The 57,671-nt window shown below is 56.0% G+C and carries 43 protein-coding genes (2 of these 43 cut by a window edge); 29 read left to right on the forward strand and 14 right to left on the reverse strand.

Going from position 1 to position 57,671, the window contains the following annotated elements; all coding sequences use genetic code 11:
* A protein-coding gene (locus tag ABD971_RS32565; protein WP_345327866.1) for a sulfatase family protein crosses the window boundary here: on the reverse strand, positions 1-1,067 show its 5' portion. It extends 280 nt beyond the left edge of the window; the window shows 1,067 of its 1,347 coding nt (coding positions 1-1,067); it begins with the start codon at positions 1,065-1,067; the stop codon falls past the left edge of the window.
* Positions 1,068-1,453: 386 nt separating this feature from the next.
* Positions 1,454-2,518 carry an alpha/beta hydrolase gene (locus ABD971_RS32570; RefSeq protein ID WP_345327867.1) on the reverse strand — a complete coding sequence of 355 codons (1,065 nt, stop codon included), beginning with the start codon at positions 2,516-2,518 and terminating at the stop codon, positions 1,454-1,456.
* A gap of 232 nt (positions 2,519-2,750) precedes the next feature.
* Here ABD971_RS32570 and ABD971_RS32575 point away from each other — a divergent pair, with 232 nt between their 5' ends.
* Positions 2,751-3,269 (forward strand): hypothetical protein, encoded by a 519-nt coding sequence (locus ABD971_RS32575; protein WP_345327868.1) that lies wholly within the window; start codon positions 2,751-2,753, stop codon positions 3,267-3,269.
* Positions 3,270-3,327: 58 nt separating this feature from the next.
* Positions 3,328-3,981, forward strand: coding sequence for an IS1096 element passenger TnpR family protein (locus ABD971_RS32580; RefSeq protein WP_345327869.1), 654 nt, complete (start codon positions 3,328-3,330; stop codon positions 3,979-3,981).
* A 298-nt stretch (positions 3,982-4,279) separates the two neighbouring features.
* Here the strand turns inward: ABD971_RS32580 and ABD971_RS32585 are convergent, their stop codons facing one another.
* The 3 genes from ABD971_RS32585 to ABD971_RS32595 all read right to left on the reverse strand — a co-directional run bounded on the left by ABD971_RS32585 (position 4,280) and on the right by ABD971_RS32595 (position 7,871).
* The gene (locus ABD971_RS32585; protein WP_345327870.1) at positions 4,280-5,683 is read right to left on the reverse strand and encodes a DUF1501 domain-containing protein; all 1,404 of its coding nucleotides are present in this window, start codon (positions 5,681-5,683) and stop codon (positions 4,280-4,282) included.
* Between the two features lie 282 nt (positions 5,684-5,965).
* Entirely contained in the window at positions 5,966-6,241 is a 276-nt protein-coding gene (locus ABD971_RS32590) for a hypothetical protein (RefSeq protein ID WP_345327871.1), read from the reverse strand.
* A 106-nt stretch (positions 6,242-6,347) separates the two neighbouring features.
* Positions 6,348-7,871, reverse strand: coding sequence for a sulfatase family protein (locus ABD971_RS32595; RefSeq protein ID WP_345327872.1), 1,524 nt, complete (start codon positions 7,869-7,871; stop codon positions 6,348-6,350).
* 291 nt (positions 7,872-8,162) lie between these two features.
* Here ABD971_RS32595 and ABD971_RS32600 point away from each other — a divergent pair, with 291 nt between their 5' ends.
* The 5 genes from ABD971_RS32600 to ABD971_RS32620 all read left to right on the forward strand — a co-directional run bounded on the left by ABD971_RS32600 (position 8,163) and on the right by ABD971_RS32620 (position 18,536).
* On the forward strand, positions 8,163-10,097 hold the full coding sequence (locus ABD971_RS32600) for a leucine-rich repeat domain-containing protein (RefSeq protein WP_345327873.1): 1,935 nt from the start codon (positions 8,163-8,165) through the stop codon (positions 10,095-10,097).
* Positions 10,094-11,407, forward strand: a complete 1,314-nt coding sequence (locus ABD971_RS32605) for a nickel pincer cofactor-dependent isomerase, group 22 (RefSeq protein ID WP_345327874.1) — start codon at positions 10,094-10,096, stop codon at positions 11,405-11,407. Before ABD971_RS32600 ends, ABD971_RS32605 begins: the two co-directional genes overlap by 4 nt.
* A 212-nt stretch (positions 11,408-11,619) precedes the next feature.
* A complete protein-coding gene (locus ABD971_RS32610) occupies positions 11,620-12,924 on the forward strand; it encodes an SMI1/KNR4 family protein (protein WP_345327875.1) in 1,305 nt (434 codons plus the stop codon).
* Positions 12,925-13,492: 568 nt separating this feature from the next.
* A complete protein-coding gene (locus tag ABD971_RS32615) occupies positions 13,493-14,794 on the forward strand; it encodes an efflux RND transporter periplasmic adaptor subunit (protein ID WP_345327876.1) in 1,302 nt (433 codons plus the stop codon).
* A 163-nt stretch (positions 14,795-14,957) separates the two neighbouring features.
* On the forward strand, positions 14,958-18,536 hold the full coding sequence (locus ABD971_RS32620) for an efflux RND transporter permease subunit (RefSeq protein WP_345327877.1): 3,579 nt from the start codon (positions 14,958-14,960) through the stop codon (positions 18,534-18,536).
* Positions 18,537-18,760: 224 nt separating this feature from the next.
* Here the strand turns inward: ABD971_RS32620 and ABD971_RS32625 are convergent, their stop codons facing one another.
* Positions 18,761-20,089 (reverse strand): TMEM143 family protein, encoded by a 1,329-nt coding sequence (locus ABD971_RS32625; protein WP_345327878.1) that lies wholly within the window; start codon positions 20,087-20,089, stop codon positions 18,761-18,763.
* On the opposite strand from ABD971_RS32625, the gene ABD971_RS32630 reads away from it, so the two are divergent.
* The gene (locus ABD971_RS32630; RefSeq protein WP_345327879.1) at positions 20,073-20,789 is read left to right on the forward strand and encodes an HAD family hydrolase; all 717 of its coding nucleotides are present in this window, start codon (positions 20,073-20,075) and stop codon (positions 20,787-20,789) included. The genes ABD971_RS32625 and ABD971_RS32630 overlap by 17 nt on opposite strands.
* 230 nt (positions 20,790-21,019) lie before the next feature.
* On the opposite strand, the gene ABD971_RS32635 is transcribed toward ABD971_RS32630, so the two are convergent.
* Positions 21,020-21,898, reverse strand: a complete 879-nt coding sequence (locus tag ABD971_RS32635) for a thiazole synthase (RefSeq protein ID WP_425571406.1) — start codon at positions 21,896-21,898, stop codon at positions 21,020-21,022.
* Positions 21,864-22,037 carry a hypothetical protein gene (locus ABD971_RS32640; protein WP_345327880.1) on the reverse strand — a complete coding sequence of 58 codons (174 nt, stop codon included), beginning with the start codon at positions 22,035-22,037 and terminating at the stop codon, positions 21,864-21,866. Before ABD971_RS32640 ends, ABD971_RS32635 begins: the two co-directional genes overlap by 35 nt.
* A 2-nt stretch (positions 22,038-22,039) precedes the next feature.
* On the opposite strand from ABD971_RS32640, the gene ABD971_RS32645 reads away from it, so the two are divergent.
* From ABD971_RS32645 to ABD971_RS32660, 4 genes are all read left to right on the forward strand, one after another.
* Complete coding sequence (locus ABD971_RS32645) at positions 22,040-25,072, forward strand: PSD1 and planctomycete cytochrome C domain-containing protein (protein ID WP_345327881.1); 3,033 nt, start codon at positions 22,040-22,042, stop codon at positions 25,070-25,072.
* Positions 25,073-25,142: 70 nt separating this feature from the next.
* Entirely contained in the window at positions 25,143-26,588 is a 1,446-nt protein-coding gene (locus ABD971_RS32650; protein ID WP_345327882.1) for a DUF1501 domain-containing protein, read from the forward strand.
* A gap of 67 nt (positions 26,589-26,655) precedes the next feature.
* Entirely contained in the window at positions 26,656-27,471 is an 816-nt protein-coding gene (locus ABD971_RS32655; RefSeq protein ID WP_345327883.1) for an ATP-grasp domain-containing protein, read from the forward strand.
* A gap of 146 nt (positions 27,472-27,617) precedes the next feature.
* Entirely contained in the window at positions 27,618-28,007 is a 390-nt protein-coding gene (locus tag ABD971_RS32660; RefSeq protein ID WP_345327884.1) for a hypothetical protein, read from the forward strand.
* Between the two features lie 11 nt (positions 28,008-28,018).
* Here ABD971_RS32660 and ABD971_RS32665 read toward each other — a convergent pair whose 3' ends face one another.
* On the reverse strand, positions 28,019-31,504 hold the full coding sequence (locus tag ABD971_RS32665) for a pyruvate carboxylase (RefSeq protein WP_339942858.1): 3,486 nt from the start codon (positions 31,502-31,504) through the stop codon (positions 28,019-28,021).
* 289 nt (positions 31,505-31,793) lie between these two features.
* Between ABD971_RS32665 and accD the strand changes: the two genes are divergently transcribed.
* The 6 genes from accD (at position 31,794) to ABD971_RS32695 (ending at position 37,769) form a co-directional block, all read left to right on the forward strand.
* On the forward strand, positions 31,794-32,732 hold the full coding sequence (gene accD / locus ABD971_RS32670; protein WP_339942856.1) for an acetyl-CoA carboxylase, carboxyltransferase subunit beta: 939 nt from the start codon (positions 31,794-31,796) through the stop codon (positions 32,730-32,732).
* Positions 32,733-32,827: 95 nt separating this feature from the next.
* Positions 32,828-33,745, forward strand: a complete 918-nt coding sequence (locus ABD971_RS32675) for a serine/threonine protein kinase (protein WP_339942854.1) — start codon at positions 32,828-32,830, stop codon at positions 33,743-33,745.
* Positions 33,746-34,026: 281 nt separating this feature from the next.
* Positions 34,027-34,863: a hypothetical protein gene (locus ABD971_RS32680; protein ID WP_339942852.1), complete on the forward strand. Its 837-nt coding sequence runs from the start codon at positions 34,027-34,029 to the stop codon at positions 34,861-34,863.
* Positions 34,841-35,050: a hypothetical protein gene (locus tag ABD971_RS32685; protein ID WP_339942851.1), complete on the forward strand. Its 210-nt coding sequence runs from the start codon at positions 34,841-34,843 to the stop codon at positions 35,048-35,050. Before ABD971_RS32680 ends, ABD971_RS32685 begins: the two co-directional genes overlap by 23 nt.
* A gap of 269 nt (positions 35,051-35,319) precedes the next feature.
* Positions 35,320-36,354 carry a proline racemase family protein gene (locus ABD971_RS32690; RefSeq protein WP_339942850.1) on the forward strand — a complete coding sequence of 345 codons (1,035 nt, stop codon included), beginning with the start codon at positions 35,320-35,322 and terminating at the stop codon, positions 36,352-36,354.
* 56 nt (positions 36,355-36,410) lie between these two features.
* Entirely contained in the window at positions 36,411-37,769 is a 1,359-nt protein-coding gene (locus ABD971_RS32695) for an NAD(P)/FAD-dependent oxidoreductase (RefSeq protein WP_345327885.1), read from the forward strand.
* Between the two features lie 296 nt (positions 37,770-38,065).
* Here ABD971_RS32695 and ABD971_RS32700 read toward each other — a convergent pair whose 3' ends face one another.
* Positions 38,066-40,627 (reverse strand): dockerin type I domain-containing protein, encoded by a 2,562-nt coding sequence (locus ABD971_RS32700; protein WP_345327886.1) that lies wholly within the window; start codon positions 40,625-40,627, stop codon positions 38,066-38,068.
* 607 nt (positions 40,628-41,234) lie between these two features.
* Here ABD971_RS32700 and araD point away from each other — a divergent pair.
* From araD to ABD971_RS32720, 4 genes are all read left to right on the forward strand, one after another.
* Positions 41,235-42,989 carry an L-arabinonate dehydratase gene (gene araD / locus ABD971_RS32705; RefSeq protein WP_345327887.1) on the forward strand — a complete coding sequence of 585 codons (1,755 nt, stop codon included), beginning with the start codon at positions 41,235-41,237 and terminating at the stop codon, positions 42,987-42,989.
* Positions 42,990-43,054: 65 nt separating this feature from the next.
* Positions 43,055-43,651 carry a hypothetical protein gene (locus tag ABD971_RS32710; RefSeq protein ID WP_345327888.1) on the forward strand — a complete coding sequence of 199 codons (597 nt, stop codon included), beginning with the start codon at positions 43,055-43,057 and terminating at the stop codon, positions 43,649-43,651.
* Positions 43,652-43,730: 79 nt separating this feature from the next.
* A complete protein-coding gene (locus ABD971_RS32715; protein WP_345327889.1) occupies positions 43,731-44,414 on the forward strand; it encodes a hypothetical protein in 684 nt (227 codons plus the stop codon).
* Between the two features lie 36 nt (positions 44,415-44,450).
* Positions 44,451-45,497, forward strand: coding sequence for a methyltransferase (locus ABD971_RS32720; protein ID WP_345327890.1), 1,047 nt, complete (start codon positions 44,451-44,453; stop codon positions 45,495-45,497).
* Positions 45,498-45,748: 251 nt separating this feature from the next.
* Here the strand turns inward: ABD971_RS32720 and ABD971_RS32725 are convergent, their stop codons facing one another.
* Positions 45,749-47,476, reverse strand: coding sequence for a 30S ribosomal protein S1 (locus ABD971_RS32725; RefSeq protein WP_345327891.1), 1,728 nt, complete (start codon positions 47,474-47,476; stop codon positions 45,749-45,751).
* Between the two features lie 176 nt (positions 47,477-47,652).
* Between ABD971_RS32725 and ABD971_RS32730 the strand changes: the two genes are divergently transcribed.
* Entirely contained in the window at positions 47,653-48,189 is a 537-nt protein-coding gene (locus ABD971_RS32730; RefSeq protein WP_345327892.1) for a hypothetical protein, read from the forward strand.
* A gap of 434 nt (positions 48,190-48,623) precedes the next feature.
* On the opposite strand, the gene cysK is transcribed toward ABD971_RS32730, so the two are convergent.
* The 3 genes from cysK to ABD971_RS32745 all read right to left on the reverse strand — a co-directional run bounded on the left by cysK (position 48,624) and on the right by ABD971_RS32745 (position 52,837).
* Positions 48,624-49,565 (reverse strand): cysteine synthase A, encoded by a 942-nt coding sequence (gene cysK / locus ABD971_RS32735; protein ID WP_339942832.1) that lies wholly within the window; start codon positions 49,563-49,565, stop codon positions 48,624-48,626.
* 285 nt (positions 49,566-49,850) lie between these two features.
* The gene (locus ABD971_RS32740) at positions 49,851-50,861 is read right to left on the reverse strand and encodes a 2-oxoacid:ferredoxin oxidoreductase subunit beta (RefSeq protein WP_339942831.1); all 1,011 of its coding nucleotides are present in this window, start codon (positions 50,859-50,861) and stop codon (positions 49,851-49,853) included.
* Positions 50,862-50,932: 71 nt separating this feature from the next.
* Complete coding sequence (locus ABD971_RS32745; RefSeq protein WP_339942829.1) at positions 50,933-52,837, reverse strand: 2-oxoacid:acceptor oxidoreductase subunit alpha; 1,905 nt, start codon at positions 52,835-52,837, stop codon at positions 50,933-50,935.
* 496 nt (positions 52,838-53,333) lie between these two features.
* Here ABD971_RS32745 and rpsB point away from each other — a divergent pair, with 496 nt between their 5' ends.
* The 6 genes from rpsB to ABD971_RS32775 form a co-directional block, all read left to right on the forward strand.
* On the forward strand, positions 53,334-54,140 hold the full coding sequence (gene rpsB / locus ABD971_RS32750; RefSeq protein WP_345327893.1) for a 30S ribosomal protein S2: 807 nt from the start codon (positions 53,334-53,336) through the stop codon (positions 54,138-54,140).
* A gap of 127 nt (positions 54,141-54,267) precedes the next feature.
* Complete coding sequence (locus ABD971_RS32755; protein ID WP_345327894.1) at positions 54,268-54,396, forward strand: hypothetical protein; 129 nt, start codon at positions 54,268-54,270, stop codon at positions 54,394-54,396.
* A 135-nt stretch (positions 54,397-54,531) separates the two neighbouring features.
* Complete coding sequence (tsf, locus tag ABD971_RS32760; RefSeq protein WP_339942824.1) at positions 54,532-55,374, forward strand: translation elongation factor Ts; 843 nt, start codon at positions 54,532-54,534, stop codon at positions 55,372-55,374.
* A 214-nt stretch (positions 55,375-55,588) separates the two neighbouring features.
* On the forward strand, positions 55,589-56,359 hold the full coding sequence (gene pyrH / locus ABD971_RS32765; protein WP_339942823.1) for a UMP kinase: 771 nt from the start codon (positions 55,589-55,591) through the stop codon (positions 56,357-56,359).
* Positions 56,360-56,426: 67 nt separating this feature from the next.
* Positions 56,427-56,987, forward strand: coding sequence for a ribosome recycling factor (gene frr / locus ABD971_RS32770; protein WP_339942821.1), 561 nt, complete (start codon positions 56,427-56,429; stop codon positions 56,985-56,987).
* 324 nt (positions 56,988-57,311) lie between these two features.
* Positions 57,312-57,671, forward strand: partial view of a hypothetical protein gene (locus ABD971_RS32775; protein ID WP_345327895.1) — the start only. It continues 1,263 nt past the right edge of the window; the window shows 360 of its 1,623 coding nt (coding positions 1-360); the start codon lies at positions 57,312-57,314; its stop codon lies off the right edge, out of view.

Genomic DNA, 57,671 nt, shown 5'->3' on the forward strand with positions numbered 1-57,671 from the left:
TCATGACTTAAAACATCCACGATCGATACACCATCGAGCGTGTTTGCAGGCGGTTTTACGTCGCAGAGTTGACAAAGGGTGGGCAGCCAATCACACGCGGTCATGAATTGGTCACGGGTTTGACCAGCCGGGAATTTTGGCGGAAAGCGAACGATCGATGGAACTCGAATGCCCCCTTCGAACAGCGAAAACTTGGCTCCCCGATAGGGCCCGGCGTTGCCGCCGCCACCAAAGGCGCGAATCTCGGTGCTGTGCCCATGGTCCGCTTGGTAGATGACGATCGTGTTTTCGCTCAGCCCACTGCGGTCAAGGTGCTCGATCACTTCGCCAATGTATTGATCCATGGTTGACAAAAAAGCACCGTACTCACGGCGGGGTGATGGCAAGTCCTTGTAACGCTCGAGCCACTCGGGCGTCCCTTGATAGGGATAGTGCGGCGCGTTGAATGCCCAGTACAGTAGCCATGGCTGATCGGACGGTTTGTCGATAAACGTTTTGCAGCGATCCACCATTAACTGAGGAAAATACTCGCCTGGTCGATAGACTTCGTGTCCATTGTCGAACAGGTCGTGACGGTTCGGGCCGGCCCAGAAAAAGAAGTGCGAGTAGTTATCGATACAGCCACCGAGATGACCAAACCAATCGTCAAAGCCTTGCCCCTTCGGATTCGTTTCTGCCGTCTGACCGAGATGCCACTTGCCGACTTGTCCGGTGCGATAGCCTGCGTTGCGAAAAACTTCGCCGATCGTGACTTCTTCGGACCGCAGATCGCCGTTGCCTGGTTGTCCTGCACGTGCGGGGTAACGCCCCGTCAACAACCCCACTCGGCTGGCCGAACACACCGGTGCAGCCGAATACATCTGAGTCAGCAGCAATCCTTCGTTGGCCAAGCGATCCAGGTTTGGCGTTTGCAGATCGGTGACGCCCAAACACCCCAGATCGATCGAACCTTGGTCATCTCCGTAAATGATCAACACGTTCGGCCGTTCGGCCAGGGAAGGTTTTGCAAACACCGCCAACAAGATGGTCAACGCTACGACGGCAGCAATCCAAGAAAATCGAATCATGGTCAGGCTTGGGTAAGAGATGGCGAGGTAGTGGCGGAGCGACGAACGGTCCGTGTCGTACAAGAACGTCCGGCTTAGTAAAATCACTACCCGACGCGTATGTTTTGATGTTGCATGTTTATCTTTAGGGGCAAAGCCCCGGACGTTTACCTAGCCCAGCCCAACGGGCTGGGACCAAGAAAACCAATGAATGGAAGGGCCAACGGCCCGGCCGTTTGCTCGGATCTACTGAGGGCGGCTGGCAAATGGCCGGGCCGTTGGCCCTTAGGTTTCTTTGCATCGAAAACCTGGCCCGTTGGGCCAGGCTATGCAAATTGCTGGGCCTTTGGCCCGGGGAACGTCTTCAAAACGCGTTAGGATGGTTATTGCTCAGCGGTCCCAGGTGGTCACTCGGCGTGATAGCCACGCCACATCCACACCAGCGTATCGGCGAGCGTTCGCTCGAACACTTTGCGATCACAGTGCCGGGTTGCTCGGCTGAAGACGTAGCGATAATCGTAACCTTTGGCTTTGAGGGCTGCGGCGGTCCGCTGATTGGCCATCACCCAATTGTGATGCGTTCCTTCGGGATCGTTCGCGCGGTTGTCGTTCTCGGAAACATGCGTAAAGATCCGCAGAGGCTTCTTTTCGCTGTTGGCGATCAATTTCATGCTCGAATGGTATTCCCAAGCACCCAACGGGTAATCCGCTTCTTCGGGAGCGTCGTCGTCTTGTTGGTCCACAAAGGTGCCCGAGTAAGTGATCAAGCGGCGAAACAAGTCGGGGCGAAACCAGCCCATCGTCAGCGCCGCGGCGCCTCCGGAACTGCATCCCATCGCGGCTCGGCCCCACGGATTTTCGGTGAAGCCAATGTTGGGATAGGCCGCTTTGATTTTCGGGTTGTTGAGCACCGCGGGCAAAACTTCGTCGTTAATGAACCGGGCATAGCGGTCGGACATCGTGTCATACTCAAGTCCTCGTTCGCTTCCCTTGCCGTCGTTGCCTCCGTTTTGGACCGCAATCGCGATAAAGGCGGGCAACCTGCGGCTGGGATCTTTTGAGATCGTCAAATTATCGAGTGCGTTGCGGACCAGATCCAATCGGCTCGGACCATCCATCGTGACCAAGATCGGTGCCTTCGTGCCATCGACGTAGGCGGCAGGAACGTAGACAAAAATCTTTCGTTCTTTGTGGACTTCCTTTTTCGGATTCAGCGTGGTGTCAGTGCCCGGAAAAATCTTGCTGTTGGCAAGTGGCATTGTGAATTCAAAATACTTGCCTTTCGGATTTCCTTGGTCGGTCAAATCAGGATCGATCGAGTAATTGGGGCCGACGACGTGGTTGCCGTTGCCCTCGGTCCCAGGATTTTCGGAATAGGTGTCCGCTGCTGACGCGAGACTGCAGCTAACCGGGATGGCAAGGAGGGCGACGAAGCAAGTGGACGTCAAACGAACCATTGATTTGATGAACATCGAGAACTTTGCGGAGAGATATTGGGGGGGGAGGCACGGGATGCTGGACGACTTGTCGACAAACGCCCCAGAGGGGACGCTATTCTACTTAGAATTGCCGCCTGACGAGTTCGAGTTCGCAAAGAAATTGCAGAGCGATCGAAAGATTCCAATGGCAAAGAAATGAAAAGGCTCCTGCCCGGCGAGATATTGGGAATTCGAGAATCAACATCAACAATCATTGGAAAAAGAAATGTTGGCCGACGACATACGCAATCTCTACATAAACGGTCTGACAAAGCCGAACGCAGATATCCTACGCAAGCAAACCATTGAAAAAGGGAATCCCGGCTCGATTTTGATCGATATCCATATGTTGATCGAGGCGATTGGCGAGGGATTGCCGACCACCAGCAAGTATTTTCTCTTGCCGCAAGGTCGGCTCGATGAATTCAACCAACGGCTCACCACGCCGCTGGTTCACAATATCAAGCGACCGCAACTGAGATCGTTTCCCGCTCTGATGGGATTGTTCTTATTGCTGCGTTCCAGCGGGTTGGTCGTAGGCGAAGACAAGCCGAAACGCAGGGTGTTCGTTGATCCTGAAATGCGAGCGCAGTGGGAATCTCTAGAGCCCACGGATCAATACATGTCATTGCTCGGCACTTGTATGACGACCGCCTCTTTCGAGATCGTTGGAGAACGTGGCATGCATTCGCATGGTTTGAAAGATAGATTCGAAAACGCGTATTTATATTTTATATCTCGATAGGCGTAAATCATCTATTCTTGACGATCTAGGGCTTGAGTATCACGTCGCATACAACTTGATGCATCAATTCGGTTGGTTGCGACTTAAGTATGCGTCCGAAGCCAAAGCCGGAAAGTCGGCTGAACTTCAGTGGGGCGAGCGACTTCCGTTCGGAGATGCAATGTTCTGTGCCTGCTGCGGGCTCAAAAATCGTGTCTCCGACTCGGACGAGGAATTTCAGGCTACGTTGAAGCCCTACTTTCCTGAATGGAAAAAATCATTGACAGAGCCCGAGCCTGAGTTTCAAGAATTTCAGTTCACGCTCAAAGTCTCGTGGGGTGATGTCTGGCGTCGAATCGTCGCTCCGGACGAGACAACGCTCGAGGAACTTGCGGCGCTGATCATCGAAGCTTTCGATTTTGAATTCGATCACCTCTACCAGTTTGAATATCGCAACAAACGCGGCCAGAATGAGACCGTCATTTGTCCGCAATTAAGGGATGGAGTTTACTTCGCCGACGAAATGATGCTGGGGCATCTGCCCATCGGAAAGGGCGAATCGATGCTCTTTCACTATGACTTTGGTGATGATTGGAAATTCAATGTCTTGATCGAAGACTTGAGCGATCTGCCCGATGAGTACGAGGAACCAAAGATCACCGATCGATTCGGAGAGGCACCCAAGCAATACCCATTCGAAGAGGAATGGGATGACGAGGATGAAGACTGCTGAAATAAAATCCCGCGTTGCGCAAACGTACTGTCACCTCTCCCAAACGCAGGCTTGGGAGAGGTCGAGCAGAGCCTTCAGCGATGCTCGGGTGAGGGCCGACCGAGCAAGTCGAGTTCACTGCACGCTATGTTGCGCGGTCGGCCCTCACTCGAACGAGGCCTAAAGGGCCCCGCTGGACCTCTCCCAGCTTCGCCGAGAGTGGTGACCCGCTACAGCTGTAGCGGTGAGCACGGGCATCATGGCAGGTATTTGAAATAGACCAATATCACCAGTCACGCTTCGTTGGGGGCGAGTGGCACTACGCAATGATGTCGTCGATGATGCGGCCGTGGACGTCCGTTAATCGGAAATCGCGACCAGCATATCGGTAGGTCAATTTCTTGTGATCAAATCCCATCAACTTCAGCATCGTGGCGTGCAGGTCGTGCACATGGACGCGGTTTTCAACCGCTTTGAATCCAATCTCGTCGGTCATCCCAATCGTCTGGCCGCCTTTGACACCGCCGCCAGCCATCCACATGGTGAAGCCATGATGGTTGTGGTCTCGACCATTCATCTTGCCCTGGTTCGAGCCCTCTTTGGGCATTTCCACCACAGGCGTTCGGCCAAACTCGCCACCCCAAATCACCAGTGTTTCGTCAAGCAAACCGAGCCGTTTCAGATCGGCCAACAGTGCCGCGATTGGCTGGTCGACTTGGCCGGCGAGCCGTTTGTGGCCGGCGTTCAGGTCGTCATGGTTGTCCCAAGGTTGTCCGGCTCCGGTGTAAAGCTGAACATACCGTACGCCTCGCTCGACCAACCGGCGGGCGATCAAGGTTTGACGCGCAAAATCACCTGGTCCATAAGCGTCCCGCACCGCCGATGTCTCTCGTGAAACATCAAACGCGTCGGTCGCTTCGTACTGCATTCGATAGGCAAGTTCGAACGACTGGATTCGTGATTCCAATCGTGGGTCCTCGGGACGCTGCGATGCATGCTGCTGATTGATCGACGCCAGCAGATCTAATTGTTGACGCTGGTCGTATTCCGAGACTCCGGGCGAGCGAATGTTGTCGATCAGTTTGTCGACACGCTCGTGACTCGAATCGATATAGGTACCTTGATACTTGCCCGGCAGAAAACTGTTCTGCCAATTTTGGGACTCTTTGATCGGGTAGCCGCCGGGACACATGACGATGAACGATGGCAGATTTTCATTCTCGCTGCCCAGACCATACGTCATCCACGATCCAACACTGGGGCGGACCAATCGTGATTCGCCCGTATTCATCAGCATCAGCGAAGGCTCGTGATTGGGCACATTCGCGTGCATAGAATTAATCACGCAGATGTCGTCGATATGCTCGGCTGTTTTGGCGAACAGTTCGCTGACGTGGATTCCACTTTCGCCGTACGGTTTGAATTTGAACGGAGACCCCATCACGTTGCCGGTTGGACGTTCCGTCTTTAGCGTTCCCGTCGGCGCCGATTTGCCATCGAATTTGGCCAATGCCGGTTTGTAATCGAACGTGTCGACATGGCTCGGCCCGCCGTTCATGAACAAATGGATGACGTATTTTGCTTTGGCAGGAAACTGCAGCGGTGAGGATCCGGCGGCCATCGCGTCTCGGCTAAGCATGTCGCCCAACGCGACCGCGCCGAATCCGGTACCACATCGGCGCAACATTTCACGACGCGAAATTGAAGACGAAAAGGGATTCATCGAATCGCACTCAGGGAAGGAAGGGAGGGAAGGCGGGAGCGAGCGAGGGGGGATCTTGAGGACGCTGCTATTCTAACGGATCTTGCCAGCGTGTCGTGGGCAATTTCTAGGTGTCCGTCAGGGGGCGTCCGATCCGAAACAAGGAAAACGCGATTGACGCACGCCTCACCGCGAAACCAACCTCGTTTACAGTCCATGTCGGTGCATGGGACTCGCTAGCGGTGCGTCCAAAACGTCCTTGCAGTCGGCGTTCCGCCGCTTCCAGGACTACTTCTTGCAGGGCTATTTCAGCTCTTCGAACCCTTCAAACGCGTCGTCGCCACCCACCATCGGTTCACCGCCGCCAAATCCATCGTCCGCGGGCACTTCGGCCGCGACCTCGTCGCCAGCAAAACCTTCGTTTTCGCCGAACGCTTGCTCTTCCGCTTCCTCGGGCATGGCCTCGGGGTCGGCGGCAGCCTTGGGCTCTCGTGGTTTACGGTTGCCCATCAGCGATACAATCGGTACCGCTAGGATGACCGCTAACAGAAAGACGACCCAGAGTATGAAATAGATCATCGATAGATGGCAAAACTCACGAGGAACGAAGGAAAACGTGGGTCTGTTAGGATAGTTGCCGCATGGCGACCACGCAACGAAAACATCCGCAGATGCCCGCCATCTGCTATTCGTAATCCCATTTCATGATCCACGGGTCCTGCATCTCTTTCTGCATCGCCTTTAGCTTGGCCTTGTATCGTTCCAGGATATCTTTGTGCCCTTCGCTGTCGGCCAAATTGCTCGTTTCGTTCGGATCGGCCGCGATGTCATACAGCTCGAATTGGGGGCGGTGAACATAGCCATCCACCGTTTTGTTGCCGTACGGCGTGTCAGGACCTTGCTTCCACTGAGCCTGCCAGCTGCTGGCGGCCCACAAATCCGACGCGAACGGGTACGGCAATGGATAGGCGATATTCCAGATCAGCTTGTACTTGTCGTCGCGAACGACTCGCATCGGGTAGTACATTTGGATTTCATGGAACGTGTGCGAGGCAAAAATGGTTTCGTGATGCGGTTCCGCAGGATTGGCCAAACAGTGCATCCATGATTTGCCGTGGTAGGAGTCGAATTTCTGTCCGCCGTCACGGTTGTCTTTCATCGCCTCGTCACGCTCGGCCCAATACTTTTTGACGTTGATTGGATTTTTAGGACCGTTGGTTTTGGGATCCAAACCGCCCGCGAAATCGAGGATCGACGGAGTGATGTCGATGTGGCTGATCAGTGCATCGGACTCGACCCCACGTTCGCTTTGGTAGGGATCGCGAACAACGAAGGGGACTCGCAAGCCACCTTCGTAAACCGTGGTTTTGCCACCGGCGAACGCCATGCCGTGGTCGGCGGTAAAGACCAGCATCGTCTTGTCGTAAAGATCGTTGGCCTTCAGGATTTCGACCAAGCGAGCGACGCCTTGGTCAATCCGCGAACACGATTGGTAGTACTGAGCCAACTCTTCGCGTGTCTCAGGCGTGTCGGGCAAAAACGGTGGCACGACAACGTCCGCAGGGTCGTAGAAAACCTCATCGACGCCGGGATAGGCCTTGCCGTTGGGTTTGTTGCCAAATAAGTCGGGCTTCAGCTCCAATTTGCTGGTCTTGTCAACGCCGCCGCCACGATGCGGGTCGGAGGTGGCGAAGTACAAAAAGAAAGGCCGGTCGTCGCTCGAATCGGTGATGAAGTCGCTACTGGCATTCGCCATTTCGACGGCGTTGCGGGGATTGCCTTTCAGATAGGTTTCAAAATGATAGACCGCCTCGGGCGCAACGTGGTACTTGCCAATTTGTCCCGTGCGGTAGCCTGCGTTCTTCATCACTTGCGGCATCGCCAAACCCACCACGTCATGAAACGAAGCAAATTTGTGGTAGTGGTGTTGGTGACCGAATTGTCCGTTACGATGGTTGTGTAGTCCGCTCATCACCACACTGCGGCTGGCGCTACACGACGCGGTGGTCGCGAATGCGTTACGAAACAACATGCCGTCCGCAGCGATCGCATCGATCGCGGGCGTCTTGGCGACCGGGTCGCCGTAGCAACCGAGTGTCGGACTCTCGTCATCGGTAATGATGAAAATCACATTGCGTTCGGCTGCGACAAGAGTGCTGAGCGAACATAATGAAAGGATCGGGGCAAGCGTCAGTAGTGCGAAACGCATGATCTGCGATCCGAAGCGAGCAGGATATTGCATGGGATGGGAAGGCATTGGGTTGGAGAGGGATTGGGGAGATTGACATCGATATCACAAGGGGCGTGGGCGATACCGATTGGAGGAGGCTTCAGGCAGTAGCTCCCTCGCGTTTATGTCAGGACCAAAAACGAGGGGGCGATCGTAGCGGAAGTCGTCAAGACTTTCGTTGCATTGCTGAATGATCCGAGACGCTCGACACGTTCCGCTACCTTAAAATTTACCTTGGGCAGAGCGTTAGTTTAATAGATCCACAATCAGATGGCGAATACGTTGCATCAAATTCAAGTTTTTCGTTCGCGAGTCCAACGAATTAGCGGTTCGACGCAAGCCGTCCGGTTGCAGCGTGAAAAAACGTTCGATTTCGACCGGGCGGCTTACGACACACCGCTACAAAATCACCCGGTTAGTGCCAAAGTCGATGGCCCGCAGCTAGCGCCGTCGACTGACAATTTGATGCGGCACGCCGCGTTTGTCATGGCCGTGGTCGCATTGGGCATCACGATGGTCGCGCCGTCATTGGCGGCTGACCGGACGACGTTTGCGGTCGCGTTACCGCCGGATGCTGCTGCTGTGGATCCGGAAAAATGGGAAGACGCGACCTTTGCAAATCAAGCGATGCTGGACAAACCAGCTGCGACGGACACGGCATCGGGGACAACCGACTTAGCTTGGCGGGCTTATTCCGAACTTTGGCAGGCCCATGCTGCCGATCCAAGCAATCGAGCGATTCGCCGATTTCTCGGACTCCCCTTGAGCGGAACGATTGAGATTCGGTCGGCTCGGGGGCGATCGGCCCCTTCGTGGTTGCAATGGCGACGCGGCAGTTATCAGCAGTTCGAATCGCCTCACTTCACCATCTATAGCCGCGCTTCGGATGCCGATTCACAACGAGTTGCCGTCGACCTAGAGCAATGTTATTGGGTTTGGACCCAGATGTTTTTTCCGTTGTGGGAAGGCAACCAGCAAGTCGCGTTGGCGTTTGCCGAGTGGACGCCGGGAACATCGATCGCCGATCTTCTAGCCAAAAAAACATCGCGGCTTTCGACGCGTGCGAAATTGACCGTTGTCTTGTTTCGTGATTGGAACGAATACGCTGCGACTCTTTCGAAGGCGATTCCAGGGATCGAACGTTCCACTGGTTTTTATAGCGACGAAAATCGCACGACGTTTCTGTTCGCCGGGCACGAGGAGACCGAAGCGACACGTCGCCACGAGCTGACGCATCAATTGTTTCGCGAAGCCACACGTTCCACTCGGTCGCGGACCAGCCGATCGGCGGTCGACAAGATGCCCGGCGAAGACGCCGGGTTCTGGTTGATCGAAGGCATCGCTGGCTATTTTGAATCGTTGCAGTTGCACCCGAGTCGTGCGACACTTGGCGGATGGGACGCTTCACGGCTGCAATACGCTCGTTACCGCACGCTGGTCGGGGGCGATTTTATGCCGCTTTCGGAGCTGGAACCCGAAGGCCGGTTGCAAGCTCAGCAGCGTCCCGATTTGGCTCGCTACTACGCGCACGCGATCGCCCATACTCATCAATTGCTTGATGGTGGAAACATTGAAAACCGAAAATGGATCTATCACCATTTGGCCGAGCTGTACGGAATCGAGTCACCGTACCCAGACGTTCCTGCCCCCGACACGGGGGTGCAGCCGATGCGTTCGTTTTTGACCGTCAATGACGAAGATCTAAAACGCAACCCGCCCGATCCCGCGACAAAACGGTTGTGTTTGTCGTCATGCGAAGTCACGGCCGATGGGATTGAAGGTTTTCCAAAACTGCCCCAGCTCGATTGGCTGGATCTTTCGCGAAACCGCCAAATCGATTCGGACGTCGTGAACTCTGTGTTGGCAGACGCCACATCGCTGACGCAGTTAAGTCTCGAGGCGACGGCAGTCGACAACCGCATCGCCGATCCTTTGAAAAACGCCAAGAAGCTCGAGGAACTCGATTTGAGTTTTGCTGCGATCGACGACTCCTTGATCCAGGCGATCAGCGGGCTGAGCGAGCTGCGGACTTTGTGGCTGACCAAGACCGAGGTGTCCGACGCGGCGATGGATGTGATCGAGACGCTGCCGAAATTGGAAGTTTTGGACGTCCAGCAAACCAAGGTCACCGACGCTCGGCTCGAACAATTCAAACGAGCTCGCCCTAACGTCAAACTCAATCCGCTGGAGCTACGCGTGCAATGAATGCCTCCGTGGAATCAGAACTGCCGCAATGTTTCCGGCTCCGTCAACACTTCGCCTCGCTCGCGGTGGACAATGTCCGTCAATCGGTCGATGCCGCGATTGGCCATTCGACTTTGACCAGCCGGCTTCGTCCGGGGCAAACGGTTGCAATCGCGGTCGGCAGTCGCGGGATCGCCGACTTGCCGACGATCGTTTCAGCCGTGGTTGATTTTATCAAGCGGTGCGGCGGCGTCCCCGTGATCGTGCCGGCGATGGGCAGCCATGGCGGCGCGACCGCCGAAGGACAGGCCGCGTTATTACGATCCTTGGGAATCGAGGAAGCGGCGATGGGCTGCGAGATCCGTTCTTCGCTGGACACAATTGTGATCGGCACCTCGACTGCGGGACTGGACGTTCACTTTGACAAGTTCGCCAGCCAGATGGATCACGTCGTGGTGTTGAACCGGATCAAGCCGCACACGCGTTTGGTCGGTCGCTACGAAAGTGGGCTGGCCAAAATGTTGATGATCGGATTGGGCAAACACCAAGGCGCGATCGTTTATCACCAAGCGATGGCGGATGCCAATTACTGTTTGGATGCGATGGCGGCGGAAATTGTGCCGATGATCCAGACCGCTGCGCCGATTTCGCTCGGGCTAGCGATCATCGAAGATGCGTTTGACCAGGTCTCGCATGTCGAAGCGGTCGAGCCAGCCGAGTTTCTGTCGGCCGAACCACGTTTGTTGGCGATGGCACGCGAGCGGATGCCGCGGTTGCCGTTTGATCATGTTGATCTTTTGATTGTCGACCGAATGGGCAAAGAGATCAGCGGTACCGGAATGGACACCAATGTGGTAGGCCGCAAGTGGAACGACAAGGTCGCTGCGGCGGACGAGTTTCCCAAGGTCAAGCAGATCTACGTGCGTGATCTCAGCGACAAATCCGCGGGCAATGCCGCCGGCATCGGAGTCGCCGAATTTTGTCATCGCCGCTTGGTGGAAAAGATCGACTACGAAAAGACTCGCGTCAATTGTTTGACCAGCATGCATGCGTCGGCCGGCGCCGTGCCGATCCATTTTGACTGCGATCGCGAGGCATTAGTCGCGGCGATGGGCCAAGTTGGTAAGCGGACACGCGAGCAGCTGCGTTGGATCTGGATCCGAGACACACTCCATCTGAGCGAGTTGGTCTGCAGCGAAGCCTACTGGGACGAGGTGGCTTGCGGCGAGGACCGCAACGCTGCTGCGCTCGAAACACTCGGCAAACTCGAGCCATTGACGTTCGATAACGAGGGGAACTTGCGGTCAATATCGGCATTCCCGGGGGCGTAAACTGCCTCGCTTCTAGTAAAAAACGTTCCCCCCTTTAGCGTGGCTATGCTAGTCTGGAGCAGCCGCACGCTCCTCTTGTGGACGAGACGGCAAATTCGCTAGGCTAAACGGCCTTGTCTACCCAAAATCACGGCGGTGTTTCCGAGCGATCCTGCGATATTTTTTCCCTGATCGATACATTTTATTGCGTCCTCCTGAACTTTCGGTCCCCTTTGTCTGACGTCGTTTCACAGCCGACCCCGTGGTCTGAACGGATTTCCGAGCGATATCAGTGCGTTTTGGCACCTGATTTGGCTGATTGGCTGGACCGTGAGATCTGGAAACGCAATGGAACGGGCGAATTTCGCCTGCCGATTCCCGCCGATGGGTTGCTTTCGGATGCTCCGGATGAAATTTGGCCCGGGCTGATGCCCTGTGATTTGTTGCCTATTCTTGGCGATTCGGATGGCAATTGGGTCTGCGTTCGCGCCGATGCGAACAATCAGATGGGCGAAATGGTCCAGTGGTTTCATGGCGGGGGCGATTGGATGCCATGGGGCAAGCGGTTAGCCGACGCGATCGTGTTCGAGGCGGTGGTCGAGCGACTGCCTGGCCCGCGACGACGATTAGCGATTCCCGCCGAAAATCCCAAGCAAAATTTCGACCCGCTGAACGATCCCTTCGTGCATTGGGCATTTGAACATCAAACTAAGGCGATTCGAGAACTGTTGGCCGAGCAGACGAGTTCGCAAGAGTCCGCCGAAGTGCTGCTCCGCGAAAACATTGCCTGCGAAGCGGTGAGGTGCGAATTGGTCCAAGATGCGATGCACCAACCTTGGGCCAGCCGGCTCAACGGTAAGCTCGCCAGCCAGATCGGGCTGTCGTGGAACGATTGTGTTTCGTGGATGTTTGATGCGGGACGGATGCCCGACGACGCCTGGAATTTGCTCAAAGAAAAACTAAAGCTCAGCGACCACGATCGCGGCGAGCAAGATTGGTCGGCGGTCGAGACTCATTGCCGCGCCGTGATCGACGCGACAACGGATTCGGCTCGCCAAATCGCTTGGGCCTGGGATCTGCTTGGTTATGCGATCGAGCGTCGCGGGGATTCGTCCGCTGCGATCGATACGTTTCGACAGGGCGCAAACGCATCGAGTTTTACCGATCAAGCCGTCCGTATGAACACTCATTGGATGCAGCAAGAGGCGGCCAAGTTTTCGGTCGCGCGATTGCAGAAACTTGATCCCAATCGAGTCGCGAATTCAAAATATTTGTCGAGCCTGCTGGCCACGAACACACAATCGTGTCGCCAACAAGTCGTCGAGTACTGGATGGATCAAGCCAATCAAGCGACCAGCGAAGTCCAGCGACACGAGCGGTTGATGAAAGCGGGGTGGGATGTCGGCGTCGATTCATTTGTGCGCTATTCGACGCTACTTGATCGCGTTGCCGAAGCGGCCGAAGCAGCCGGGCAACACGCTCGCGCTAGTCTGGCCAACACCCACCGCCGTTGTCTGCGAAATCGTTACGGCGTCTAGCCAAATGTGGGGTAGGCTTCCGGCTTGTCAGCAAGAACAGTTCTTGATGACAGGCTGGAAGCCTATCCCACTGATTCTCTCAACTGACAGGCTAGATGGCATATCCAACAAGGCACCCCCACTAGACGGATGTGTCCAATCGGTTTTGATGACTCCATCGGCATAATCGTTACGGTTTGACGCTCCGAGGACGCTTTCCTAACCAAACAACGCGAACAACTAGAAGTATCAGCACGATCCGGTCGATTGTTCATGATGCCGGCATGGGTCAACCAAGTGGACGACCCGATGCTAGATAAACTTGAGTGGGTAACAATCGTCTCAGCTTATGTGGGTTTGCTGGGGCGTGAGTGCATCTTCTCTCGCGGGTTTAAGTGACAAGCGGCTGTGAAACACTTTCGAGTGTCTCACAGCCGTTTTTTTTTTGCCTGTGCCACGCCGAGGCTTTGGCAAGAAAGTCGACCGCAATCTGGATTGCAAGGTAGGAAACCCGAACTTTGGGGCTTATGATAAGTATGATTCCCGAAGGCTGTCCTCAATCCCCCCTCAAATGCTTCCTGTCGTTTTGATGTCAACATTTCCAACGTCTCTAGGCTATGGTCGACTTCTCATTCCGTCGGCGGTCGTCTCGGCCACCTGGCTGGCGAGTTTACTGATCACCAGCGGCAGCCCTTTGCTCGCGCAAGGCGGCCCGGCCTCGGTGGTGGTCACCGCAGTGGTCGAAAAAGACATCTCGGCGGAACAGTCGTTTGTCGCCAACGTCAAACCATGGCGGGAAAGTACGATTGGCAGTGCGGTCGATGGCCGTGTTCTGGAATTCATGGTCAACGCGGGGGAAGCGGTCACGCAGGGCCAGTCGCTTGCCCAATTGCGAACCAAAACCATTGAGATCGAGATCGCGGGTGCTGAAGCCGAGTTGGCGCTGCGGGAAGCGGAGTTAGCAGAACTAAAAAATGGTTCGCGTCCAGATGAGATCAAGCTAGCCGAAGCGCTGCGGGACGTGGCAAAAGCCAATCACGAATACGCTCGATCCAAAATGGCTCGCGCCGAACGATTGTACAACGAATCCTCGGGGATCTCGGTTGATGAGTTCGAGAGTGATCGAGCGGCGGCCTTGGTGGCCGAGGCGACGATGGCGCAAACTGAAAGCTCGTATCGGTTGGTCGTCGAAGGACCACGGCAGGAACAGATCGCTCAGGCGGCCGCGCGAGTCGACATGCAGACTCAGACGCTCGAAGGACTGCGAGACCGCCGTGAAAAGTACACGTTGAAGTCACCCTTTGACGGGTTTGTCGCGAAGGAGTTAACCGAAACCGGCGCCTGGGTTCGCCAAGGCGATCCCGTCGCGACCATCATCGAAATCGACCCGTTAGAAATCGAAGTCTATGTGCCTGAAGCCAGCATTCGCTTTGTCCGTCCGGGGGATGAGGTGGTCGTTTCGGTGGAAGCGGTTCCCGGGCAAACGTTTCACGGGGTGGTCGACCAAATTGTTCCGTCGGCCGATCCATTAGCCCGCACGTTTCCGGTACGAGTGCGAGTGGAAAACGAAGCGGTGCAGGGGCGTCACCTTCTATTGCCTGGCATGTTGGCCCGAGTCAAATTGCCATCGAGTGAGAAACAAACACGTTTAATGGTCCCCAAAGATGCCATCCAGCTTGGCGGAGCGGCCCCGACGCTGTACCGCGTCGTTGATGGCAAGGCGATGGTGGTACCGGTGGTGATGGGGCCGTCGCAAGGCAGCTGGGTTGCGGTGACGTCATCGGTCCCCGGACAACTCCGTGCGGCCGACCTTGTGGTCATCCGCGGCAACGAACGACTTCGGTCAGGACAAGACGTCAAGATTACGAAGCAACAAGAGGCAACGCCTTAACGATTGATTGGCAATGATCGTGATTGGCAATGATCGCTTGGGCGGAGCGGAAGACAACGGTCGGATTCCGACGTAGCTACCACACTAAACAGCCGTTCGTCCGTCACGAACTGAACGTTTCGTCAACACTCATTTCATCGCTACTGCAAACCGAATCTAACGCATGCATCCCATCGAATCCTGTGTCCGCAATCCAGTCAAAGTCGCCGTCGGTGCGTTGCTGCTGATTCTGTTTGGCGTGATTGCATTGATCGGAATGCCGATGCAACTGACCCCCGAGGTGCAAACGCCGACGTTGACGATCGAAACGCGTTGGCCGGGGGCGAGCCCGCAAGAAATCGAACGCGAGATCATCCAAGAGCAGGAAGAACAGCTAAAGAGTGTCGAAGGGGTCACCAAGATGACCAGCGAATCGATGGACTCGAGTGGCCGTATTGCACTGGAATTCTTTGTCGGCACGAACATGGAAGAGGCGTTGTTGAAGGTCAACAGCCGGTTGCAACAGGTTCCGGAGTATCCCGAAGAAGCCGACCAGCCGGTGATCTCGACCAGCAATTCATCGGACCGTCCGATCGCGTGGTTTATCCTCAGTGCTTTGCAGCCAACACGCGAAGAGATTGAAGCCTTTGCCAACGAGCATCCCGAGCTTCGTGAACCACTGGCCCCCGTGCTTCGCAGCGACAATCCAGGGCTGCGACTGCTGCGTCTTCGTCAAATCGCAAAGGATCATCCGGGCATCGCTCCGCTATTGCCGCCCGATTTGAATGTTCCCGAAATGCGGCGGTTCGCCGAGGACTATATCGAAGCACGACTCGAACGTGTCAACGGCGTCTCCAATGCCAACGTGCTTGGCGGTTTGACCGACGAGATGCAAGTCATCATCGATCCCCAGAAACTAGCCGCCCGCAGCTTGACGATCGACGACGTCCGCCGGGTGCTTCGCAACCAAAACCAAGACACCTCGGGCGGCGATTACTGGGAAGGCAAACGACGCTATGTCGTTCGCACGCTGAATCAATTTCGCAGTGCTGATCAAGTCAAATCGCAAGTGTTGGCGATCCGTGACGGGGCGCCGGTGTTTGTCAGCGATGTGGCCGAAGTCAAATTGGGGTTCAAAAAGCCCGATGGGTTGGTACGCCGTTATGGCGAATCGGCGATCGCGATCAATGCGCTGCGTGAAACCGGTGCGAATGTGCTGGACGTGATGGAGGGGCTGAAAGCAGGCGTCGACGATTTGAATGACGACTTGCTTCGCGCCCGTAAACTGCAACTGCTGCAGGTCTACGACGAAACCGAATACATCTACGCTTCGGTGGGACTGGTGAACCAAAACATCGTGGTTGGCGGAACGCTGACGATGTTGGTGCTGATGCTGTTTTTGCACTTGAACGTGAGGACATTGATCTTTGTGCCGTTGATTGTCGCTAGCACGGTCGCTTCGATGATGTTGAGTCCTTGGTACGGTTTGATCACCTTGGCGTTGATCATCGTAGCGGGGTTCTGGTTCGCTCGCGGTGCTTTGGTTGTCGGGATGGCGATTCCGATTAGTGTGATCGGCACCTTCTTGCTATTGAATCTATGGGGGCGATCGCTGAACGTGATCAGTTTGGCGGGGATGGCGTTCGCCGTCGGCATGTTGGTCGATAATGCCGTAGTGGTACTCGAAAATATCTATCGTCATTACCAAGACGGACGGTCACCGTATGACGCGGCATATCGCGGAACCAAAGAGGTGTGGGGAGCGGTGTTGGCATCGACGTTGACGACGTTGGCGGTGTTTTTGCCGGTCTTGTTTGTCGAAGAGGAAGCGGGCCAATTGTTTCGCGACATCGCATTGGCAATTAGTGCGGCGGTTGGGTTGTCATTGATCGTCAGCATCACGTTGATTCCGACGGTCACGGCGCGGCTATTAACCGAACGGCCTGAGCGATCGAAATCAAAGTTGCAGCCTCAGCGTGCGGCGTACGGACTGCAGCGTGTGTCCGAAAGGATCGTCCAGCCGATTCTGTGGCTCAGTTCGCTGTTTGTTTCGATGGTGGTCGGATCGAACCGAATGATTCAACAGAGTTTGCTGCGGCGGTTAGTATTGATCGCGGTGCTGTTGGCTGCCACGGTGGGGTTGAGCTACGCGTTGTGGCCAAAGGTGGAATATTTGCCGACAGGTAATCGCAACTTGGTGTTCGGTATCATTTTGCCGCCGCCCGGATACAACCTGGATGAACTTTCGAGTCTTGGCGAAACCGTCGAAGAACACTTGAAACCCTATTGGGACATCGATCCGGATGACCCGGCAGCGAAAGATCTGGACTACCCAGCGATCTTTGACTTTTTCTACGTCGCTCGCGGACGACAAGTGTTTTTGGGCGTGCGTTCGGTCGATCCGCAGCGAAGCGGCGAACTGATCCCGTTGATCCAAAGCGTGCGTTCCAAATTGCCCGGTGCGTTTGTGATCGCCAAACAATCGAGTTTGTTTGAGCAAGGATTGACCGCGGGCCGCACGATCGATGTCGAAATCACTGGCCCCGAACTCGAAAAACTGGTTGGGATCGGAGGCCAAGTCCTTGGCCAAGTGATGGGAGGAATGGGCGAACCGGTGATCCCCAGCGCGCAAGCTCGACCAGTGCCTAGTTTGGACCTCAGCAATCCCGAAACTCATGTGCTGCCCTATCTGTTTCAAACCGAACAGATGGGCGTCAACGCGTCGAGTCTGGGGTACGCCGTTAACGCACTGGTCGATGGTGCCTTCGCCAGCGATTATTACATTGGCGGTGACAAGATCGATCTGACGATCGTGGGCAGCCCTGATCAGGCGGGTTCGATTCAGGATCTCGAGTCGTTGCCGATCGCGACGCCAAGTGGTCACTTGGTCCCGCTGAATTCGCTGGCCCGGATCGAATCGTCCAGCGGCCCCGAACAGATCAATCATCGCGAGCGACAGCGGGCAATCACGATCGAAGTGTCGCCGCCACCCGAGATGGCATTGGAGGACGCGTTGCAGCGGATTGAATCGCAAATCATTGATCCGATTCGTGCGTCGGGGCAACTCGATGGCGGTTACCAGATTGCGTTGTCGGGAACCGCTGACAAACTGCGTGATACGTGGTTGGCGCTGCGATGGAATGTGCTGCTGGCGTTGCTGATTACATATCTGTTGATGGCGGCGCTATTTGAGAGTTGGATTTATCCGTTCGTGATCATCATGAGTGTTCCGCTGGGCGCGGTCGGCGGGATCTTGGGACTGCGGATGCTGAGCGTTTACTTGACTTGGCAGGGGCTGCCGCCGCAAGCACTTGATGTGTTGACGATGTTGGGGTTTGTGATCCTGATCGGCACCGTCGTGAACAACGCGATTTTGATCGTGCATCAATCGCTCAACTTAATGCGTGAAGACGGCTTCAGTTCACGCGACGCGATTTTGGAAAGCGTTCGCACGCGGGTGCGTCCGATTCTGATGACCACCGCAACGACGGTACTCGGGTTGTGCCCGTTGGTATTGTTCCCTGGTTCGGGTAGCGAGCTTTACCGCGGTCTGGGCAGCGTTCTGTTGGGCGGATTGCTAGTTTCGACGATTTTTACGTTGGTGTTCGTGCCGACGCTGTTCCGGATCTTCATGGACATCAAGGAGTCGTTCGGGCAAGGCGAGAAACCGAGTCATCCGGATGAGTCATCGAGTGACGACGACGACTCGTTGCAAACGCCTGCCAAGGCTCCGGCACACTCCGCCGCCCATGCGATGAGCTGAGGGGCGCATTTCAGTGGCGGCCTGTTTGTCGTGCGAGACGTTTCACCTCCCCGAAACTTGTTTTGGGGAGGTCAGAGCGAGCGGCAGCAAGCTCTGGGGGGGGCTCGGTGTGTTAGCGGTGGGTCGTGCAAGCACAATGCAACCAACCCTCCCCGGCCGCTATCGCGTCCGACCCTCCCGCACACGGGAGGGTGAATTCCGCGGGGCCTGGAAAATCGACTCTCTCAGCAGCCTCGCGTCTTCATCCTCCAGTTCTCTCCGTCGACTTGTTCGACCAGACCGGCTTGTGACAAGATTTTCAGTGATCGCTCGACTTGAAAATCGACTTCGACACTGACCGCTTCACGAATCATTCGCTCGCAGTGTCGCCGCAGTTTGCGAGAACTCAGCGGCGTGTCGCTTGACAGGATGCCGTAAAGCGCCAGCGTCACCTCGGCTTCACTCTGTTGACGGGCTTGTTGGATCAAACGGTAACCCACACCTGCGTTGGTATCGAGTTTTTGGTAATACAGGTTCTTCGCCAAGTTCAGCAAGTAGCGGTTCTTGGTTTGGAAATAACTCACGACGCTGCGGACGATGTAGCCGATCGAGGCGAAGATCAACCCCGCTAACATCATCGAGGAATAAAGCGTGATGGCGGCAAACAAAAAGATGAAATGAGCCAATTTGCGAAGCGACATCAGGAGCCCTCCCAGACTTGGCACGATGATCTTCACCCGGTCTACTTTGCTGATGCGGACTTGTGTTCCTGGCAACAACATGTCGACGTCTAGCTTGGGAATGTTTTTGAACATCCGCAGGTGCAAGCAGTCCGATGCAAGCTGCTCTTCGGAAACATCATCGTCGTGCAGTTTGAACAGCACCACCATTCGTTGATACACGGGAACTTCGACGGGTTCGCGTTGATACATCGTGCGAAGCCGGCGGCGAAAGCGGGTGCCGACGATGTCGCCTCGTGAATAGACCACTAGCTGATCGAACAGCGTGAAATCGACGTGCAGCGGGACGCCCCATTGGCTTGCCACGCCCACGCACGCTTCGATGTCGGATTGCTGCAGACGGCGATATCCGGCTTCGACCAGCATCCGCTCGCAGAGTTCGATCGTAGGTGCAATGTGAGGATGCGTTGGGGGGGCGTCCAGCGTTTCGTCTTCAGGTGAGCTGGTGTCCGAGTCCTCGGATTCTGTTGAGTCCTCTGCCAACGGGTCGCGATGGTCCGAGTCGGGATCGAGCGCGGAGTACCATTTCGAGAATTCGGTGTGGTACGCCGCACTATTCCGATTGAGTATGCTTTCGACTTGCCCAAACGCTTCGGTAAACACCTGTTGCTGCGAGTCGCTCAATTCGTTTCGCTGGATCAGGTACTCCCGCAGCCGCGACGGTTCCACGGGCAAGTACAGCTCGACGGACCAGTGATCGGGATTGTCCGAGATCAGTCCCGATGCACTCAGTTCACTGATGTCGCCAAACGAACTGCCCAAGGGGCGTGTCGTCGCGCCGTCACGATTGACAGACCACTCGACGAGAAAACGATCAATGAACGAATTTGACACCACGGGCTCCCAGTCGTCCGACGAACACGCCGACGCCGCGCGAAAACCGGTTCGCGGGGTGGCACTCGATATGGACGGGCTGCTGATTGATACCGAACGATTGTACTGGCAAGTGGGCGATACGTTACTGCAGCGGCGAGGATATCGCTACAGCCGTGAATTGCAGGCCCGCATGATGGGCCGCATCGGGGTGTCGGCGATCGCACAAATGATCGAAATGCACGATCTATCGGATTCCGCTGAAGCCCTGCTCGCCGAATCGGATGAACTGTATGGAGCGTTATTGGCCGAGCAACTTCGGCCGATGCCAGGGCTGAGCCAATGGATGGACGCGCTACAGCGATCCGGTTTGCCGTTTGGATTGGCGACCAGCAGTCAACGCAAATTTGTCGACGTGATTTTGCCAACGTTTGATTGGTCCGGTCAACTTGCGTTTGTATTGACCGGCAATGACGTCGTGAATGGGAAACCGCATCCCGAAATGTATTTGACTGCGGCCGAGAAAATGCAGATCCCCGCGTCGGACATGCTGGTTCTCGAAGATAGCGGCAACGGATGTGCTGCGGCATTGGCCGCAGGCGCACAAACGGTCGCCGTGCCAAGCGAGCACACCAAAGACCAATCGTTCAGCGGAGTGATGTTGATCGCCGATTCGTTGTTGGACCCGAGATTGTACGAGTTGATCGACACTTCACGATAGTTGTAGCGGAAGTCGTCAACGGCTTTCGGGTAGCGGAAGTCGTCAAGACTTTCGGCAGTGCTGGCGAATTCCAGCGAGCGGCAGCAAGCTCTGGGTGAGGCACCGGCGTGTTAGCAGTGGATCGTGCAAGCACAGTGCAACCAACCCTCCCCGGCCGCATACGCGTCCGACCCTCCCGCACACGGGAGGGTGAATGCGTTGCCGGCCTGCAGGCAAGATGACGTTTCCGCTTACTGGCCACTCAGCGGCGCGGATCCGTAGGGGCGTGTGCTGATGACACCCTCTTCAGGACTGCTGGCGGTTCCGTAAAGTCGCTTGGGAATACGACCAGCCAAATACGCGTCGCGGCCCGCGATCGAAGCATGCTTCATCGCTCGTGCCATCCGAATCGGATCACGAGCATGCGCAATTGCCGTGTTCAACAGCACGCCGTCGGCCCCCAGCTCAAACGCTTCGCTGACGTCGCTGGCGGTGCCCACGCCGGCATCGATGATGACGGGATAATCGGGATCGTCTTCCTTCAAATATTCCAGGATGATCCGCAGGTTGTTGGGATTCAGCAGCCCTTGGCCGCTGCCGATCGGACTGCCCGCCGGCATCACGCTGGCGGCTCCGACGGCTTTCAGACGCTGGGCCGTGACGGGACAATCGCTGGTGTAACAGAGGACTTTGAATCCCTCTTTGCTCAGTTCCTCACACGCGGCCAGCGTTTCCGATGGATCCGGCAACAGCGTCTTGCTATCGCCGAGCACTTCCAACTTGACCCAATCGGCGCCGGCATTATTGAGCGAACGCAGGATTTCGCGGCCGAGTTTCGCGGCTCGAATCGCGTCCTTAGCCGTGTAGCAACCCGCCGTATTGGGCAGCAAAATGTATCGATCCAGGTCAAGAAAATCGAGGATGTTTTGCCCCATCCGGTCATACAGTCGCTCGCGACGCACCGCGACGGTCACGCAATCGCTGCCCGAAGCCATCAGCGAGTCCCGCATTTGCGGCATCGAGTCGTAGCGACCGGTCCCCACGATCAGACGGCTCTTTAATTGATGGCCGCCAACAACCAATCCAGGATCTTCGTCAATCACTTGGGGCGTGGATTCCGTGGTAGACAATGCGAAAGCTCAACAGAATGTAGGTAAAATGGAGTGACACTTTGAAGGTAACTGCAAGGATACCAAATCGCCCCGCCTGCTGGCGAGCGGCCCCAATCGTCAACACGCGACGAAGCGTATGGCTTCGACTATGATACATCCATGAAGTCCCACCCCTCCCCCCACCTTGTTCACCGCGTCCTGCTTGCTCTGATTTGCAGCATCGTTGGTGCTCCCGCCTGTCTGAACGCCGACGATGAAATCTCGTTCAATCGAGATGTCCGTCCCGTGCTGGCGTCGCAGTGTTTTGCTTGTCACGGCCCCGATGAGGAGCATCGCGAAGCCGATTTGCGGCTCGACGTCGACGAAGCCGCAATCGAACACGGAGTGATCGAACCAGGCGATCCGGACGCCAGCGAATTGGTGCGGCGACTGTTCTCTTCCGACGAAGACGAGGTCATGCCGCCTCCGCACGCAGGGACGCTCAAACCTGAACAGAAACAACTGCTTCGCGATTGGGTGCAAAGCGGCGCGAAGTACGATAAACACTGGGCCTTCACCCCGCCGACGCGGCCCGCGGTGCCGACCGTGACAGAATCTGATTGGGCCAGAAACGCAATCGACGCCTTCGTGCTGGACCGTTTGACTCGCGAAGGACTTTCGCCCTCGCCCGAAGCTGACCGGATGACGTTGGTGCGTCGGTTGTACATCGATTTGATCGGACTGCCGCCGACACCGGAGCAAGCAGACGCATTTGTTTCCTCGACCGATCCGCATGCTTACGAAGCTTTGGTCGACGAACTTCTGCAATCGCCTCGCTATGGTGAACACTGGGCTCTGCCTTGGCTGGATCTCGCTCGCTACGCCGACACCAACGGCTACGAGAAAGATCGTGAGCGGTCGATTTGGCCTTATCGAGATTGGGTGATCCGGGCGCTCAACGAAGACATGCCCTACGACGAGTTTTCGATCAAACAGTTAGCTGGCGATTTGTTGCCTGGCAAAAGTCCCGATGATTTGATCGCGACCGGATTTCATCGCAACACGATGCTCAATGAAGAAGGCGGAATCGATCCGCTTGAGTATCGTTACCTCGCCATGGTCGATCGCGTGGCAACAACCGGCATCGTCTGGCTCGGTTTGACCACGGGGTGTGCGCAGTGCCACACGCATAAGTTCGATCCGATCACGCACACCGATTACTTTCGTTTGATGGCGCTGTTGAACAATGCCGACGAACCCGACTTTGCGATCCCTGATCCCACAGTGGCACAACAGCGACGCGAAACGCTCGATCAAATCGAGCGACTCAAATCCCAGTTAGCGGACGCCTTTCCGGTCGGCGAAGATGAATCGGCAACTTTTGAAAGTGAATTCGCCAAATGGATTCGCAGTCAAGAAACGGTCGCGACGCCATGGCAAATCATCACGCCGACCGAGATGAAATCCAATTTGCCGCGGCTCGAGCCACTCGATGACGGCAGCGTCTTTGCCAGCGGCGACACCACCAAGCGTGACCAGTACGAGTTGACATTCACGATTCAGCAAAGCGACTTGCCGATCACGGCCATTCGCCTCGAAGCATTGCCCGATGATCGGCTGCCCGAGCGTGGTCCCGGGCTGGCGTTCTACGAAGGCCGCAAGGGCGATTTTTTCTTGAGCGAATTGAATGCGACGCTCGGCGATGCCCCGTTGAGTTTTGGCGAGGTCTCGCACAATTACCACACCACCAACGACGGCAATCCCAAGGTCCGTCCCGACAACGTTTTTGATGGCGATGGATCGACGGGCTGGCAACCCGGTAATCACAAAGGCGAGCGGTTGCATCTGGTGATGAATCTGCAGCAACCAATCGAAACGACCGGCGATCTTCGCGTCAAGTTGCTGTTTGAACGACATTATGTCGCAAGTTTGGGGCGTTTTCGCTTTGCAATCACCCAAAAGCCAGGAGCGGTTGCGAGCCAACTGTCCGAGGCCGCTGAAATGATTCTCGCCTCATCGGAGGACGACAAAGAACAAAGCGAAATGCTGCGACGCGAGTTTCTGCGAACAACTCCGCTATTGGCCGAGGCACGCAAACCGATCGATGCATTGCGAGCGAAGTTGCCAGAGCCAACGACAACGTTGGTGATGCAAGAGCGCCCGGCGGATCATCCTCGTCCCACTTTTCGTCATCATCGCGGCGAGTACCTCAGTCCGAAAGAGCAAGTGAGTCCGGGGATGTTGAGCGTGTTCGTTGAGGACGAGGATCGCTCGCCTGAAAATCGACTCGAGATGGCCCGCTGGCTCGTCAGTGACGCCAATCCCTTGATCGCCCGGGTGACCGTCAACCGTGCGTGGCGGTCACTGTTCGGTGCCGGTTTGGTGCGGTCCAGCGATGATTTTGGCGTCCAATCCGAACCGCCGACGCATCCCGAATTGCTCGATTGGTTGAGCGTCGAACTGGTTGAAAATGGTTGGTCGATCAAACAGCTGCATAAATTGATTGTGATGAGCGAGACCTATCGTCAAGATTCCAAAGGGACAGCCGAACTTGTCCGCATGGATCCCGATAATCGTCTGCTCGCCCGCGGTGCACGCTACCGCGTCAATGGCGAAACGGTTCGCGACATCATGCTCAGGGGATCGGGATTGCTGTCGGAAAAAATGTACGGTCCAGGCGTATTTCCGCCGCAGCCTCCGAGTGTGACGGAGTTGGCGTATGGCAATTTTAAATGGAACACTGCCAACGACGCTGATCGCTATCGCCGCTCGATCTATACGTTCAAAAAGCGGACCGCGGCGTTTGCTGCCTACACCGTGTTTGATGCTCCGACCGGCGAAGAGTGCATCCCGCAGCGAAACCGCAGCAACACGCCGCTGCAGGCGCTGACGGTGTTGAATGACGAAATGTATTTTGAGATGGCCCGAGCATTGGCAAAACAGGCGTTGGCAAAACAGGCCGATGAAGATGCGAATGATTCGCCTGCGGAAATCGCGACGTCGATGTTCCGCCGAATACTGACGCGGCCTCCCACGGCCGACGAATTGGAGTTGTTAACGGCATACTTCGACACTCAAAAGCAACGGCTGGTTTCCGGAGATCTTGCTGTGGCGGAGATTGGCGACGACAAAAACGCCACCGCCGACTTCGCGGCTTGGTCGATGGTCGCTCGAGTGATCATGAACTTAGACGAAGCCGTCACTCGCCCCTGACCGAACGCTCGATCAATCAATCGATCTTTTTTCGAGCCACTGCACCGCTTGGCTTCCTATGGTGAAAGCAATGAATTCTCACACACAACCCGATCCAACCCGCCGCCATTTTTTTCAGGATTGTGGTGTCGGACTTGGCAAAATGGCATTGGCGTCGCTGATCGCAGGCGGTGCGAAGCATGCTCTGGCGGGGCAATATGACGCGTCGCAACCGAGTTCGGTGCGTCCGACTCACTTTCCTGCCAAAGCAAAACGGGTGATCTTTTTGTTCATGGCCGGAGCACCCAGCCAGCTTGATCTGTTTGACAATAAACCCAAACTGGCCGAACTCGCCGGCCAGCCGATCCCACCGTCGGTGATCGGTAACCAACGTTACGCGTTTATCCAGCCGGATGCGGCGGTGCTGGGGCCGCAGTTCCCGTTTGCCAAATATGGCGAAAGCGGGGCCGAGCTGTCGGATCGCTTGCCCTATTTGTCCAAAGTCGTCGATGACATTTCGTTCGTGAAATCCTGCACGACCGATCTGTTTAATCACGCCCCGGCGCAGTTGTTGTTCAATACCGGCAATCAGTTGCCGGGACGACCGAGCATGGGGGCTTGGTTGAGCTACGGGCTGGGCAGCGAAGCGAACGATCTGCCCTCGTTTGTGGTTCTGAAAAGTGGCGGCAACCTGAGTGGCGGAGCGGCGATGTGGGGCAGCGGTTTCTTGCCCGGTTCGCACCAGGGCGTTCCCTTTCGTGAGTCGGGTGATCCGATTTTAAATGTCACCAACCCAACCGGTTTCGACACCCAGGCTCAGCGTGACTCGCTCGATTTGATTCGCAAGATGAATCAGAAACGCCAATCGGTCGTGTTTGATCCTGAGATTGAAACCCGGATTCGCTCGTACGAGATGGCGTATCGAATGCAAACGCGGGCTCCTGAGTTGATGGATTTTGATAGCGAGTCGGCTGAGACGCTTGCGATGTATGGTGCCGATCCGGGTAATGCGTCCAAGTCGTTTGCCAACAACTGCTTGCTCGCTCGCCGTTTGGCGGAGCGAGGCGTTCGGTTTATCCAGGTCTATCATTCGGGATGGGACCACCACAGCAACGTCGCGGGCGGTTTGAAATCGCAATGTGCCGCGACCGATCAGGGCTGTGCCGCGTTGATCCAGGATTTGAAGCAGCGAGGATTGCTGGACGAAACGTTGGTCGTCTGGGGCGGCGAGTTTGGCCGAACACCGATGGTCGAATCGAGTGCCGCGTTGGGACGCAGCATGGGACGCGACCATCATCCGCAAGCGTTCACGATGTGGTTTTCCGGCGGCGGAATCAAACCAGGAATCACACTCGGCGCGACCGACGAACTCGGATTCAACATCACCGAGCGGCCCGTGCATGTGCATGACATCCAAGCCACGATTCTGCACTGCCTAGGGCTGGATCATCAACGGCTGAGCGTCAATTTCCGCGGCCTGAACGTCAAGCTGACCGGCGTCGAAGAGTACCACGTCGTCAAGGAATTGTTGGCGTAGCGGATCTTGCCAAAGATCCCGCGTGCAGGATGTTTAGCGAAACGTTTTTTCTTGCTATCGTGGTTGGATGAAATGGACCGATCAATTGCGACTGGCGACCTGCCGATTACAGCGAAAGCCGTCGGTGCTCTTTTCACGCAAAGACGACTGGAACCAGGCGATCGCCGAGACGCTTACAAATTACGGCCCGTTCTGCTACGACTTTTCCGAGATCGATGTCCGGCGGTTTGATCTGCTCTTTCCGCTGACGATTCGCGACGAAAAGTATTTCAACCTGCACCACCGATCGCTACATGGGAAAAAGGCGATCGTGCCGACCACCGATGTGATCGACTTGTGCGAAGACAAACCGGCTTTGATTCAGCGATTGACCCAGCTTGGGTTCGGCGAGCACATGCCAGCGACAGGAGGGCGGTTTGATTATCCGTATGTTTTGAAGAAGCGAGTCTCTGGATTCGGTGACGGCACCTTCATCATTCATAACTCAAACGAGGAGCGTCAATTTCAGTCGCTATTGGAGGCTGAAACGCATTTCACTCAGGAGCACATTGACGGGCACGAAGAGTATGCCACTCACGTGATCATGACGAAGGGACGCATCGTATTTAGCCGCACATGTAAATATTTCTTTCCACCGGGAGCTTATATAAAAGGGCGGAATTGCAGGGCGATGAAGCGTGAAACGCTCGAGCATTCTGCTTACCTTGGCCTGTTTGCAGAAATGTTGCGAGCGATCGACTACGAAGGCGTCTGTTGTCTGGACTACAAGCTGCAGGGTGAGGGCATAAAGTTGCTGGAAATCAATTCACGTTTTGGCGCGACGATGGCATTGTTCATCAACGAGGCACTGCCAGCCTACGAGTCAGCCGTTAGAGAGTACTGATGTTCGCTAAGAGAGACTGCTGATTTAGTACGGTTTCGCAGCCAGGAAAGCCATTCAGATAAAACAAAATGGGTCGGACGGGGTAAAATGCGGATCTCATACTCGCCTCAACCGTCCCAGGTACAACTACGAAGACCGATTGATAGATGCGTTTTGCCCCCTACCTTGCACCGTTTTCGGATCACCCCGTGTTGCAGCGACGGGTGCGACATGTCCTTGAGCGACTGCCCGCCGAAGTGCAACGAGATTTTTTAGACGACCATCGTTTCCAGGTCACGATTGATAATTATCAACCGGGGGTGGGCTGGTCGTTCTTAATGCCGGCCCCAGGGCATGCCGGAAGTACCAGTCGCTGCGTAGTACTACGCTTGAAACTGGCCGATGCGCATGAACCGTTTGCGTGGTATGTGATCGCGCACGAATTCGCTCACGCCTATCTTCGCAATGGTGGTTGGGGCGAGATCACCGACATCGAAGAAGCGGCGGATGCCATGGCTGCATCGTGGGGCTTCGAGCGACCGAAGCCCCAAGGTTGAATCCGCTGCGGCTACTTAACCGTGATCGTCGCTAACAAATCGCCGGCTTCGACTTGCGTGCCTGCAGGCGTTTGGATGCTGGCGATCGTTCCGCTGACCGGTGCGTTGATGGTGGTTTCCATCTTCATCGCTTCAAGCACCATCAACTTCTGGCCCTCTTTGACTTTGTCGCCTTCGGCTGCAGCGACGGTGATTACCATCCCTGGCATGCTGGCAGCGACTTGGCCAGGATCGTTGGCGTCGGCTTTGACCGCCGCTTTGACTTTCGGTTCGAGCGATTTGTCGAGGATCGACACTTCGCGTGGTTGTCCGTTGAGTTCAAAGAAAACGGTACGCGTGCCATCGGGATGAGGCACTCCGACGGCAAGGAATTTGACGATCAACCGTTTACCGGGTTCGATATCGACCGCAATTTCTTCGCCCGGTTCTTGTCCGTAGAAAAAGTTGGGGGTCGGAATGTGGTCGACGTCGCCATAGGTGTTGCGGTGTTTGGCAAAGTCCTCGAATACCTTCGGGTACAGCAGATGCGTGACTGCGGCGCGGTCGTTTTCGGGATCACCGGTCAACTTGGCTGCGGCGGCCCGAGCGGCAGCGACGTCGGCGTCAGGCATCGAATCACCAGGCCGGTTGAGGACCGGTTTCTGATCGCCCAAGATGATCTTGATGATTTCGTCGGGGAATCCACCTGGCGGTTGCCCCATCCGTCCGCCGATCAAATCAATCACGCTGGCGGGATAGGCCAGCGATTTGTCGGCGGTCAAAACGTCTTCGGCGGACATCTCATTGGCGACCAAGAACAATGCCATGTCGCCGACCGCTTTACTGGTCGGAGTGACTTTGACGATGTCACCAAACAAGCGATTCACGCCGGCATAAGCTTTACATACTTCGGCCCAGCGATCCGATAGCCCCAGTGCACGAGCTTGTTGATACAAATTGGTGTATTGTCCACCCGGCATCTCGTGTTCGTAGAGGTCGCCGGTGGCGGGCAACACGCTGCTTTCAAACGGCAGATAAAATTCGCGTGCGGCTTGCCAATACGTTGCCAATTGCGTCAACGCTTCGGTCGATAACGAGGACTCGCGATCGGTATCGCGAAGCGCTTCGACCAACGTGTTCAAGTTGACTTGGCTCGTTCCACCGGAAAGCGGCGCGAGTGCTGCATCGGCAATTTGCAAACCTTCGCCGGCGGCGGCCAGGATCGTTGCCGCTTGGATGCCTGCGGTGTCATGCGTGTGGAAATGGATCGGGATGCTGATTTCTTCACGCAAAGCACGGATCAACTGGACCGCCGCAGCCGGTTTGCAAAGCCCGGCCATGTCCTTGATCGCCAACAAGTGGGCGCCGCGTTTCTCGAGTTGTTTGGCCAGGTCGACATAGTATTTAATGTCGTACTTGGTGCGACGCGGGTTTTGCAGGTCGCCGGTGTAACAGATCGAAGCTTCGCAAATTCCGCCTTCGGCCAACACGGCGTCCATCGCGACGTTCATGTTTTCGAGCCAATTGAGTGCATCGAAAACACGGAAAACGTCCATCCCCGCTTGCACGGCTTCGCGTACAAACAAGCGGACAACGTTATCGGGATAGTTCGTGTAGCCCACCGCGTTACTGGCTCGTAGCAACATCTGCGTCAAAATATTGGGAACCTGTTCACGCAGGTCAGCGAGCCGTTGCCACGGAGACTCGTTCAAAAATCGCATCGTGGTATCGAAAGTTGCTCCGCCCCACATCTCCAGCGAGAACAGTTGAGGCGTCAGCTGTGCGTACGCCGGCGCGATTTGTAACATGTCAAACGTTCGCACCCGGGTGGCCAACAGCGATTGATGAGCGTCACGCATTGTGGTGTCGGTGAACAACAACCCTTTTTGGTTTTGAACCCATTTGACAAGTCCCTCGGCACCTTCGCGGCGAAAAATATCCTTGGTGCCTTCGGGCAATTGTTTGCCGGGTAGCTCACTTAGCTTTTTCAGTGCCGGAACCGGAGCGGGGTCGCGACGCGTTGCGACGGGGCGTCCGACGACAAGCGGGTTACCGTTGACGATCGTTTCACCGAGAAACGCCAACAACTTACTCGCTCGGTCACGGCGACGCGGCAATTCGAACAGTGACGGCGTTTGGTCGATCAAACGGGTCGTGGCTTCGCCGGCTAAGAAAGCCGGATAGTTGATCATCTTGATCAGAAACGGAATGTTCGTCTTTACGCCACGAATACGGAACTCGTGTAAGCAGCGATTCATGCGTGATGCGGCCGAGGCCAGCGAGGGAGCTCGCGCGGTGACTTTGACCAACATCGAATCGTAAAACGGGTTGACCACCGCACCGCTAAATGCACTGCCGGCATCCAAGCGAATGCCCAGCCCGGCTGCACTGCGGTAATGACTGATGCGGCCGTAATCGGGACGAAATTGGTTGCTTGGGTCTTCGGTCGTTACACGGCACTGCATCGCAAAGCCGCTGGTTCGAATCGCGTCCTGCGACGCCAACCCGACCTCATCGCTTTCCAGCGGATAGCCTTGGGCGACCAAGATTTGGCTGCGAACAATATCGATTCCCGTGACTTCTTCGGTCACGGTGTGTTCGACTTGGATACGTGGATTGACTTCGATAAAGAAGAACTGCTTCGCATCGACGTCGTACAGAAACTCGACGGTGCCGGCATTTTCGTAGCCGCTGGTACCATCGCCGACGGCGCGTCCGATCTTGATTGCCGCTTCGCACATCGCTTGGCGGACATCGGCGCTCAAGTTGGGTGCCGGCGCGATTTCGACGACCTTTTGATGACGCCGCTGAACACTACAGTCACGTTCCCAGAGGTGGACCAGGTTGTTGTGTCGATCGCCTAGCAATTGGACTTCGATGTGACGGGCTCGCTTGACGAACCGCTCGACAAAGACTTCGTCGCTGCCGAACGCGGTTTTGGCTTCACGCTGAGCCGCTTCGAGTGCCGCCGGTAATTCGTCTGCGGCATTGACGACACGCATTCCGCGTCCGCCGCCCCCTTTGGACGCTTTTAGGATGACGGGGTAGCCCATCGAGTTGGCGATTTCGAGTGCTTCATCGACACCCGAGAGAGCTTCGTTCTTGCCACCCAATACTGGCACCTGGGCTGCCTCGGCGATCTTTCGTGCGGCGGTTTTGTCCCCGAGTTGTTCGAGCGAATTGACGCTGGGGCCGACAAACAAGATGCCGGCGTTTTCGAGTGCTCGCGCGAACTCGGGGTTTTCGGACAAGAACCCATAACCGGGATGGACCGCATCGACATCATGCTTTTTGCACAGATCGACGATCGCTTCGATGTTCAAGTACGAGCGAATCGGTTCGCCAGGCTCGCCGATCTGGTAGGCCTCGTCCGCCTTGAAGCGGTGCAGTGCATAACGATCTTCGTGTGAATAAATCGCAACCGTGCGAATCCCAAGTTCCGTTGCACTGCGGAAGACTCGGGTCGCAATTTCGCTGCGATTGGCGACAAGAAGTTTTCGTACCGGTCGAATCGTCATGATCGTGTCGTCGAAAGAAGAGGAAGGGGGGCGGGTTTGGACTCAATTATCTGCATCAGCCAATTTTTCACCCTCTTTTCCAAGCGGTGCGTTTGGAGCGTCAAGTTGAGTTGACTGCAATTTAGCGAAACCGAGACTTGGGGTCATGAGGGGTGTGGGGGCCGAGTCCCGCATTCGACTGCAAGCAACTAGAATTTGAGGGAGCACAAATTGAAAAAATCGGCTAAGGTGAACGTTCGATTCCGACTTTGAAATTGTTGATCCCCAAGACAGTATGGTCCGAAATAGCATGGCAAGCGTTGATTCGACCCCTTCCAAGACCGATGAACCCAACTCTTCGGTGACTTCTGCCCCGTCGCAATCCGAAGGGATTTTGGCTGCGGATGCTTCAACCGGCCAAGAGAGTGTGGACAAGGCGGCACCGCCAAAAAAACGGGGGGTCCCCGAAGGATTGTGGGTGAAATGCCCCGGTTGTGGTGCCTCGGTCTATAAGAAAGAGGTCGCCCAGCGGCTAAACGTCTGCCCCAAGTGCGAGTACCATTTTTACGTTTCGGCAACGGAACGGATCGCTCAGGTCTTGGACGAAGGAACGTTCGAACCGATGAATGAGCATCTGCGGCCATCGGACCCGCTGGAGTTTTCGGATCGACGCAAGTATGCCGATCGGCTGGTTTCCGAACAAAAACGGACCGGGCTTAGCGATGCCGTACTGACCGGCACCGGCATGGTGCGTGCTCGCCGAGTCGCGTTTGCGGTCACCGACAGCGCGTTCATTATGGGCAGTATGGGGTCGGTGGTCGGTGAGCGATTGACCCGGTTGATCGAATTTGCGACCGAGCATGATCTGCCGCTGATCATCATCAGTGCTAGTGGTGGGGGGGCTCGGATGCACGAAGGGATCCTTTCGCTGATGCAAATGGCCAAAGTGTCCGCAGCGTTAGCGCGTTATGACGAAGCGGGCGGGTTGTTTGTCAGTGTCCTCACGAACCCCACTATGGGCGGGGTTGCCGCCAGTTTTGCCTCGTTAGGAGATTTGGTTTTTGCGGAGCCGAAAGCGTTGATTGGATTTGCCGGGCCGCGAACAATTAAAGCGACCATCGGAATCGAGTTACCCGAAGGTTTCCAGACGAGCGAATTTCTGTTAGAGCACGGCTACATTGACCGAATTGTGCCACGAAAATCGCTAAAAACGGAGATTGCTCGCGCAATCGACTATTGTGGAAAGTAGGTTTTCAAAGGAAGCGGCCGGTCGACCCAAAGACGGCATCTTCGAAACCGACAGCGCTTTTTCTTTTCTCCTGTTTCCAAATGCTCGCGTGACCTATGGGGCTATTTGATTCGCTCAAGGCTAAATTCAATTCCGGTTCCAGTGGCGTAGCAAAGGCCAATGTCAAAGCCAACGCGCGAATTAACGTCGAGCTGCGTTTTGACCGGATGCGAACGAGTGCCACGGGGACGATGAGTAATTTCTTCGTCGCCAACGATCGCGAGCACAAACGCACCGTCGGCGTCAAATTGCTTGACATTGAGAAAATGGAGCAATTCGAAGCACGCTTCAAAGGGCTGAAAAAGCCGAGCGAGGGAGAGATTGCATTGGGGATGAGGCATCCCAACGTGGTCGAGACCTACGAAGCGGGGCTGACCAGCAAGGGCCAACCCATTTTGGTGATGGAATACGTCGAAGGGCCCAGTTTGCAGCATGTGATCGTCAACCGCCAAGAAGCAAACCTCAAAGGAAAGCGGATGGGGTTGATTCGCCAGATGGCCGAAGCGATTCGTTACGTGCATTCACGCGGCTTCATTCATCGTGATATCTGCCCCCGCAATTTCATTTGTTTCCCCGATTTCAGCGGTTTAAAGCTCATCGATTTTGGCTTGACGGTGCCCGCGACGCGTCACTTCATGGCGCCGGGAAACCGCACGGGGACGCCGCTTTATATGTCGCCAGAAATTGTGCGGCGTCGATCCACCGATTTTCGCGTCGACATTTTTTCGTTCGGAATCACTTGTTACTGCCTGTGCTGTTTCGAGCATCCATGGCAGGGGGATGTGGTGAACGGAAAGGCAGCACTGCATCACGATACCTCCCCACCAAAGGATCTGTTGGAGCGGTGCCCTGAGGTAGAGCCGCGACTGTCGCGGGCGATCATGGGAGCATTGCAGCCGAACGTCGAGAAGCGAACGGCAAGCATGGATCAGTTCCTGCAGGCGATCAAATCGCTCGAAGGACTTGATTATTAGGCCTGCGGGGGGATGAGGTCGCATCGTAAAAAACGGCATAAACCGCCCCTGCTGTTAAACCACGTCTGGTTTGCCTGTTTTAACAACGTTTTCGTTGACACTCTATTTATGGGCTAACTATACTTCACTGGTCGAGTCAAGCGAGCCTGTCGCTTCTCGTACACCAGAGCGTGCCAGCGTTGATGAATTGACTTTTGGGCAATTCACCCGCCTATCGTGTCGCTGGATCTCTTTTTTGTCGGGGATCTCTTGTCGGTCGGAACGTATACGGAATTTTCGCAATGACCCTACTCGGGAAGTCGTTCTCAGTCATCATCCTCATCCTCAGCTTGACCTTTATGGTTTTGGCTTTGGCGGTTAACGCATCGCACCGCAATTGGCGGGACGTCGTGACAGGCCCAGGTGGACTGAAAGAACAAATTCAAGATTATGAATCAACCAACGAGCAGCTTCGGGATACGCAGCAACGCGTCGAAGCCGCCTTGGCTCGTGAACAAGCCGCGCGTCGAACCGCGTTGGGCGCGTTGACGACTCAGTTGGACCAATTGAAAGACCAGTTGCAAAAGCGGGAAGAGAGCTATCAACAAAAAGAAGCTCAGAACACCGTCTTTGCTCAAACCGATCGCAGCCGCGCCTTACAGCTCGAAGAGTTGACGGCGGAAGCGAATCGCTTGCGACAACAGATCCGCAAAGAACAAGAAGACCGCGACACTCTGTTTACGCAAACGCTGAAATTAACCGACCAAATGAACAAGTTACGCGGGATTGTCCAGATCCAAAGTGAGCGTAACGATCAATTGATGGCCCAGGTGACCCGCTATAAAGAGGTCGTCGATTCCAAAGGGATCGATATCAACGAACCTCTTGATGGATCGCCGCCGGATCGCAATGGCACCGTGTTGGTGATTAACCGTCCCAAGAAATTGATCGAAGTTTCGATTGGATACGATGATGGGCTGCGATCAGGTCATCATCTCGAAGTCAGTCGACAGGGCCGCTATCTTGGCAAGGTCCGTGTGTTGAAAATTGAACCCGAACGAGCGGTCGCGGAAATCCTACCCGACTTCAGCCAAGGCACTATCCAGGAGGGCGATCGTGTCGACACTACCCTCGACTGAGAAACCACGTAAACAACCTCCGAGTGTTTACACCGTCATTTTGATCCTTGCGATGCTGTTTATGCTCGTTGCGGTGATCGCCATGTACGTGGAACTGAGCCGCTGGGCTCCCGATTATTACCGCACCAACAGCGCACAACCCGGCGCGATGGTTGTGCCCGTCAACAGTTCGGCGACGTTTGCCTAACGCAGTTAGGCGATTTCTCTATGAAAATGCCAGCGACGTTGGTGCTGAAGCGGCTGGCTTTTATTGTCGACGGCACCGCGGACGATCGCGGGTCGGTGGCGGCGATAATGATTTCACGCCCTGGAGACTTGTGGGCCGATCATTTTGTTGCAAACATAGTTGCTTAGCTATTGCATTTTGCTTTGCTTCACTCTCGGGCACGCATGATCCTTCATGGGCCGCGAGGATGGTCTGAAACCTCTTATTGTTTGCCATACAATATCACTCTCATGAAAGTCTCTGCTCCGAAAATCGAGCGTATCTCGACGGTTGATTCTCACACCTGCGGCGAACCCACACGGACGATTGTTTCGGGAGGCCCCGATCTTGGCAAAGGGACGCTGATGCAGCGTCAGCAACGTTTTGCCAAAGAATTTGATCACTATCGCACTGCGGTGATCAACGAACCGCGAGGCAGTGACGTGTTAGTGGGGGCTTTGTTGTGCAAGCCCACCAATCCCGAGTTCGCGGGCGCAGTCATCTTCTTTAACAACACTGGTTATTTGGGGATGTGTGGCCACGGCGCGATTGGCGTGGCGGCGACGCTTGCCTATTTAGGCCGCATCGGCCCAGGCTTCCATCAACTCGAAACGTCGGTGGGCGTGATCGGTTTCGAGTTGGATGAAGACATGCACCGCGTCACAATCGAAAATGTTCCGAGCTATCGCTATCGCAAGGCGGTTGCGGTCGAGGTTCCCGGATTCGGCCAAGTCGTAGGCGATATCGCGTGGGGAGGCAATTGGTTCTTTTTGGTTCGCAGCGAGTCGGCTCAGATTCGTCCACAGCATCTCGACGAATTGTTGGTGTTCACCAAAGCGATTCGCAAGGCCTTGGAAGACCAAGCCATCACCGGACATGGTGGCAAAGTGATTGATCATATCGAGTTGTATTGTGATTCAGGGACCAGCGATGGTCGCAACTTCGTGCTTTGTCCCGGCGGCCAATGGGATCGATCACCCTGTGGCACCGGCACCAGCGCCAAGGTGGCTTGTTTGGCTGCCGATGGCGAGCTTGCCCCCGGGAAACGGTGGCACCAAGAAAGCATCATTGGCACCTATTTTGAAGCCAACTATCGCGTGGCAAGTGATCAAGAAATCAAGCAGCTCGGCAACATCGGGCTCGATCCCAAGCAAACCGTGGACGAGTCAGTGTCAGCCAGCACGGGGATCATCGTGCCGAGTGTCACGGGGGAAGCTTCGGTGACCGCCGAGAGCCAATTGTTGCTCGACCCGGACGATGCGTTTCGGTACGGGATCCCGGTCTGAGCGTGCTTGTAGACCCGCCGAATCGATCCTCTGCCTAACACAGGCCAGCTCAACCGATGCCATTCCAGAACACGCCCGCCCCGCATACGCCGGCCCCGCATACGCCGGCCCCGCATACGCCGGCTCGCCCCATGCCTGCTCAGCCCATTGCATCGTCCGGTGGCGAAACCCAGCATGTGGCAGTCGTGGGGGGCGGAGTGGTCGGTATCGCCTGTGCCCACTACTTGAACCTCCGCGGTTATCGCGTGACGGTGATTGATCGCGGACGCGTCGGCGGTGGGTGTTCGCACGGCAATTGCGGCTACGTCAGCCCCAGTCATGCATTGCCGCTCGCCGAGCCTGGTGCGATTTTCTCGACGCTCAAGGCGATGTTGAAATCGAATCCGCCGCTGCGAATTCGACCGGGATTGAACGTGCATCTTTGGAAATGGTTGTGGAATTTTTCACGTCGCTGTAACGAAACGGATTGGATTGAATCGGGGCACGCGATTCATCCGTTGTTGACGGCATCGATGCAGCTTTACGATGACTTGATTCGCGATTACCAACTGGATTGCGAATGGACCAAGCAAGGGTTGTTGTTCGTTTACAAAAATCAGCATGCTTTTGAATCGTATGCGGCGGTCGATGAGATGCTCCGTCGCGATTTCAACGAACCTGCTCGGCGGATGTCGGCAAGTGAGTTGCTGGAATTTGAACCTGGGCTGCAAGAGGATGTCGCGGGGGCTTGGTATTTTGAGCATGACGCCCATTTGCGGCCTGCCCGCTTGGTCGCGTCATGGCGTGATTCGCTGCAGAGCCGCGGAGTGACGTTTGTCGAGAATCAAACGCTCGAAGCGATTGTCGAATCGGCTGGCAACGCGCAGAGTCTTTCGCTGTCGAATCAGCAAGTCGCGGCAGATCAATTTGTGATTGCCACCGGCGCCTGGACACCGCTGCTCGAAAAGATGCTTCGCTTCCGTGCTCCGATACAACCCGGCAAAGGCTATTCGATCACGATGCCCCGGCCTGAGAACTGTCCCAGCACGCCGATGATTTTGCCCGAGCGTAAGGTTGCTGTGACCCCCTGGGGTTCCGAGCTACGCTTGGGGTCGATGATGGAGTTCATCGGCTACGACTCGAAGATATCCAAGAAACGACTCGGATTGCTGACGCGGGCTGCGGCTGATTACTTGAAGTGCAAGCTGCCTGAATCGTTCTCGGAAACCTGGTATGGATGGCGGCCGATGACGTACGACAGCACTCCGATCATCGGACGCTGTCCTTCCTTCTCGAACGTCTACTTGGCGTGTGGGCACAATATGCTGGGGCTGAGCATGGCTCCTGCGACCGGTCGCATGATCGCCGAGTTGGTCTCGGGCGATCCTCCGAGTCTGCAAGCTAAACCGTATCAAGCAGAGCGTTTTACCGCCTAAAGGGGCCTGCGCGATCGGGCGGCTGTTCCTGATAGGCCGCTGTTTCCTGTGGGCTGCTGCCTCTCGTGTGGCCTTACTTTTCGTGTGGCCCTATTTCTCGTGTGGCCCTATTTCTCGTGTGGATCGTCTTCTCTGCGGACAAACCAGAACCACAGCAGCCCCATGCTGGTCAGAATGAGTACCAGGGAAAAAACAGAGATAATCAGCGAGATCATGATGGGGAACAGATGGGTAGGGAAGTGGCGGAGGCATGACGGCTGTTACCGCTCGCCGCCCCTGTTCCGCATTCGCGAAAACTAGAACAACAAACCTTCTTCGCCGATGGCCAGGTTTCTCTCGTCGTCATTATCGCGGATCAAAGCATCCACTTGAATAGGGGTAACATTGACGGGGGGCTGCTCCCCTTGTGGCTCGCTTTGCCCGGTGCCCTTGCGATTCAATTCGTTAATGACCACCAATGCATCCAGAGGCGAGATCCGATAGTCACCATTGACGTCGTAATAAAGGTCCCCGCTGGGCTGCTCGATTTCAGGATCAAGTTCGCCATTGCCGCCACGAAACTGCAACGCGTTGATCACAACGAGTGCGTCGGCGGCGGTCACCAGACCGCTGGAGTCGACATCAAATGGATTCGCTGCGTTCTGGAATAAGGGAGCTTCGTCGTCAACCAAATCAATGCTCGCAGAATCCGAAACGTAGCCGCTCGCCGAGATCGTGTAGCTGAACTGCTCGGTTCGCTCAGGATCGTCGTCGTTCACCGGCGCCACATCGATCAGCAAGCTGGTCTGATTCGCGGGAATGACCAAGTCACCAGCGAAACCGAGTTCACTCGCATTGCCACCCGAAATTTGAATCGGCAGCGGTTGCGATACGTCGCTATTGCTGCGGGTGATCCGCAACTGTACCGCATTGGCTGCGTCCTCGCGGACCGTGTCCGCGGTGAAGACGGCGCTGAGTGTTTCGTGATCCTTGACCAGCAAATCGATCACGGCTGGATCGACGCCAGAACCCGAGGCGGACAATTCCAGCGACTGGTCTCCGTCAAGCAAGGCGTCGTCCACCGCCGCGACGGGAACTTTGACCGAGGTTGCATTGGCGGGAATGACCACGGTCGCGGGTACGCTGGCCTCACTGGGGTCCGTTGAATTTAGCCGGATCGTCTGCGGGCTGGTCGACGCGGGTCCCGAACGGGTGATCGTCAACTCGGCCGCCGCGTTTCCGCTGTTTTCCACAATCGAAGACTTGTCGAGCGTCAGCGATAATTTCGGAGGGGACGACACCGCAACGCTAAATGTTTTCTCATCGATTCCCCCATCGCCGTCATCCACACGGACACGGACGGTGAAGTTACCTGCGGTTGAATAGGTGTGCGTGCCGTCAAAGGAAGCCAGTGTCGGGCGGGTGGCGTTGCCCGTCTGGTTGATCGTCGCAACGCCCGAATCGACGTCGCTCCCGTCGCCCCAATTGACCGTGTAGGTGAATGTCTCGCTGCTGGACGGATCGGAAATCGATCCAATGTTGATGATCGAAAGGGGCGAGTTGACGACCACGTTTTGGTTCGCAGCGACGGAGAGTGTCGGTTTGACGTTCGTGACCGAAGCGGTCGTAACCGGGATCACCAGCTCACCTAGACTGCTGCCGGTCAAAACGATTTCCACAGGAAAACTGCCATTGTCGCCATAGACGTGATTGGCCGTGACCGTGACGGTCGACCCCACCAGCGTCCAACCGATGTCGTCCAAAGCCGCAACATCGAGCGAGGTGATCGGTTGTCGCTCGTTGTTATTGAGCGAGCTTCGCATCAGCGTCGCTTGGTTATCTGTATTCAAGATTGAATCAGCCCAGTGAAAGCTTTGATTCAGCGGCGGATTACTGGTCCCAACATAAGCCGCGTTTGCCTTCGCACCTGTAAAGGAGTTTCCATTGGTATAGGTGCTCCACGATTTATTGATCCCTGCGTTGCCAAACCCCAGCACGTGGGTCAATTCGTGCATCGCGACGGTAATGAAATCGGTTTGCCCGGGCTGAATGCCGTCAATGTCTTTGTTGAAGTACCAATTGGTTCCGTTGTTATCAAACGCGATCGAACCTCCCCACGGCCCAAAATCGGTTGGCGGCGATGCTTTGGCACCGGTCTCGCCACGGAACTGGACGGTGTCTCGAAACGCGTTGATGTTTGCGAGCTCTTGAGGCGTGATCGATCCGACACCGGGGAACGCGAATCCACCGGGACCGCCGCGGCCTCGTTCAAACCCACTCAAGTCGCGGGCGCCGGGAAAAATGACGAGCTCGTTGGCGTTGACTTTCAAATTTTTGGCAACCGCGTCGCGGGCGGTCCCATTGCTGTTGATTGTGGAATTGCCAGTCGATGGGTTCGTGAAATTGGCAATCCACTCCATCTTTGCTCCTGCGTTCGGATTGATCGCGTCGAGTTCATCCGAAAAACGACGAACAATCGAGTCGGCGGCAAGCTGCAGCAGTTCTCGTCGGTACTGATTCGCCCCCGAGAAAAATCCCGAGGAATCGAGTGAATAGTCAAAGCGGATTTTCAAGCCACCCGTCGCTGGTTGCGAATTGACCGCGGCGGCGGATTGCGTGCCATCACCCCAGCGGATTTGAGCGGAGACGTTGCCAAGCAGCCCCGTGGTGTCCACGTTGCGAACAATCTCAAACGGATCACCCTCGGCAACCAATAGCCGGCGGTCTTCGAGCGTTTGGTAGCGGATCTGCCGTGCAGCGCTGCGACGACGTTTTCGTCCCTGTTTTCTCGCTGGAGTTGGGAAGGGGCGGTCGATTTCGCCCGCGAAAACGGCGGTTGCAATGCGAGCCAGAATCGCTTGGGCAGTTGGTTTAAGCATAGCGAAGTGGATGGAGAGATGAGGTGACCAAGGGCGACTTTCCGTATCGACGCTGTCAACGCCGAGGGTATCAACGATTTGGAAGCTTGGGTAACGCCAATCGTGTTGGAAAAGCGGGGAATTAATTGTCGGCTTGCCGTACAGGGAGGCGTCCGCCACTGCTGCTCTGACAAAGATTCGTTCCTATTGAACGGTAGCCCCAATAATTCAGGTACCCCTTCGTTGGCGGTAAGCCATGAATTGGTTCCAGGCGAAAAGGACACCGCCGGCTAACAATGATGCGGTTAATCCGACAATTGACGGCAAAAGCGAGCTATGCAATCAGCATGCCCGCGAGTCTGGGAAACGCAAAAACAGCGGAGATCGGCTAACCGAAATAGGGTTCGCGTGATAGCATTTTGGCGTCGTCCAAGCCCACAGCGATTCTGCGGGGACAGACGGCGATTCCGCGATGGTCACTCGAACTGGTAAATTAGGGGCCTGGGACACCGTAATCTCGATTTTTTCCCCGCCCTTCGTTCTATTCAGCCGCGAGTGACTGTAACGCTCGGCGTCCCCCCCTCAAATTCCGCTCTTTTTCCTTCCTTCCCAAACTATCGATCTCCCCATGACCGCTACGAATTTTTCCGTCGATCCTGATAAAAATCGCGATCCCGAAACGCTTCGCTCGTACCGCTGGTTCGGCCCGGACGACATGCGGTCATTCGGCCACCGTTCGCGGTTGAAAGGGATGGGATTTGATGACATTGATTATCAAGGCCGGCCGGTCGTTGCGATCCTGAACACGTGGAGCGATTTGAACACATGTCATTCGCATTTTCGCAACCGCGCGGACGAGGTGCGTCGGGGGATTTTGCAGAGTGGTGGTTTTCCGGTCGAAGTGCCGGTGATGTCGCTTGGCGAAATGATGATGAAGCCGACCACGATGCTCTATCGCAATCTGTTGGCGATGGAGGTGGAAGAGGTTCTGAGGTGTCACCCCATCGATGCTGCCGTTTTGATGGGCGGGTGTGACAAGACGGTTCCCGCAATGTTGATGGGGGCGATCAGCGCCGACGTCCCCTCGGTCTTTCTGCCTGCTGGTCCAATGCTAAAAGCACGCTGGAAAGATGTCACGCTGGGCAGCGGCAGTGATGTGTGGAAATACTGGGACGAGCGACTGGCGGGCAACTTGTGTGACCGCGATTGGAATTGCATCGAAAACTGTATCGCGCCCTCGGCGGGAACCTGCATGACCATGGGCACGGCAAGCACGATGGCGTGTATCGCCGAAGCACTCGGATTCACCCTCGGCGGTGCTGCGAATGTGCCTGCGGTGGTAGCCGAGCATTCGCGGTTGGCGGTTGCCACGGGACGACAAGCGGTCGAGATGGCTTGGGACAAGCGAACGCCCTCGAGCTTTCTGACCGAACAATCTATCCGAAACGGCGTTGTCACCTCGCTGGCGATCGGAGGCAGTACAAACGCCATTGTGCACCTGATTGCCATCGCAGGCCGTTTGGGGATCGAGCTGACGCTGGAGCAATTCGACGAACTCTCGCGAATCACCCCGGTGCTGGGGAATCTGCGGCCCGCAGGCAAGTACTTGATGGAAGACTTTTATCATGCAGGCGGATTGCGAGCCCTATTAAAAGAGCTTGGTGATTTGGTCGACACAACGTGTCAAACGATCAGCGGATCGAGTCTGGGTGAGCAGATCGCGGATGCGGAAGTAGTCGAGCGAGATGTGATCCGGTCACGCGAAAGCCCACTTTCCCCAGCTGGAGGTACCTCGGTGTTGCGAGGCAATTTGGCGCCGAGCGGTTGTGTGATCAAGGCGCTCGCGGCGGAGCCACGCTTGCAGTGCCATCGTGGGCCTGCGGTGGTGTTTGATAATTATGCCGAAATGAAAAGCCGGATTCATGATCCCGAACTGAACGTCACCGCCGACAGCGTGCTGATTCTGCGTAGCGCCGGGCCGCTGGGGGCACCTGGTTTTCCCGAATGGGGCATGTTACCGATTCCGAAAAAGTTGTTGCAGGAAGGGGTGCGTGATATGGTGCGGATCAGCGATGCGAGAATGAGCGGGACCAGCTATGGGACATGTGTTCTGCATATTGCACCCGAGAGTGCTGCGGGCGGTCCTTTGGCACTGGTGCAAACCGGCGACGAAATTGAAATTGATATTCCAGGCCGCCGAATTCATTGGCATGTTTCTGACGACGAGATTGCGCGTCGTTCGCAGCAGCAGCCTGAAGCGAAGCCGTTGGCGAATCGCGGCTACCTGCATCTGTACGCCAACCATGTGATGCAGGCCGATAAAGGCTGTGACTTTGACTTCTTGGTCGGTCGCACGCCCGGCGCAGAACCTGATATCTTTTAGTGTCTGCGAGCGTGTAAATTCTTTCATGCAGATTTTGAGCGAAAATATTTCCTTGCGAGACCGACATGAGCGATGATCCCAATCCGTTCGCACGCCCCTCAGGCGAATCGAACCCCTACACTCCTTCGTCGTCCGCAGCGTCGATCGGCGGCGCGGGCGCAGTTCGGTTATCGGAGGTGCATTCGCGTGGAATGGTAGGCCAGATCCCGATCCTCGGTGTGTTGATGATCGTGCAAGGTGTGTTTATCACGTTGATGGGGCTGGTGTTTGGCGGGTACGCGTTTGCGATGCCGATGATTTTTCGCAGCATTCGCGAAGACGCGGCAAAGCAGGGAGCCAATCCGCCGCCAATGCCTCAAGAAATGGAACTGGGGATGCTGATCGGGCTTGGCGTCGCAGCGGTTTGTGTATTGGCCATCGCCGTATTTACCATCTGGGCTGGCGTGCGGGTTATCAAGTTCCAAAGCCGCACGTTCGCGATTGTCATGCTGTGCGTGGGCATGTTGATGTGTTTGACGTGCTACTGTGCACCGACTCAAATTGCATTATCGATCTATGGCTTGATCGTCCTACTCAACGGACCGGTGACTGACGCGTTTCGATTTGCCGAGAAAGGACACTCGGCACGTGAGATTCAGCAAGCGTTTTTGTCTCTGCCGTAAAACTTGCCTTATTCCTTCACTCGCGTTCCTTCACTCGCGTTCATTGCATCGTTCGTCCTCGCTTTCGGAATCGACCATCATGACTGAATCCTCTTCGGAAGCTGCGGGGCATCCCACGGAAGCCAATCCGTATGTTCAGGCACAATTGGCCGATGACGTCGCGGTCGTTCGGCCGACGGGGATCACGGTTGTTGCCGTGGTCTGCATCGTTGCGGGAATTTTGGGTGGGTTAAGTTCGCTGGGCAGCTTGGCGAATACGTTGTTCGCGCAGCGGTTTGCGTCGATGTTTACTCCGACGGGAGCCGCCGGCGAGATCCAAGGCGAGATGCAGCGTGAAATGATGGCAGTCCTTGGCAGGTACTACTTCGTCAATATCGCATTAAGCTTTTTGGGAATCGCGATTGGCGCGGCACTGTTTGCAGGCGGCATTGGTTTGATTCAACGCAAATTGTGGAGTCGATCGTGGATTCGCCGTACGCTGCTAGTCGCGATCTTCTTCGAAGCGGTGCGAGTCGTTGTCTACTCGCTCACTCAGTTTGAACTGTTTCCGGTGACGCAGGAATACATGCAGAAGATCGCAGGCCAGCAAGGCGGAGGCATGGGAGGCGAAACGATGGCATGGTTCTCGACCATTGGTGTGGTAATTAGCATGCTCTTTATCGTGGGATGGTTTTCGCTAAAACTGTTTCTGATGATTTGGGGACGCCGTTATTTAGCCAAGCCAATGCTCGATGGCTACTTTGGAGTGCCGGCGTCCTCGTAATCGCCTTCATTCCCCTTCTCTCCAGTGACGCCACTCATGTATGAATCTGCGATCCAGCCGCCTGTGGTTGATCCCACGCCCATCTTTGAGCTCTTTCGCGGCAGTTATGGTTCCGAGCTGTTGACCGCCGCGGTGGCTCATTTTGATCTGTTTGGTTGTTTGTCAGAACGCCCAATGACGCTCGAGGAACTTGGGGATCAGCTAGGGCTTCAGCCGCGTCCGGCGAACGTGTTGGTCACTGCGCTGCGTGCGATGGATTTGCTGCAGCAGCGTGACGGCAAGCTTTGTTTAACAGCCTTGGCGTCCGAGCATCTTGTTCCGGGATCGCGATTGGATTGTGGCGACTATTTGTCGCTTGCGGCTCAATCGCCCGGCGTGATGTCGATGGTCGACTTGTTGAAAAGCAATAAACCACTCGGGGCCGAAGGGGATTCCGGAACCGCGTTCATCTATCGCGATGGTGCAAAGTCGGCGATGGATGCCGAGGCGTCGGCGCGACATTTTACCTTAGCACTTGCGGGGCGAGCCAAGAATGTGGCTCCGGCGCTAGCCGAAGTTTTGCCGATCGGCGATGCCGAAACCCTCTTGGATCTTGGTGGCGGTACGGGGATCTACAGCTATGCGTTGCTGCAGAAAAATCCTCAGTTAGCCGCGGTCGTCTTCGATCGGCCGGACGTGTTGAAGGTCGCCCAAGAGTTTGCCGAAACCTACGGAGTGACCGATCGAGTGGAGTTGCATCCAGGCAATATGTTTGCCGACCCGCTGCCGCAAAACGTGGATGCGGTTTTGCTGTCCAACATCTTGCACGACTGGGATGTGCCCGAGTGTAAACAGTTGATACGTCGCTGCGTCGAAGCGCTGAAACCAGGCGGCCGGTTGTTCATTCACGATGTCTTCTTGAATGATTCGCTGGACGGTCCGCTACCGATCGCACTGTATTCTGCGGCATTGTTCTCGCTGACCGAAGGGCGTGCGTACAGCGAAGCGGAGTATCGGTCGTGGATGACCGAAGCCGGGCTGGCGAGCAAGGCCAAGGTCCCGACGCTGGTGCACTGCGGCGTGATCGAAGGTGTCGTGAAGTAGGAAGACGCAGCAGCGGTTCGCGTCGGACGCCGATTTGTCGATAACGCCGAGAGCCATCAACTCCGTTAGCGCTCGCGGCGCAAGCCCAATGCCATCTACTTTGGGTAGCGCTCGCGGCGCGAGCCGTCCGGTTGCGGCGGGTAAAGCGTTCGCTATTAACCAGGCGGCTTACGCCGCACCGCTATTAATAATCACCGCTCGAGCATCGCTCGGACGTTCCATCAGAAACGGATGGGGATTGAAACCCGTCTTTACCAACGCAACCCGAATCGCTCGCCGCCCGAATCGGTATTGTTACCACCGCGAAGCGGGCCCTGGTGAGTCGGTTTGACCGCGACTTCACGTTGAGGCTCGTCTTCTTCGACTTCGGGTTTAGCGTCGGCGTCGGCTGCTACGGCTTGAGCCGCCTTGATCGAGAGGGCGACTTTCTGTGAATCGCGGTCAAAGCTCAGGATCTTGACCTCGACTTCTTGGCCTTCGCTGACGAAAGCGTCGACCTTCGAAACGCGGTGGTGGGCCAGTTCGCTGATGTGGACCAAGCCTTCGACGCCCGCGGTCAGGCGGACGAAGCAGCCAAACGGCGCGGTTCGTGTCACGGTTCCCTTGTGGATCGTACCGACCGCAAAGGTGGCCTCGGCGGTGTCCCACGGGTTTTCCAGCAAGTCGCGATAGGACAAACCGATCTTGCCGGTTTCCTTGTCGATCTTGTCGATGGTGACCTTCACCATCTGCCCTTCTTGAATGACTTCGCTTGGATGCTTGATTCGTTCCCAGCTTAATTTGCTGACGTGGATCAGGCCTTCGAGGCCACCGAGATCGACGAATGCACCAAAATCTTTGACGTTGCGAACAACCCCTTCCAAGGTGTCGCCGACTTCGATTTTCTCAAGCTGCTCTTTGCGTTTTTCTTCTCGTTCGCGTTCCAGGACGGCGCGTCGGCTGAGCACTAGGTTGCCGCGACGTTCGTTCGATTCGGTGACGATACAAACGAGTTTTTGGTCGACGAATTCCGACAGGTCTTCGACACGGTATTCGGTCACTTGGCTGATCGGCATAAAGCCACGCATGTTACCGACTTTGCACTCGAGTCCACCGGTGTTGTGACCGGTTACGACCGCTTCGACAACGGTTCCTTCTTCGATGTCTTCCCAATCGTTGACTTCGACCGCCGATCCGGGCAGCGTCAGCACGTACAGGCCATCTTCGCGATTGAAACCTCGCACCATGACTTCGATATTGTCATTGGGCTTGGGTTCTTCGCCGGTGAATTGTTCAAACGGCACGACACCTTCATCGGGGCCCCCGAGTGAAACGAAGACTGTGTCATCATTGATTTTTAGCACGCGGCCATGGACGCGGGCGCCCTCGGCAAGCGGTTCGCGGCGGTCGGGCATCCCGGCATTGCCACCCAACATCGATTCGACATCGGCCAGACCGAGTTCCGCATCAAGTTCGGCTTGCAGGTCCGCCGACAACGATTCGCGTCGGTTCGGAACCGCGACCTTCTTGGCGGAGACGGGAGCGGACGATGCTGGCTTGGATGCATCATCACCAGGCAAGCGTGGGGTGCGGTTCTTGGACTTCTTTTTCGGTTTCTTGGCAGCGTCCGCGGTCGCGGCAGCGAGTTTTTCTGGCGAAACCGAAGGGGACGCGGGCTTGGCAACCCCGAGGCCGCGAGACGCTAAGGGGCCCGCGCCGCGAACGGCTCCGGCCAACGGAGCGGCCGAGGGCGAAGCGGGAGTGCCGGGCGTTTTTGCCGTACTGGTCTCTGGAGCACTGGTTTCTGAAGCACTGGTTTCTGAAGCACTGGCCTGAGCGTTTGCGTCGGTTGTGTCCGCCGAGTTCGCAGTCGGTTCGTTGGGGCTCGCCGAGGCGGCTGCCTCGGGGGTCGCCGACTTTGCATCGGCCCCTGCGGGGGACGATGCAGCGGATGCGTCAGAAACGGGAAGGTCAGAAGTCGGATTGTCGCCGTTAGTCATCAGGTCTCTGCAGGGGGCAGGAGCGAAGCGAAGAGGGAATTACGATGAAGGCCATTGTAATAAGTTGCCGTCATCGCCGTGTCGCAGTCTAGCAATCCAGACGGCGTCCCGGTAGCCTTGCTGGTCATTGTTCACCCCAAAATCCGATTCCATTTGTAGTACACCGAGGCGACGTTTTGCCAAACTTGGACTCCTTTTGCACGAAGGCTTTCTCTGGATTCTCGAGCGAACTGATCGAGGCGATTCAAAATGCACCGATGCCCGACCTGGGCGATGGGTCCCGTAGCGGGGGGGAGGGTGTCGCCACGCTCCAGTCGCTGCTTCGCAGCAACGATATCGCCAAGTCGATCAACGCGTCTTCGCCGCTAGGAGCCCAATTGTGCACCAGCGGATTGTGGCTTTTGGCGGGCGATTTGGACCGCAGCCATCGAATTAGCCAGGATATTGACGAAAAAGAGGGCAGTTTTTGGCACGGAATCATGCATCGTCGTGAAGGCGATTTCAGTAACGCAAAGTACTGGTTCCGCCGTGTCGGCAAGCATCCCGTGATCACGCAACTCGCCGAGATTTGTGGAGACCACTTTCGCAGTCCCGAAGAATTCGTCGACGCCTGTGCCGAGGCGACCCGAGGATCGACGCAGTTGTACGGCCAATGCCAAGACGTGCAGTGGAAAGAATGGCAATCGCTGATGGCTTACTGCGTCGCCCTCTAAAAAAACGAAAAAATTTTTTCGCAATCCGAGTCAACTGGTCGCTAAAACAATTCCGATAAGAAATCGTGTTGGAGGACGAATCGGCACACCATTGTGTGGGGCAACACGCCGATGGGTATTCTAGCACCGCATTTGGGCCTAGGTCTTTAGCTCAGCGACGATCCAGCATGATTCGTCGCACCGGGGGGCAAAGACCTGGGCCTTTTTTTATGCGCCGATGGTATTTTTGCGGCGATCATCTTGGCGAAGCACTGCCAGGATTCGAAGCACCGCCTGGTTCCTATCCAAGTCGGTCGCATCGGGCTCGCGCCGCGCTGCCGTAAGAACGCAGCAGCGGCGAGCGATTGGTTTTGGCGAAAACTGCAAGGTGCTTGATTTGCAGGGGCCCGATTCGCAGGGGGCCTGATTCGCAGGATGGCCGCGAATCGTGGGAGCTACATTCCCAGGTCGCCAAACAGGGGCGTGCTGAGGTAGCGTTCGCCCAGGCTGCACATGATCGTGACGATCCGCTTGCCCTTCATTTCAGGACGTGCGGCGACTTGAGCCGCAGCCCACATGTTCGCTCCGCTGCTGATCCCCGCCACGATGCCTTCTTCTTTGGCTAGTCGGCGGCCCCATTCAAACGCATCTTCGTCATCGACTTTGACCACTTCGTCAACAATTGAAGTGTCGAGATTTTTGGGGATAAAACCGGCGCCGATCCCTTGGATGCGGTGTTTCCCAGGGTCGCCACCGCTGATGACGGCCGAGTGGATCGGCTCGACGGCGATCGCTTTGAAGTTCGGGTTTTGTTTTTTCAGGTAACGAGCTGCCCCGGTGATCGTTCCGCCGGTGCCGACACCCGCAACCAAGACATCAATGTTCTGGCCGCTGTCGGCCCAGATTTCGGGGCCAGTGGTCGCTTCGTGAATCGCGGGGTTCGCAGGATTTTCGAATTGCTGAGGCATGTAGGCGTTGCTGTTTTCGCTGACCAATTCGCCCGCCTTGTTGATCGCTCCCTTCATTCCTTCGGCTGCAGGAGTCAGGACCAATGTGGCGCCCATCGCGCGAAGCAGTGCACGGCGTTCGACCGACATCGATTCGGGCATGGTCAGAGTTAACTTGTAGCCTTTGGCGGCGCAAACGAACGCTAGCGCGATCCCCGTGTTTCCGCTGGTCGGTTCGATGATGTGCGTATCTTTGTTGATCTTGCCGTCGCGTTCTCCCGCTTCGATCATCGCCACGCCGATACGGTCTTTCACGCTATTGAGCGGCTGAAAGAATTCGCATTTCGCGAACACTGTCGCGCCATCCGCGGGGACCAGTCGATTGATTTGGATCATCGGGGTATCGCCGATGGCCTTGGAAGCGTCCGAATAAGTTTTTCCGCGGGGCATATCAATTTCCAAATTAAGAGTTGCAACGGATAGAACGAGCACGCGAGCAAGCTGCAGAAGACGCAGTTCGCTCGCCCGCTCACCCTCAGCGTTATCGGCTGAGGTCATATCTGCTTGAGCATTCCGATTCGCTCAAGCCGATAATTTGTCAGGGATGAGAATTAGGGTTAGTCGCAGCGAAGGTCGTCAAGGCTTTCGTTTTATCGGCACTTTGGTTTGTCTTCTGTGCGATACGAAACTCACGCGTGAGTTTGGCTGCCCCTAAATTTACCTTTGGCTCGGCCCCTAGGCGACGTCCCAGGTGTCACCCGAGTTGAAGAGGGCCTGCAGGTCTCCCTCGCCCTTTTTCTGTTTGGCAAGCGTGACTTGGTCGTTGATCTGGTCGTTGTAAGTGGCGACCCCTTCGACGGCTCGCAGCACACCGATCGGTTCAGGCATTTCCGGGTATCGCATCCGAGCCAGCATCATTTGGATCGAGGGATTCATTTCCTTTTCGTCATGAATCAGCAAGTCGTCTGCGGGCACGTCGGCCACGTTGACCACTTCAAGATGATTGCCGACCAACCGCACTGCTTTGTCACTGTTGGTGCCAAAGATCAGAGGCTTGCCGTGTTCGAGCTCGACCACGTTTTCAGCCCGTTGCTTGCGTTCTTGGGCATAAGCCATTGCGCCGTCATTGAACACGTTGCAGTTTTGGTAAACCTCGACCAGCGACGTCCCTTTGTGCTCGGCTGCTCGCTTTAGCGTTTCACCGAGGTGTTTGACGTGCGCATCGATGCTTCGTGCGACAAAGGTTGCCTCGGCCGCAAGCGCGACCGACAGCGGATGCAGCGGATGGTCGATCGAGCCCATCGGGGTGCTCTTGGTGACTTGTCCCTCGGTGCTCGTCGGGCTGTATTGGCCCTTGGTCAAACCGTAGATACGGTTGTTGAACAGCACGATGTTGATATCGAGGTTACGGCGAAGGCAATGGATAAAGTGGTTGCCGCCGATCGACAGCGCATCACCGTCGCCCGTGATCACCCAGACCATCAAGTCAGGCCGCGTCGATTTCAGCCCCGTTGCGAACGTAGGGGCGCGACCGTGGATGCTGTGCATTCCGTAGGTGTTCATGTAGTACGGAAATCGGCTGCTGCAGCCGATTCCGCTGATGAACACGGTCTTTTCACGAGGCACACCCAGTTCGGGGAGCACTTTTTTCATTTGCGCCAAGATCGAGTAGTCGCCACATCCAGGGCACCAACGAACGTCTTGGTCCGAAGCAAAGTCGGCCGCTTTTAAAACAGGAAGATTCATTTCAGAAAGATTCGAAGTAAGTGTGTTGCTGAGGGGGAACGAACGTGGGGTGGGGGGACGGTTCGCGTCCGTTAACCCGCTTTGCTTCGCACGTCAGCCTTGGACTTGCCACCTTTGGCGGTCGAAACATGCTCTTCGATCGCTTCGACCAACTCGCTAACCGCGAATGGTTTTCCTTGGATTTTGTTGACGCCGATGCAGTCGACCAAGTGCTTCGCTCGCAGCAGCATTCGCAATTGCCCTGTGTTCAACTCGGGCACGATGACCTTGTTGAAGCCCTTCATCAATTCGCCCAAGTTCTTTGGCATGGGGTTGATGTAACGCAAGTGAGCGTGGCTGACCGAGTGGCCTGCGTTGCGGCAGGTGCGAACCGCCGTGTGGCACGAACCGTAGGTTCCGCCCCACGAGATCACCAGGACGTCGCCGCTGGTTTCCCCGTACACGTCTTGGTCGGGAATTCGCTCCGCGATCCGGCTGACCTTCGCTGCTCGCGTGTCAGTCATGTGTTGATGGTTTGCCGGATCGTAGCTGACGTTTCCAGTTCCATCTTCTTTTTCCAAGCCACCGAGACGATGCATCAACCCTTCGGTGCCAGGGATCGCCCATGGACGTGCCAGGTTTTCATCGCGTGCGTACGGCATGAATGGCTCGTCCGGATCGGCACCTTCGGGATGCGTGATCTTGATCTTAGGAAGCTTCGCCACGTCGGGGATCTTCCATGGCTCGCTGCCGTTGGCGATATAGCCATCCGACAGAATCACCACCGGGCACATGCATTCGGTCGCAATTCGCCAAGCTTCGACTGCGATATCGAAGCAGTCGCCGGGCGATCGCGGTGCCAAGATTGGCAGCGGAGATTCGCCGTTACGGCCAAACATACATTGCAGCAAATCGCTCTGCTCGGTCTTCGTTGGCAGCCCCGTACTTGGGCCACCACGCTGAACGTTGATCACGATCATCGGCAGTTCAAGCATCATGCCGAGGCCCATCGCTTCGGCTTTCAGTGCGATCCCCGGCCCGCTGCTGGCGGTGACTGCCATCGTGCCACCAAAGGCAGCTCCGATCGTCGCACAGACCGCGGCAATCTCGTCTTCGGCTTGGAATGTTCGTACGCCAAAGTTTTTGAAGCGAGTCAATTCGTGCAGGATGTCACTCGCAGGCGTGATCGGATAGGTTCCGTAGAACATGTCTTTGCTGCTGAGCTTCGATGCAGCGACCAGTCCCCAAGCGAGTGCTTGGTTGCCCATCATGTTGCGGTAGGTGCCTTTTTCGAGTTCAGCCGCCTCGACTTGATAGCTTTCGCCAAACGCTTCGGTCGTTTCGCCGTAAGCCCAACCGGCTCGCAGGGCCGCTTCGTTTGCCGCCGCGATATCGGGTTTCTTGCCAAATTTGTCTTGGATGAAACGCAGGGTGGGGTCGAGCGAGCGGCCAAATAGCCAGTAGACCAATCCCATTGCAAAGAAGTTTTTGCAGCGATCGGCGATTTTTTGGCTCAAACCATGGGCCGCAACGGCATCGCGTGTCAGTGCGGTCATCGGCACTTTAATGACGCGATACACCTCTTCGATCACGCTGGCGTCCAGCGGGTTCGATTCGACTTTGGCGAGTTTGAACTCTTTTTCGTTAAAGCCATCCTCGTTTGCGATCAGGATACCGCCTTTGCGCAGGTCACCCAAATTGGTGACCATGGCAGCCGGATTCATGACCACCAAGGCGTCAAGATAGTCGCCCGGAGTGAAGATTTCTTCGCTGGCGAAACGGACTTGGAAACCGCTGACCCCAGCCCGGGTGCCCCGTGGGGCGCGGATTTCCGCGGGAAAATCGGGGAAAGTGGCCACGTCATTCCCCGCCAACGCACTGGTGTTGGTCAATTGGGTGCCGAGTAGCTGCATCCCGTCCCCAGAGTCGCCTGCCAGGCGAACGGTAATGCCGGAAACGGTAGATACGTCTTTTAAAGTGGTCGGAGAGGCCGTCATGAGCTTCGCTGGATGCGTAGAAACGCACCTCCATTGGGAATGGATGTATTGAGTGAAGATATAGTGTTTGTATCGATCATTCGGATTCGCAAACTTATCCGAATTCTATATTTTGGGCATCGAAACGTAATGTCCACCTCGACGCTTTCTCTGAAAATAAGACAGAAAAGCAAAAAACGGGTTCTCAACAGCGACATTTTGTCGCCATCAAGTTGCGGAATGACCGCAATATTTTTCGCTACCCCAGACGATAAAACCTACTCCCTTGCTCAAATCTCTCGATTCCGCTAACCTCCGCACTTCGCTTAGCTGCGGCGACTGTCTCTCCGTAGCTTTCTAAACTTGTTTTGCCGCTTGCAAGATGGGACGAAGGGCGTGTGTGGTTGCCACTGTATCGGCAGCCTCGAATGCCCTGGAATTCGCTAGTGAACGTTTTTGCTAGCGATTCTCGTAGCCCGCAGACGGTCCGCTTTCTGAAAAGGAAAAATTTCGCTCGATGTCCACTCCATCAAGTCCAATCGTTCAAGAAATGATCGAAGCCGGTGTCCATTTTGGTCACCGCACCAGCCTGTGGAATCCGAAGATGGCTCCGTACATCTTCGGCCGCAAAAACCAGATTCACATCATGGACATCCGCGAAACCCTTCGCGGTCTGTTGCGAGCTAAAAAATATCTCAGCCAAGTTGCTGCAGGCGGCAGCTTGATCCTGTTCGTGGGAACCAAGCGTCAAGCGGGCGAAGCCCTCGAAGAGCAATCGCTCCGCTGTGGAATGCCCTTCGTCAGCGAGCGTTGGTTGGGTGGAACGTTGACCAACTTCCGTACCATCCGTAGCCGCCTTGGCCGTTTGGAAGAATTGGAAAACATGCGTCAAACCGGCGCGATGGACAACTACAGCAAGAAGATGCAGTCGGCACTGAACCGCGAGCATCGCAAGATGTACCGTAACTTGAACGGCTTGCGAACCATGAATCGCTTGCCCGAGTGCTTGTTCATCGTTGACCCAGGCAAAGAGCGTAACGCGATCCGCGAAGCAAAACGCCTTGGCATCACCACTGTCGCGTTGATCGATACCGATAGCGATCCAACCCAAGTCGACTTGCCGATTCCCGGTAACGACGATGGTATCCGCAGCATCGAATTGATCATGAAGCAACTTGCTGACGCGGTGATCGCGGGCAAGGGACAATCGGCGACCGAAAGCAGCCCCCAACCTCAGCAAACCAAGCCAACTGGCACGGAAGCTGAAATGGTTGCTGCGGCAACCCAATCGGAAGCGGCTCAATCGCCTCAGGCCGAAGGCTAGTTTTCTCAGGACGATTTTTTGGGGGGATCCGGTTTTGGGTCCCCCGATTATGCGGGCTCACATTTTTGGGCCCCTTCCACCGCTTGGCGTGATAGCCGCCCCGATTCGCAATGGACGAAGCGGCTTCATGGCAATCGAGCGTTGTGTGGTTCGCGGCTTGGTCGCAAACGCTTCGGTCCCCGTCATTTTCGCGGCACCGATATCCGCGATCCTGTCCGCACGGTTTCGAGTGGGGGCGATTAAGAAATGGCGATAATCGCGACAAGAGCCCCAAGTCGCTTAATCAAAAATGGCATGTGCCTAAAGCTTGTCGGTGAAGGAGAGCAATTCGACTCTCGCAAGGATCGCAAGCAACAATACAAACTGTTTTTTATACGTTGGAGATGAAGAGATGGCTGATATCACTGCGGCCGCGGTGAAGGCGTTCCGTGAGCGTACGGGATTGCCGATGATGGACTGCAAAAAAGCGTTGACCGAAGCGGGTGGCGACGAAGAAAAGGCGGTTGAGCTACTTCGCAAGAAGGGCCAAGCTCTCGCCGACAAGCGTAGCGACCGCGAAACCGCGTTTGGTCGTTTCGGGCTTTACATCGGTACCGACAAAAAGGTCGGCGCGATGGTTGAGTTGCTGTGCGAAAGCGCCCCTGTGACCACCAACGAGCAGTTCATTCAATTGGCTGCGGACTTGGCTCAGCAGTACGCGACCGGCCCTGGTGCTGCGAACGCTGAAGAATTGCTTTCCCAAGACTCGCCGTCACAACCCGGCACCACCTTGGCAACGCAAAAAGAAGACATGTTCAATCGCATCCGCGAAGTCTTCAAAGTCGGTCGTATGATCCGCGTCGAAAGCACCTGTGGCGGTTACATGCACCACGCCGGAACCACCGCAGGCGTTTTGGTCGAAATCGAAGGCGGCAACGACGATGCAGCCAAAGACGTTTCGATGCACATCGCTGCGATGCGTCCGGAAAGCTTGAGCAAAGACTCGATCGATCCTGCCGTGGTCGCCAGCGAGCGTGAAGTTTTGTTGGAAGCCGCTATCGCGGAAGGCAAGCCACAAAACATCGCCGAAAAAATGGTCGATGGCCGGATGCAGAAGTTCTATGCCGAACGCTGCTTGCTTGAGCAACCGTTTGTCAAAGACGACAAGCAATCGGTGGGCGAATACGCCAAAGCCAACGGCATGACCGTAAAGAATTACTGGCACTGGGTTATCGGCGAAAAAGTCGACGCGTAACCTAGGCTCGATTGCCACCGCTGCGGTGGCGACTGCAAACCGCGATAACCTCGCTTGTCCCCCATCGGACCGGCGAGGTTTTTTCGTATACTTTCCGTTATGCTTAGCACTGGCGGCAAATCGCAATTTCAGTGATTTCTGCGATCCACCCTTAACAATCACGCCCTGGTTTCCAACCCTCTCCGCTTTTCCAAACGCGAAAGTCTTCAACACCATGTCTGACGCTCCCCAGTCGGATGGCTCCGACGTCAACGCTCCCCTGCATTACAAACGCGTCGTCTTAAAACTTAGCGGCGAAAGTCTCGCTGATTCAGGCGGACGTGGAATCAGCGGTGAAGAGTCGGGCGAAATCGCTCGCCAGATCAAGTTAGCGCACGACACCGGCTGTCAAATTGCGATCGTGATCGGCGGCGGCAATATCCTTCGCGGCGCCCAATTTTCCGGCAGCAACTCGATGGTCCACGAAGCAACAGCCCATTACATGGGAATGCTCGCGACGATCATCAACTCGCTTGCCATGCAAGACGCGCTGGAAGCTCACGGATTGCAAACGCGTGTGATGTCGGCGATCCCGACCGACAAGATTGCCGAAACCTTTATTCGCCGCCGAGCACTGCGTCATTTGACACGCGGCCGAGTGGTGATTCTTGCCGCCGGCATCGGTAACCCCTTTGTCACCACCGACACCGCGGCGGCCCAGCGAGCACTTGAGATCGAAGCTGACGTGGTGCTCAAAGCCACGCGTGTCGATGGCGTTTACAGCGACGACCCGGAAAAGAATCCGCACGCCGTGCTGTACGAGTCGCTGACTTATAGCGACGTCATGGAAAAGAACTTGCGAGTGATGGACGCAACCGCGATCGCACTGTGCAGCGAACACAAAAAGCCGATTGTGGTCTTTAACTTTAAGAAGAACGGAAACATCGTTCGCGCTATCTCCGGCGAAAACGTCGGAACTTGGATCGGCGCTGAAAAGAAACAATAACAGCCGCAACCGATACACTGTATTAACTCTAGTCTTCCCTCTGTTACTCCATTCCCAAGGATGCAAGATGTCCAGCGATGATGTGCTTCTCGATGCCGAAGAACGTATGGATAAAGCAATCTCCGTTCTCAGCCATAACTTGTCCGGAATCCGCACAGGACGTGCGAACCCAGGCTTGGTGGACTCGTTGAAAGTCGAAGTCTACGGTTCAGCGACTCCGCTTAAGCAACTTGCTTCGATCGGAACGCCCGAACCCCAGCAGATCGTGATTCGTCCCTATGATGCGGCCACGATCAAAGAAATCGAAAAGGCGATCGTTGCCGGCGATTTGGGGCTGAACCCGCAAAACGACGGACGCATCATTCGCCTGAACGTGCCGCCGCTTTCCACCGAAGTGCGAAAGAAAATGGTTTCGCGGATCAAGGAATTGTCCGAAGAAGCCAAGGTCTCGATTCGCAACATTCGTCGTGATGCCAACAAGGCCATCGATAACTCGGAAAAGGCCAAAGAGATCTCCGAGGACGATCGTGATCGCATGAAGGAAGAGGTCCAAGAATTGACCAAAAAATTCGAAGCGCAAGCCGCCGAGCTCGCAAAAAGTCGCGAGTCCGAAGTACTCGACAGCTAGCATCGCCGCGCTGTGTAGCGAATGCTCACAGTTTTTGTCGATTTTTTGAACGGTGCGGCGAGGAGCCGCCCGGTCCGATGCAAACGTTTTTTCGCTGCAGCAGGACGGCTGGTGCCGCGAACGCGACCAAAGTCGAGGGCATCGGCGGGCTGTCCGAACCGCGGCGGTAAGTGGAGCCAGCGGTGCCGCCGCCGATCGGGTGAAAATCGTGACCACCCACGCGAAGCGAGCCGCCGGGCAGGATAGAATGAGAGGATGGGCTGTTTTGCGAAACGTCCTCTCCACGCCTCCTCTACAACCTCGGCCAAACGCCCCGTGTGTTCCATGCCCTTATCTCTGATCTGTCCTCGCTGTAGCAAGTCGGTCTCGATTCCCGATAGTTCGGCAGGGTTGCGGGTCTCGTGCCCTCACTGTGCTGCCGCGTTTCTGGCTCCCGGATTGAGTGCGACGACCAGCGATGATGCCGATGATTGGTTGACTCTGGATACCGATCCCGTTCCAGCGAACAAACCGTCAACCCTCGAAACCGCGAAGGTCAATCCGCGTCCGTCTTCGCCCGCTACAGCCTCGGCTAACCCCAGCGGAAAAGCGAAGCCGCCTCGATCGGTCAGTCCCGACGAAGACACTTTGCTCGGAGAATTCGCTGCCGAGCTGGACGAGTTTACCTCCACCATCGAATCGGTC

It is taken from the genome of Novipirellula rosea, assembly GCF_039541335.1.
In the GTDB taxonomy this organism is placed as follows: domain Bacteria; phylum Planctomycetota; class Planctomycetia; order Pirellulales; family Pirellulaceae; genus Novipirellula; species Novipirellula rosea.

What these genes read in the sequence shown, in the direction of transcription:
- ABD971_RS32680 (WP_339942852.1), top strand. Translation starts at nt 34,027, where the DNA reads ATGACCCTACTCGGGAAGTCGTTCTCAGTCATCATCCTCATCCTCAGC.
- ABD971_RS32650 (WP_345327882.1), top strand. Translation starts at nt 25,143, where the DNA reads ATGAATTCTCACACACAACCCGATCCAACCCGCCGCCATTTTTTTCAG.
- ABD971_RS32630 (WP_345327879.1), top strand. Translation starts at nt 20,073, where the DNA reads ATGAACGAATTTGACACCACGGGCTCCCAGTCGTCCGACGAACACGCC.
- frr (WP_339942821.1), top strand. Translation starts at nt 56,427, where the DNA reads ATGTCCAGCGATGATGTGCTTCTCGATGCCGAAGAACGTATGGATAAA.
- tsf (WP_339942824.1), top strand. Translation starts at nt 54,532, where the DNA reads ATGGCTGATATCACTGCGGCCGCGGTGAAGGCGTTCCGTGAGCGTACG.
- ABD971_RS32710 (WP_345327888.1), top strand. Translation starts at nt 43,055, where the DNA reads ATGAGCGATGATCCCAATCCGTTCGCACGCCCCTCAGGCGAATCGAAC.
- ABD971_RS32695 (WP_345327885.1), top strand. Translation starts at nt 36,411, where the DNA reads ATGCCATTCCAGAACACGCCCGCCCCGCATACGCCGGCCCCGCATACG.
- ABD971_RS32745 (WP_339942829.1), bottom strand. Translation starts at nt 52,837, where the DNA reads ATGACGGCCTCTCCGACCACTTTAAAAGACGTATCTACCGTTTCCGGC.
- ABD971_RS32645 (WP_345327881.1), top strand. Translation starts at nt 22,040, where the DNA reads ATGAAGTCCCACCCCTCCCCCCACCTTGTTCACCGCGTCCTGCTTGCT.
- ABD971_RS32740 (WP_339942831.1), bottom strand. Translation starts at nt 50,861, where the DNA reads ATGAATCTTCCTGTTTTAAAAGCGGCCGACTTTGCTTCGGACCAAGAC.
- ABD971_RS32715 (WP_345327889.1), top strand. Translation starts at nt 43,731, where the DNA reads ATGACTGAATCCTCTTCGGAAGCTGCGGGGCATCCCACGGAAGCCAAT.
- pyrH (WP_339942823.1), top strand. Translation starts at nt 55,589, where the DNA reads ATGTCTGACGCTCCCCAGTCGGATGGCTCCGACGTCAACGCTCCCCTG.
- ABD971_RS32615 (WP_345327876.1), top strand. Translation starts at nt 13,493, where the DNA reads ATGTCAACATTTCCAACGTCTCTAGGCTATGGTCGACTTCTCATTCCG.
- ABD971_RS32665 (WP_339942858.1), bottom strand. Translation starts at nt 31,504, where the DNA reads ATGACGATTCGACCGGTACGAAAACTTCTTGTCGCCAATCGCAGCGAA.
- cysK (WP_339942832.1), bottom strand. Translation starts at nt 49,565, where the DNA reads ATGCCCCGCGGAAAAACTTATTCGGACGCTTCCAAGGCCATCGGCGAT.
- ABD971_RS32655 (WP_345327883.1), top strand. Translation starts at nt 26,656, where the DNA reads ATGAAATGGACCGATCAATTGCGACTGGCGACCTGCCGATTACAGCGA.
- ABD971_RS32585 (WP_345327870.1), bottom strand. Translation starts at nt 5,683, where the DNA reads ATGAATCCCTTTTCGTCTTCAATTTCGCGTCGTGAAATGTTGCGCCGA.
- ABD971_RS32605 (WP_345327874.1), top strand. Translation starts at nt 10,094, where the DNA reads ATGAATGCCTCCGTGGAATCAGAACTGCCGCAATGTTTCCGGCTCCGT.
- ABD971_RS32575 (WP_345327868.1), top strand. Translation starts at nt 2,751, where the DNA reads ATGTTGGCCGACGACATACGCAATCTCTACATAAACGGTCTGACAAAG.
- ABD971_RS32755 (WP_345327894.1), top strand. Translation starts at nt 54,268, where the DNA reads ATGGCAATCGAGCGTTGTGTGGTTCGCGGCTTGGTCGCAAACGCTTCG.
- araD (WP_345327887.1), top strand. Translation starts at nt 41,235, where the DNA reads ATGACCGCTACGAATTTTTCCGTCGATCCTGATAAAAATCGCGATCCC.
- ABD971_RS32570 (WP_345327867.1), bottom strand. Translation starts at nt 2,518, where the DNA reads ATGTTCATCAAATCAATGGTTCGTTTGACGTCCACTTGCTTCGTCGCC.
- ABD971_RS32725 (WP_345327891.1), bottom strand. Translation starts at nt 47,476, where the DNA reads ATGACTAACGGCGACAATCCGACTTCTGACCTTCCCGTTTCTGACGCA.
- ABD971_RS32675 (WP_339942854.1), top strand. Translation starts at nt 32,828, where the DNA reads ATGGGGCTATTTGATTCGCTCAAGGCTAAATTCAATTCCGGTTCCAGT.
- ABD971_RS32590 (WP_345327871.1), bottom strand. Translation starts at nt 6,241, where the DNA reads ATGATCTATTTCATACTCTGGGTCGTCTTTCTGTTAGCGGTCATCCTA.
- ABD971_RS32595 (WP_345327872.1), bottom strand. Translation starts at nt 7,871, where the DNA reads ATGCGTTTCGCACTACTGACGCTTGCCCCGATCCTTTCATTATGTTCG.
- ABD971_RS32580 (WP_345327869.1), top strand. Translation starts at nt 3,328, where the DNA reads ATGCATCAATTCGGTTGGTTGCGACTTAAGTATGCGTCCGAAGCCAAA.
- ABD971_RS32640 (WP_345327880.1), bottom strand. Translation starts at nt 22,037, where the DNA reads ATGTATCATAGTCGAAGCCATACGCTTCGTCGCGTGTTGACGATTGGG.
- accD (WP_339942856.1), top strand. Translation starts at nt 31,794, where the DNA reads ATGGCAAGCGTTGATTCGACCCCTTCCAAGACCGATGAACCCAACTCT.
- ABD971_RS32600 (WP_345327873.1), top strand. Translation starts at nt 8,163, where the DNA reads ATGGCGAATACGTTGCATCAAATTCAAGTTTTTCGTTCGCGAGTCCAA.
- ABD971_RS32620 (WP_345327877.1), top strand. Translation starts at nt 14,958, where the DNA reads ATGCATCCCATCGAATCCTGTGTCCGCAATCCAGTCAAAGTCGCCGTC.
- ABD971_RS32690 (WP_339942850.1), top strand. Translation starts at nt 35,320, where the DNA reads ATGAAAGTCTCTGCTCCGAAAATCGAGCGTATCTCGACGGTTGATTCT.
- rpsB (WP_345327893.1), top strand. Translation starts at nt 53,334, where the DNA reads ATGTCCACTCCATCAAGTCCAATCGTTCAAGAAATGATCGAAGCCGGT.
- ABD971_RS32720 (WP_345327890.1), top strand. Translation starts at nt 44,451, where the DNA reads ATGTATGAATCTGCGATCCAGCCGCCTGTGGTTGATCCCACGCCCATC.
- ABD971_RS32660 (WP_345327884.1), top strand. Translation starts at nt 27,618, where the DNA reads ATGCGTTTTGCCCCCTACCTTGCACCGTTTTCGGATCACCCCGTGTTG.
- ABD971_RS32700 (WP_345327886.1), bottom strand. Translation starts at nt 40,627, where the DNA reads ATGCTTAAACCAACTGCCCAAGCGATTCTGGCTCGCATTGCAACCGCC.